35 protein-coding genes, 1 tRNA gene and 2 pseudogenes are annotated in these 42,734 nt (G+C 70.5%); 22 read left to right on the top strand and 16 right to left on the bottom strand.

Annotation, left to right across the window (positions count from 1 at the left end; genetic code table 11):
- The 3 genes and pseudogenes from AN233_RS18370 to AN233_RS05900 form a co-directional block, all read left to right on the top strand.
- Window positions 1-96: pseudogene (locus AN233_RS18370) on the top strand (RNA-guided endonuclease InsQ/TnpB family protein); the annotation flags it as partial.
- Window positions 97-138: 42 nt separating this feature from the next.
- Complete coding sequence (locus tag AN233_RS05905; RefSeq protein WP_058365900.1) at window positions 139-1,113, top strand: calcium/sodium antiporter; 975 nt, start codon at window positions 139-141, stop codon at window positions 1,111-1,113.
- Window positions 1,114-1,199: 86 nt separating this feature from the next.
- A complete protein-coding gene (locus tag AN233_RS05900; protein ID WP_058365899.1) occupies window positions 1,200-2,348 on the top strand; it encodes an acyl-CoA dehydrogenase family protein in 1,149 nt (382 codons plus the stop codon).
- A gap of 29 nt (window positions 2,349-2,377) precedes the next feature.
- Here the strand turns inward: AN233_RS05900 and AN233_RS16770 are convergent, their stop codons facing one another.
- Both AN233_RS16770 and AN233_RS05895 read right to left on the bottom strand, forming a co-directional pair.
- A complete protein-coding gene (locus AN233_RS16770; RefSeq protein ID WP_125919985.1) occupies window positions 2,378-2,851 on the bottom strand; it encodes a DUF5518 domain-containing protein in 474 nt (157 codons plus the stop codon).
- A gap of 190 nt (window positions 2,852-3,041) precedes the next feature.
- Window positions 3,042-3,992 carry a transcriptional regulator TbsP domain-containing protein gene (locus AN233_RS05895; RefSeq protein ID WP_058365898.1) on the bottom strand — a complete coding sequence of 317 codons (951 nt, stop codon included), beginning with the start codon at window positions 3,990-3,992 and terminating at the stop codon, window positions 3,042-3,044.
- Between the two features lie 81 nt (window positions 3,993-4,073).
- On the opposite strand from AN233_RS05895, the gene AN233_RS05890 reads away from it, so the two are divergent.
- Entirely contained in the window at window positions 4,074-5,057 is a 984-nt protein-coding gene (locus tag AN233_RS05890; RefSeq protein ID WP_058365897.1) for a carbohydrate kinase family protein, read from the top strand.
- Window positions 5,058-5,121: 64 nt separating this feature from the next.
- Here AN233_RS05890 and AN233_RS05885 read toward each other — a convergent pair whose 3' ends face one another.
- On the bottom strand, window positions 5,122-6,501 hold the full coding sequence (locus AN233_RS05885) for an MFS transporter (protein WP_245626022.1): 1,380 nt from the start codon (window positions 6,499-6,501) through the stop codon (window positions 5,122-5,124).
- Between the two features lie 163 nt (window positions 6,502-6,664).
- On the opposite strand from AN233_RS05885, the gene AN233_RS05880 reads away from it, so the two are divergent.
- Complete coding sequence (locus AN233_RS05880; protein WP_058365895.1) at window positions 6,665-7,486, top strand: aldo/keto reductase; 822 nt, start codon at window positions 6,665-6,667, stop codon at window positions 7,484-7,486.
- 61 nt (window positions 7,487-7,547) lie between these two features.
- Here the strand turns inward: AN233_RS05880 and gltB are convergent, their stop codons facing one another.
- From gltB to btuC, 7 genes are all read right to left on the bottom strand, one after another.
- Window positions 7,548-12,209 carry a glutamate synthase large subunit gene (gene gltB / locus AN233_RS05875; protein ID WP_058365894.1) on the bottom strand — a complete coding sequence of 1,554 codons (4,662 nt, stop codon included), beginning with the start codon at window positions 12,207-12,209 and terminating at the stop codon, window positions 7,548-7,550.
- A 306-nt stretch (window positions 12,210-12,515) separates the two neighbouring features.
- The gene (gene proS / locus AN233_RS05870) at window positions 12,516-13,991 is read right to left on the bottom strand and encodes a proline--tRNA ligase (RefSeq protein ID WP_058365893.1); all 1,476 of its coding nucleotides are present in this window, start codon (window positions 13,989-13,991) and stop codon (window positions 12,516-12,518) included.
- A 72-nt stretch (window positions 13,992-14,063) separates the two neighbouring features.
- Complete coding sequence (gene gfo6, locus AN233_RS05865) at window positions 14,064-15,137, bottom strand: D-xylose 1-dehydrogenase Gfo6 (protein WP_058365892.1); 1,074 nt, start codon at window positions 15,135-15,137, stop codon at window positions 14,064-14,066.
- Between the two features lie 111 nt (window positions 15,138-15,248).
- Window positions 15,249-15,321, bottom strand: a tRNA-Thr gene (locus AN233_RS05860).
- Window positions 15,322-15,853: 532 nt separating this feature from the next.
- Window positions 15,854-16,849, bottom strand: coding sequence for a class I SAM-dependent methyltransferase (locus AN233_RS05855; RefSeq protein WP_058365891.1), 996 nt, complete (start codon window positions 16,847-16,849; stop codon window positions 15,854-15,856).
- A gap of 100 nt (window positions 16,850-16,949) precedes the next feature.
- Entirely contained in the window at window positions 16,950-18,224 is a 1,275-nt protein-coding gene (locus AN233_RS05850; protein WP_058365890.1) for an ATP-binding cassette domain-containing protein, read from the bottom strand.
- A complete protein-coding gene (gene btuC, locus AN233_RS05845) occupies window positions 18,221-19,318 on the bottom strand; it encodes a vitamin B12 ABC transporter permease BtuC (protein ID WP_058365889.1) in 1,098 nt (365 codons plus the stop codon). Before btuC ends, AN233_RS05850 begins: the two co-directional genes overlap by 4 nt.
- A 62-nt stretch (window positions 19,319-19,380) precedes the next feature.
- On the opposite strand from btuC, the gene AN233_RS05840 reads away from it, so the two are divergent.
- On the top strand, window positions 19,381-20,514 hold the full coding sequence (locus tag AN233_RS05840; protein WP_058365888.1) for a PGF-CTERM-anchored ABC transporter substrate-binding protein: 1,134 nt from the start codon (window positions 19,381-19,383) through the stop codon (window positions 20,512-20,514).
- Between the two features lie 128 nt (window positions 20,515-20,642).
- Window positions 20,643-20,900: a hypothetical protein gene (locus AN233_RS05835; protein WP_058365887.1), complete on the top strand. Its 258-nt coding sequence runs from the start codon at window positions 20,643-20,645 to the stop codon at window positions 20,898-20,900.
- A 302-nt stretch (window positions 20,901-21,202) separates the two neighbouring features.
- Here the strand turns inward: AN233_RS05835 and AN233_RS05830 are convergent, their stop codons facing one another.
- The 3 genes from AN233_RS05830 to trkA all read right to left on the bottom strand — a co-directional run bounded on the left by AN233_RS05830 (window position 21,203) and on the right by trkA (window position 25,760).
- The gene (locus AN233_RS05830) at window positions 21,203-22,777 is read right to left on the bottom strand and encodes a TrkH family potassium uptake protein (RefSeq protein ID WP_058365886.1); all 1,575 of its coding nucleotides are present in this window, start codon (window positions 22,775-22,777) and stop codon (window positions 21,203-21,205) included.
- 106 nt (window positions 22,778-22,883) lie between these two features.
- On the bottom strand, window positions 22,884-24,416 hold the full coding sequence (locus AN233_RS05825) for a TrkH family potassium uptake protein (RefSeq protein ID WP_058365885.1): 1,533 nt from the start codon (window positions 24,414-24,416) through the stop codon (window positions 22,884-22,886).
- A gap of 3 nt (window positions 24,417-24,419) precedes the next feature.
- A complete protein-coding gene (trkA, locus tag AN233_RS05820) occupies window positions 24,420-25,760 on the bottom strand; it encodes a Trk system potassium transporter TrkA (protein ID WP_058365884.1) in 1,341 nt (446 codons plus the stop codon).
- Window positions 25,761-25,873: 113 nt separating this feature from the next.
- On the opposite strand from trkA, the gene folP reads away from it, so the two are divergent.
- The 9 genes from folP (at window position 25,874) to AN233_RS05780 (ending at window position 35,119) form a co-directional block, all read left to right on the top strand.
- A complete protein-coding gene (gene folP, locus AN233_RS05815; RefSeq protein WP_058365883.1) occupies window positions 25,874-28,432 on the top strand; it encodes a dihydropteroate synthase in 2,559 nt (852 codons plus the stop codon).
- A gap of 421 nt (window positions 28,433-28,853) precedes the next feature.
- Window positions 28,854-29,549 (top strand): RNase P subunit p30 family protein, encoded by a 696-nt coding sequence (locus tag AN233_RS05810; RefSeq protein ID WP_058365882.1) that lies wholly within the window; start codon window positions 28,854-28,856, stop codon window positions 29,547-29,549.
- Entirely contained in the window at window positions 29,533-30,171 is a 639-nt protein-coding gene (locus tag AN233_RS05805) for a class I SAM-dependent methyltransferase (RefSeq protein WP_058365881.1), read from the top strand. The genes AN233_RS05810 and AN233_RS05805 overlap by 17 nt, the downstream gene beginning before the upstream one ends.
- On the top strand, window positions 30,171-30,650 hold the full coding sequence (locus AN233_RS05800) for an Rpp14/Pop5 family protein (protein WP_058365880.1): 480 nt from the start codon (window positions 30,171-30,173) through the stop codon (window positions 30,648-30,650). The genes AN233_RS05805 and AN233_RS05800 overlap by 1 nt, the downstream gene beginning before the upstream one ends.
- A 3-nt stretch (window positions 30,651-30,653) precedes the next feature.
- Complete coding sequence (gene psmA / locus AN233_RS05795; RefSeq protein WP_058365879.1) at window positions 30,654-31,430, top strand: archaeal proteasome endopeptidase complex subunit alpha; 777 nt, start codon at window positions 30,654-30,656, stop codon at window positions 31,428-31,430.
- Between the two features lie 151 nt (window positions 31,431-31,581).
- A complete protein-coding gene (locus tag AN233_RS17930) occupies window positions 31,582-31,752 on the top strand; it encodes a hypothetical protein (RefSeq protein WP_245626023.1) in 171 nt (56 codons plus the stop codon).
- A complete protein-coding gene (locus AN233_RS17925) occupies window positions 31,752-31,904 on the top strand; it encodes a hypothetical protein (RefSeq protein WP_394326198.1) in 153 nt (50 codons plus the stop codon). Before AN233_RS17930 ends, AN233_RS17925 begins: the two co-directional genes overlap by 1 nt.
- Window positions 31,905-32,028: 124 nt before the next feature.
- Entirely contained in the window at window positions 32,029-32,502 is a 474-nt protein-coding gene (locus tag AN233_RS05785; RefSeq protein WP_058365878.1) for an NUDIX hydrolase, read from the top strand.
- Between the two features lie 133 nt (window positions 32,503-32,635).
- Window positions 32,636-35,119: a DUF7527 domain-containing protein gene (locus AN233_RS05780; protein WP_058365877.1), complete on the top strand. Its 2,484-nt coding sequence runs from the start codon at window positions 32,636-32,638 to the stop codon at window positions 35,117-35,119.
- A 94-nt stretch (window positions 35,120-35,213) separates the two neighbouring features.
- Here the strand turns inward: AN233_RS05780 and AN233_RS05775 are convergent, their stop codons facing one another.
- Window positions 35,214-35,519: a hypothetical protein gene (locus AN233_RS05775; protein ID WP_058365876.1), complete on the bottom strand. Its 306-nt coding sequence runs from the start codon at window positions 35,517-35,519 to the stop codon at window positions 35,214-35,216.
- Window positions 35,520-35,796: 277 nt separating this feature from the next.
- On the opposite strand from AN233_RS05775, the gene AN233_RS05770 reads away from it, so the two are divergent.
- The 3 genes from AN233_RS05770 to AN233_RS17195 all read left to right on the top strand — a co-directional run bounded on the left by AN233_RS05770 (window position 35,797) and on the right by AN233_RS17195 (window position 38,153).
- The gene (locus AN233_RS05770; protein ID WP_058365875.1) at window positions 35,797-37,155 is read left to right on the top strand and encodes an adenylosuccinate synthase; all 1,359 of its coding nucleotides are present in this window, start codon (window positions 35,797-35,799) and stop codon (window positions 37,153-37,155) included.
- A 77-nt stretch (window positions 37,156-37,232) separates the two neighbouring features.
- Complete coding sequence (locus AN233_RS05765; RefSeq protein WP_058365874.1) at window positions 37,233-37,433, top strand: methytransferase partner Trm112; 201 nt, start codon at window positions 37,233-37,235, stop codon at window positions 37,431-37,433.
- Window positions 37,434-37,574: 141 nt separating this feature from the next.
- On the top strand, window positions 37,575-38,153 hold the full coding sequence (locus AN233_RS17195) for a DUF7524 family protein (protein ID WP_058365873.1): 579 nt from the start codon (window positions 37,575-37,577) through the stop codon (window positions 38,151-38,153).
- Between the two features lie 31 nt (window positions 38,154-38,184).
- Here the strand turns inward: AN233_RS17195 and AN233_RS05755 are convergent, their stop codons facing one another.
- Together AN233_RS05755 and AN233_RS05750 are read right to left on the bottom strand one after the other, a co-directional pair.
- The gene (locus AN233_RS05755; RefSeq protein WP_058365872.1) at window positions 38,185-39,360 is read right to left on the bottom strand and encodes a DR2241 family protein; all 1,176 of its coding nucleotides are present in this window, start codon (window positions 39,358-39,360) and stop codon (window positions 38,185-38,187) included.
- Between the two features lie 2 nt (window positions 39,361-39,362).
- Entirely contained in the window at window positions 39,363-40,232 is an 870-nt protein-coding gene (locus AN233_RS05750) for a CbiX/SirB N-terminal domain-containing protein (protein ID WP_058365871.1), read from the bottom strand.
- Window positions 40,233-40,391: 159 nt separating this feature from the next.
- Here AN233_RS05750 and AN233_RS05745 point away from each other — a divergent pair, with 159 nt between their 5' ends.
- The 3 genes and pseudogenes from AN233_RS05745 to AN233_RS17665 all read left to right on the top strand — a co-directional run.
- A complete protein-coding gene (locus AN233_RS05745) occupies window positions 40,392-41,348 on the top strand; it encodes a TAXI family TRAP transporter solute-binding subunit (protein ID WP_058365870.1) in 957 nt (318 codons plus the stop codon).
- A 4-nt stretch (window positions 41,349-41,352) separates the two neighbouring features.
- A complete protein-coding gene (locus AN233_RS05740; RefSeq protein ID WP_058365869.1) occupies window positions 41,353-41,850 on the top strand; it encodes a DUF1850 domain-containing protein in 498 nt (165 codons plus the stop codon).
- Window positions 41,841-42,734 (top strand): annotated as a pseudogene (locus tag AN233_RS17665) (TRAP transporter permease); the annotation flags it as partial. The gene AN233_RS05740 and the pseudogene AN233_RS17665, both read left to right, overlap by 10 nt.

Below are 42,734 nucleotides of genomic sequence, written 5' to 3'. Positions count from 1 at the left end.
TGGCCCGAAGACACGCCTGTGGAGACTGCGCTCCCTACGGACACCACTACGGTGTCTGCAAAGCGCGTCGTTGAAACAGGAAGCCTCGGGGCTTGACCTCGAGGCGATTCACGTTCGGCGCGTGCGACCGCTCCCACGATGGTACAGGGAGGAACGGTCGTCCAACTCGCGGTGGTCGCGGCGACGATACTCGGGCTCTGGGTCGGCGCGCGGGCGCTCGTCGACGCCGTGGTCCGGCTGGCCCGGCGGTTCGGCGTGGCGGAGCTGACCATCGGGCTCACCGTCGTCGCGATGGGGACCTCGACGCCCGAGCTGGTCGTGACGACCGACGCCGCGCTCGCGGGGCTCGGCGACATCGCGGTCGGCAACGTCGTCGGCTCGAACGTCTACAACCTTGCCTTCATTCTCGGCGCGGTGTCGCTGCTCCGGGTGATCCCGGTCGAGCGCTCGCTGGTCCACCGGGACGGCGCGGCGCTGGTGGCCTCGACGCTGCTGGCCTTCGCGGTCCTGTTCGACCGGACGGTGACGCGCCCGGAGGGACTGCTCCTCGCCCTCGCGTTCCTCGCCTATACGGCGTACCTGCTCTACGACGAGCGATCGGGGACCTCGATCGAGACCGAATACCCGGCGTCGCACCGGTCGGATGCGGACCGGACGGCGTTCCGCGGTCGCGACGCCCTCCTTCTGGTCGGCGGGCTGGCGGTCGTCCTCGTCAGCGGACACTTCATGGTCGAGGCGGCGTCGGCGCTCGCCCGCTCGGCCGGCCTCTCCGACTGGGTCATCGGCGGGACCCTCGTCGCCGCCGGCACCTCCACCCCGGAGTTCGCCGTCTCGCTCGTCGCGATGCGACAGGGCCACGTCGGTATGTCCGTCGGCAACGTCGTCGGCTCGAACGTGTTCAACGCGCTCGGAATCCTCGGGCTGGCGGCCGCGCTTCGACCGCTCTCCGTCTCGGGGGCCGCCATCGAGACGACAGTCTGGCTGACCGCGGTGGCGGTGCTGATGGTCGCCGCGCTCTGGTCCGGGCGCCGGCTCTCCCGGGTCGAGGGCGCGCTGTTCGCCTGCTCGGAGGTCGCCCGCTGGGTCCTCGGGCTGTTCAGGATATTCGGCTGAGAGCGGAAGTCCGCCCGTTTCGACCGCGCCGCGAGTCCCTCACGGTCGTTCGCTTCATTTATACTCCGGGTGGACCCAGATGCGGTATGGACTTCGATCTGCCCGCGGAACACCGGATGATCCGGGACACCGTCCGGGAGTTCTGCGAGGAGGAGATCGCCCCGATCGCCCAGGAGGTGGAGGACGAGCACCGCTTCCCCGCGGAGGTGTTCGACGAGCTCGCCGCCCTCGACATGATGGGCGTCCCCGTCTCGGAGGAGTACGGCGGCCTCGGCGGCGACCAGCTGATGTACGCCTTAGTCACCGAGGAGCTCGGCCGCGTCTCCGGCGGCATCGGGCTCTCCTACGCCGCGCACGTCTCGCTCGGCTCGAAGCCGATCGAGCTGTTCGGCACCGACGAGCAGAAGGAGGAGTGGCTCCGACCGCTCGCGACCGGCGAGGGGATGGGGGCGTGGGCGCTCACGGAGCCCGGCAGCGGCTCGGACGCCTCCGATATGGACACGACCGCGGAGTACGACGCCGACGCCGGCGAGTACGTCCTGAACGGCACGAAACAGTTCATCACCAACGCGACCGTCGCGAACTCGGTGCTGGTGAAGGCGGTCACCGAGCCCGACGCGGGCTACGACGGCATCTCCACGTTCATCGTCGACCCCGAGAACGACGACGGCTTCGAGGTCACCACCGTCTGGGACAAGATGGGCCTCAACTGCTCGCCGACCTGCGAGATCCAGCTGGACGACGTGCGGATCCCGGAGGACCGCCTGCTCGGCGAGGAGGGCGAGGGGTGGACACAGACGATGAAGACGCTCGACGGCGGCCGGATCTCCATCGCGGCGCTGTCGACCGGGCTCGCGCAGGGCGCCTACGAGGCCGCCAAGGAGTACGCCGGCGAGCGCGAGCAGTTCGGCCAGCCCATCTCCAAGTTCGACGCCATCCGCGACAAGATCGTCGACATGCACCGCAAGACGGAGCGCTCCCGGCTGCTCACCCACAAGGCGGCCGTCAAGTACGACGAGGGGAACCGCGTGACCGAGGAGTCCGCGCTGGCGAAGCTCGACGCCTCCGAGTCCGCCCGCGAGGTGGCCGAGGACGCCGTGCAGGTGCTCGGCGGCTACGGCTACACCGAGGACTTCTCGCCGCAGCGCTTCTACCGCGGCGCGAAGCTGATGGAGATCGGCGAGGGGACGAGCGAGATCCAACACGTCGTGCTCGGGCGCCAGCTCGGGCTATAAAACGTAGAAATTCGCGTCTTGGTGACTGCTCATAGCTGAGGTTCCTTTCGGTTTGAGAGTTCTGCGCCGACCCAGCCTCCGAATGCACCAAGCCCATAAAAGTATGCAATTGCAAAAACGCAAATAATAACCCATACAACAAAGGTATCCACCGTTCCTTCAACCACCTGAGCGAAGGTGCCAAATGCTGCGAATAGAACGAATGGTATAGACGCGATCACATTTGCGAGTATACCGACGAGTGCGCTTTCTCTGTTGTTTGGACCTCTCAGATAGCCACCGATCATCCCGCCAATCATTGGCCCTAAAAATGGAACCCAGCCGAGAAAGAAGGAACCTACAGAGCCGATGATCGCGGCGGTATACCGTTCTGAAGGGTCTCTCACATTCGACCGAGCGGAATCTTGAGAGACGCCACATTCCGGACAAATAACGGCATTTCTGTCTATTTTTTCTTCACAGTTCCCACAGATTTTTTCTCCGCTCGTACCGTCAGATTCCATATGGTTTAGATAGAACCATTAATGATAATTCTATTGGCTGTGAATTATTCACCCCCTGTTTCGCTTTCACGCATTCCCAACGTTTCTTGAGATCGGTCGGGTGTGTGGACCCATTATGAAATCTCATCAACAAAAGTCGCACCAGCGGTCGGATTGCGTCTCTAGTCGCCGATCGTGCCGGCGTGGGTAGTCATTCCGCGCCGTCCGTGTTCTCGGCGGAGTCCATCCCGGCCGTTGCCGCCGCGACGACGGCGGGGACCTCCTCTGTCGCCGCAGAGGTGAGCCTGTCGTCAGCCGGGACGACCCGCTGCCGGGGACGACCGACGCGCCGCGGGACCGGCTCCGTGTCGATCAGGCCGGCGTCCTCGAACTCGGCTTTCACCGACGAGAGCGTCGCGGGGCTGGCCAGCCCGCAGTCCTCGGCGGCGCGGCGGAGGCCGTAGTTGACCGCGCCGTGACGCGCGCCCGCGGCGTACACGCAGTCGAGGTGGTCGCAGGGGTCCCCGCGGTCGACCTCGGGAAGCGCGTCGAGCAGTCGGAGCAGCTCCGCGGCCACGTTCGCGTCGCACCGCCCGGCGAACGCGCCGAAGAGCACGCGACGGGAGGGCGTCCGCGGGGCGTACGACTCGGCGCCGGTCAGCCGGGTTTCCCACCGGCCCCGGACCTCGTCGACCCGCTCCGGGTCCGTCTCGCGGACGGCCGCGTAACCCGCCGCGTCCGCGGCCGGGAGCGGCACCGCGACCGCGCCGTCGGCGATCAGGAGCGTGCTCGGCTCGTGCTCTTCGACGCTCGTGAGGGAGAGCGCGTCCGCCTCGAGGAACGCCGCGACGCGGCTCGCCGCGTGGAAGCCGTCGAAGACCGCGTCGAGCACGGGCTCGCGCGCCGCGACGCGCAGGTGGGGGAACGACTCCGGAACCGGATGCGGGAGGTCGAGCGACCCGGTAGAGGGGTCCTCGCGCGCGGCGGCCTCGCTCCGGAGCGTCCCGACCGTCGGCGCCGCGACCGCGGGCGCCGCGTCGACCAGCGCGTCGAGGACGCCTCGGAGGAGCCGCTCGGCGGGGTCCACGAGCAGGACCGGCCGGGCCCCGGACAGCTCCAGCGCTCCACCCGCGAGCGGGAGCGTCGGCGTCGTGTCCGCCATTCGTCGGTGACTCGCCGGGTGCGGTGATAAATGTTCGCGCGAAGCCGAAGACTAAGGCCGGCGAGGGGCGCAGGGTCGTGCATGCAGCAAATCCTCGTCGCCGGTGAGACGCTCGTCGACTTCATCCCCGAGGAGCCGGGGCCGCTCGACGAGGTGGAGACCTTCCACCGGCGGGCGGGCGGGGCGCCGGCCAACGTCGCGGTCGGACTCGCGCGGCTCGGCCGACCCCCGGCATTCTGGACACGCGTGGGCACCGACCCCTTCGGCGACTTCCTCGCCGACGCGCTCGCGGACGCCGGCGTTCCGACCGAGCACGTCGAGCGGGACCCGGACGCAAAGACCGGACTCGCGTTCGTCAGCCTCGACCCCGACGCGGACCGCGCGTTCTCCTTCCACCGGGACGGCAGCGCGGACACCCGGATGGAGCCGGGCGGGGTGGACGGGGCGGCGCTCGCGGATACCGACTGGGTCCACGCTGGCGGCGTGACGCTGGCCGACGAGCCGGCCCGGACCGCGACGCTGGACCTGCTCGCGCGGGCCCGAGAGGCCGACGCGACCGTCTCCTTCGACCCCAACGCGCGCCCCGAACTGTGGACCGACTTCGACTTCCCGGGCTCCTGCCGCGAGGCGTTCGCGCTCGCGGACGTGGTGAAGGTCTCACCCGAGGACCTCGACGCCGCGGGGTACGACGGCGCCGCCGTCGACGAGTCGGACCCGGCCTCCGCGACCGAGGTCGCGGCCGCGGTCGCCGCCGACGGCCCGCACACGGTGCTGGTGACGCTCGGCGGCGCCGGCGCGTTCGCGTACGCGACCCCCGACGCCCCGTGGAACGACGGTGACGAGCCGCTCGCGGTCGACCACGGGGGGTACGACGCGGAGCCGGTCGACACCACGGGCGCGGGCGACGCGTTCACCGCGGGCGCGGTCGCGGCGCTCTCGGCGGGCGAGTCGCTCGCGGAGGCGCTGGCGTTCGCCAACGCCGTCGCCGCGCGGACGACGACCGAGAAGGGGGCGATGACCGCGCTCCCGGACCGGGACGCGGTCGCAGCCCTCCGCGGGGAGTAGCCGGAGAACGGCGAGCGGTCCACCATGCGGAGGCGGACCGGCTCCGTTCGGAAATCGGGCGGGACTACGCCGTCGATACGTCTTCGGTCGTCGACCCCTCGGCTCGGAGGAGCACCGCCAGCGCGACGAGCACGACCGCGCCCGCCGCCCAGAACGCGACCGCGTAGCCCGCGACGCCCGCGAGCAGGCCCCCCAGCGCGCTTCCGACGCCGGTCCCGACGCCCGCGAGCGCGGAGTAAGCGCCGAGCGCGTCCCCTCTTATCGCCTCGTCCGCGAGCCGCGTCACGAGCCCGGTCGCGGTGACCGCGATCATCGCCCACGTCACGCCGATGGCCAGGAACAGCCCGCCGAGTGCGGCGGTCGCGGGGAGCGAGACCGCGGGCAGCACCGTTCCGAGCGCGGCGACCGCCGGGAACAGCGCCGCGCGCCCCGCGAGCGCCGCGTTCTGGACCACGGCGGGGCCACGCCGGGCCACGAGGCGCCCGACCGGCGTGTAACAGACCGCGGACCCGACGTTCGCGGCGAGGAACAGGCCGAAGACGACACCGGTGGCGTAACCGGCCTCCGCGAGGTACGCCGGCATCGGTCCCCAGAACACTGCGAAGCCGACCGAGAACAGCGTCGCCGCCGCGAGATAGGCGGTCAGGGGGCCGGAAAAGCGGTCTCGGGCGGACCGCTCGAGGTCATCCGCGGTCGCGTCCGCCGCTCCTCCTTCGTGGTCGGGACGCCGACGCGCTCGGCGGGCGCGGCCGAGATACCCCGTCAGCACCCAGTAGAGGCGCGTCGGCCCGTAGGGGACCGACCTGATGTACCGCCCGGCGCCCCAGCCGCTCCGGTCGAGGCGAGCGAAGACGCGTCGGAACCGCGCGGCGCTCGTGGTCGCGGGCTCGGGGTACCACCGTGCGGCCGCCGCCAGCGCGCCCGTCGAGACGACCGCGAGCAGGAAACACAGGAGCTCCTGTGCGGCCACCGCGCCGAGCGCGCGCGGGACCGTCGCGGTCCAGACGGTCCCGAGCACCAGCCCCGCGACCCAGCCGTAGCCCTGTACCGCGTTGAGGCGGGCGATCCGCGCGTCCCACTCGGCGGCCTGCCGGCCCTCCACGACGATCAGGTTCAGGACCGGCGCGGCCGCGGAGACGACGAACCACATCGCCGCGTTGCCGACGAGCAGGCCGAGCGGCGTGCTCGCGAACGGGACCAGCGCCAGCACGCCCGCGAGCGCCCCGAGCGCGACGAGAATGAAGGGGCGCCGCCGCCCGGTTCGGGCCGCGAGGCGTCCCCACAGCAGCGCGCCGGGCACGCCCGCGAAGGCGGCGGTGGCGGCCATCGCTCCCACCACCGCCGCGCCCGCGCCGAGCGAGACCGCGTACAGCGGGAGCAGCAGCGACGCGGCCCCGACCGCGGCGTAGCCCGTCCCCCACGCGTACAGCCACCGGTCGCTCACGTCGGTGTCACCACGTCGACCCCTCTCGCTCCGGGACAAAAGGCGTTCCGCGCGAGGTGCGGGGTCCTCTCGGAAACGTCGCGGCTCCGCGAGCGCGACGCGGGCGCCCGCCTCGCTTTCCGCAGCACCGCCGCTTATGCGCCCCCCGGCCGAACGGCTGGCCATGAGCGACACCGACCTCGACCTGACGCTCGGACTCGGCACCTCCGGCAACGACGACCCCGAGGAGTGCGCTGCGACCGTTCACCGCGCGCTCGAGCGCGGCTACAGACACGTCGACACCGCGCAGATGTACGACAACGAGGCGGCCGTCGGCGAGGGGCTGGCGCGCGCGTTCGACGATCCGGACGCCGACGTCTCGCGCGAGGACGTGGTCGTGGCGACGAAGGTCCACCCCGATAACCTCGCGCCCGCGGACGTCCGCGAGACCGCCCGTGAGAGCCTCGACCGACTCGGCCTCGACTACGTCGACCTGCTGTACGTCCACTGGCCGACGAGCGCGTACGACGCGGCGGCGACGCTGCCGGCGTTCGACGACCTCCGCGACGACGGGCTGATCCGCCACGTCGGCGTCTCCAACTTCACCCCCGACCTGCTGGAGGAGGCGGCGGGGATCCTCGATGCGCCCATCGCGGCCCATCAGGTTGAGTGTCACCCGCGGTTCCGACAGGACGAGCTGCGGCAGCTCGCACACGACGACGGCCACTACCTCGTCGGCTACTCGCCGCTCGGCCGCGGGGAGGTCCTCGACGACCCGACGCTGACCGCGGTCGCCGAGCGAAACGACTGCTCGCCCGCACAGGCGGCGCTCGCGTGGGAGCTGGCCCGCGGCGTCGTCCCGATCCCGAAGGGGACCGGCGACCACGTCGACGAGAACTACGCCGCGCTCGAGGTCGACCTCCCCGACGAGGACCTCGCAGCTATCGACGGGATCGACGCCGCGGAGCGCCTTATCGACCCGGACGAAGCGGCCTGGAACCGGTAAGCGGGACGCCCTTTTTCGCTGATGGGAACGAGCAAAAAGGCAGTCAGGTCCGAGCCGCCCCTCAGTCGTCGCCCGAGACCGCGCCGGCGTCGCCGTGGACGCTGGCGCCCGCCTCGGCCGCGTCCGGAAGCTCCTCGCGCACGTCGTCGCCGATTCCCTCCGCGATGACGTCCGCGTAGGCGTCCGGGAGGACGCGCGTGAACGCCTCGACCGCGTTCGCCCAGTCGTCGAGCAGTTCCCGCGCGCGTGCGCTGTCGGTGTAGGCGGCGTGGTTCTCCACCAGCCGCCGGAGCATCTCCTCGTCGCGCTCGGAGAGGTCCTCGGAGAGCGTCACCATCCCGGTGTTGGCCTTCTCGGCCAGCTCGCCGTCGGGGTCGTGGACGTACGCCACGCCGCCGGACATCCCGGCCGCGAAGTTGCGGCCGAACTCGCCCAGCACCGCGACGACGCCGCCGGTCATGTACTCGCAGCCGTGGTCGCCGACGCCCTCGACGACCGCCTTCACGCCGGAGTTGCGCACCGCGAAGCGCTCGCCCGCGACGCCGTTGACGTACGTCTCGCCCGCGGTCGCGCCGTACAGGCAGACGTTGCCCGCGACGACGTTGTCGGCGGGGTCGTAACCCGCGTCCGCGGGCGTCCGGAGGACGACTTTCCCGCCCGACAGGCCCTTGCCGACGTAGTCGTTGGCGGCGCCGGTCAGGTCCATCGTGACGCCGCGGGCGAGGAACGCGCCGAAGCTCTGGCCCGCGTAGCCGTCGAGGTCGCAGGTGATCGTGTCGTCCGGGAGACCCTCGCCGCCGTACTCGGAGGCGACGCGGTTCGAGAGCGTCGCGCCGACCGCGCGGTCGACGTTCGTCACGTCCTCGGAGACGGTCACCGGCTTGCCCTCCGCGAGGGCGGGTTCGGCGGCGTCGATGAGGTCCCAGTCGAGCGCGGTCGCGACCTCCTCGTGGCGCTGCTCGCGGATCTTCGTGCGCACGTCGCCCGCCGGGTCGGCGATGACCGCCGACAGGTCGAGGTGGCTCGCCTTCTCGTGGTCGGTCTCGCGCTGGGTCAGCAGGTCGGGCCGGCCGATGAACTCCTCGAGGTCGGTGTAGCCGAGCTCGGCCATGATCTCGCGCAGCTCCTGCGCGATGAACGTCATGTAGTTGATGACGTGCTCCGGCTCGCCGGGGAACCGCTTGCGCAGGTCCTCGCGCTGGGTGGCGACGCCGACCGGACAGGTGTTCTCGTGACACTGCCGGGCCATCACGCAGCCGGAGGTGACCAGCGAGGCGGTGCCGAAGACGTACTCCTCCGCGCCGAGGAGGGCGGCGACGGCCACGTCGCGGCCGGTCTTGAGCCCGCCGTCCGCGGTGACCCGGATGCGGTCGCGCAGGCCGGTCGCGCGGAGCATCTGGTTCGCCTCCGCGAGCCCGAGCTCCCACGGTAGGCCCGCGTTCTTGATCGAGGTCTTCGGCGACGCGCCGGTGCCGCCGGAGTGCCCGGAGACGTGGACCACGTCCGCGTTCGCCTTCGCGACGCCCGCGGCGATGGTGCCGATGCCGGCCTCCGAGACGAGCTTGACGTTCACGTCCGCCTCGGGGTTGGCCGCCTTCAGGTCGTAGATCAGCTGCTTGAGGTCCTCGATGGAGTAGATGTCGTGCTGGGGCGGCGGCGAGATGAGCCCCACGCCGGGCGTCGAACACCGGACGTGTGCGATCATCTCGTTGACCTTCTCGCCGGGGAGGTGCCCCCCCTCGCCGGGCTTGGAGCCCTGCGCCATCTTGATCTGCAGCTCGTCGGCGCTCGCGAGGTACTCCGCGGTGACGCCGAATCGGCCGGAGGCGACCTGCTTGACGTTGCACTCGCGCTCGGTGTCGAACCGCTCCGGCGGCTCGCCGCCCTCGCCCGTGTTGGACTTGGCGCCGAGGCGGTTCATCGCGATGGAGTTGTTCTCGTGGGCCTCCGGCGAGAGGCTCCCGAGGCTCATCGCGGCCGTCGAGAAGCGCTCGACGATCTCCTCGACCGGCTCCACCTCCTCGACCGGAACCGGGTCGCGGTCGGAGTCGAACTCGAGCAGGCCGCGCAGCGTCTGGAGGCTCTCGGACTGGTCGTTGACCAGGTCGGCGAACTCCTCGTACTGCTCGTAGTCGCCCGCGCGGACCGCCTGCTGGAGCGTGCCGACCGTCTGCGGGTTCCAGCCGTGTTTCACGCCCGAGGAGCGGTGCTCGTACTCGCCGGTGGTCTCCAGCTGAGGGTCAGCGCCGAACGCCATCGCGTGGCGGGCGCGGAGGTCGCCCTCGATCTCGTCGACGCCGATCCCCTCGGTCCTGATCTCCGTCCCCTCGAAGTACTCGCCGACGAAGTCGGAGTCGAGCCCGACCGCCTCGAAGATCTGGGCGACCTGGTACGACTCCACCGTGGAGATGCCCATCTTCGCCATCGTCTTCAGCAGGCCGTCCTCCAGCGCCTTTCTGTACGCCGCGAGGGCCTCGTCGGCGTCCGCGCCGTCCGGCCCCGCGACCGTGTCGCGGATGGAGTCGTACGCGAGGTACGGCGTCACCGCGCCGGCGCCGTAGCCGACCAGCGTGGCGAGGTGGTGGACCTCGTGGGGTTCGCCCGACTCGACGACGAGGCCGGCGTGGTTGCGGAGCCCGTTGCGAACGAGGTGGTGGTGGACCGCCCCGGTCGCCAGCAGGCTCGGGATGGCGAGCCGGTCCGGGCCGACCGCGCGGTCGGAGACGACGACCACGTCCGCGCCGGCCTCGATGGCCGCGGCCGCGTCGTCGCGCAGGCGGGCGACCGCGTCCGCGAGGTCGGTGTCCGGGTCGAACGTCGCGTCGACGACCGCGCTCTCGAAGGCGTCGTCCGGATCGTCGCCGAGCGCCTTCAGCGAGGCCGTCTCCGCCTCGGTGAGGACCGGGGAGTCGCAGACGATCTGGCGGGCGTGGTCGGCCGACTCGTCCAGCAGGTTGCGCTGGAAGCCGAGCCGCGACTCCAGCGAGGTGACGAGTTCCTCGCGGATGTAGTCGATGGGCGGGTTCGACACCTGCGCGAACAGCTGTTTGAAGTAGGTGAACAGCGGGCGGTCGACCTCCGTCAGCACCGAGAGGGGCGTGTCGTCGCCCATCGAGCCGACCGGGTCCTTCCCCTGTTCGGCCATCGGCTCGACGAGGTGGTTCAGCGAGTCGGTCGTGTAGCCGAACGCGGCCTGGTGGGCGCGCACCTCCTCGACGGTGGGCTCGGCCGGATCGGCGTCGTCCGCGTCCGCCGCGGCGTCGCCCGTCTCGGCCGCGACCTCCTCAAGGGCGGCCTGTTCCTCGTCGACCCACTCGCCGTACTTCTCGTCGGTGAGGTCGTCAAAGACCTCGTCGTCGGGGACGACCCGACCGCTTTCTAAGTCCGCGACGAAGATCTCGCCGGGCTGGAGGCGGCCGCGGGACTCGACCTCGCCGGGGTCGGTCGGGATCGCGCCCACCTCCGAGCCGACGATGAGGCGGTCGTCGCTCGTCACCTCGTAGCGACACGGGCGCAGCCCGTTCCGGTCGAGGACGCCCGCGACGCGGTCGCCGTCGAAGCCGATCACCAGCGCCGGGCCGTCCCACGGCTCGACCAGCGAGGCGTGGTAGTCGTACCAGTCGGCGCGCTCCTCGCTCATCAGGTCGTCGCCGCGGAACGCCTCCGGGATCAGCATCCGGAGCGCGTGCGGGAGGTCGCGACCGGTCTGGAGCAGGAGCTCGACGGCGTTGTCGACGCTGGCGGTGTCGGACTGGTTCGGGTCGTCGATGACCGGCTTGACCGTCTCCAGGTCCGCGCCGAAGCCGGGGTGGGAGACGTCCGTCTCCCGCGCGCGCATCCAGTTGATGTTGCCCTGGATCGTGTTGAACTCGCCGTTGTGGACGATGTTGCGGTACGGGTGCGCGAGGTGCCACGCGCCGAGCGTGTTCGTCGAGAAGCGGGCGTGGACCAGCGCGACCCGGCTCGCGAACCGCTCGTCGGAGAGGTCGGGGAAGTAGGTGGCCAGCTGGTCGCCCTTCAGCAGACCCTTGTAGACGACGCGGCGGCGGTCGAGCGAGCAGACGTAGAAGCGTTCGCCGCCCTCCACGTCCGCGGCGGCCGACTCGACGGCCTTCCGGGCGACGTAGAGCGCGCGGTCGAAGCCGAGGTGGGGATTCTCGTCCGTGTCGTCGGTCTCGTCGTCGGTGAAGCGCGAATCGAGGTCGGCGTCGGAGGCGGGAGCGACGAACACCTGTACGACGTTCGGTTCCGAGTCCAGCGCGGTCGCGCCCAGGTCGGCTTCGTCGGCGTCGGTGGGGACCTCGCGCCACGCGAGCACCTCGAGGCCGTACTCGGCGAACGTCTCCGCGACGACCTCGTGGAGCGCCGCCTCCGCGGCCGGATCCTCGGGCATGAACAGCGAGCCGACCGCGTACTCGTCGGGCAGGTCGGCGTCCACGACGGCCTCGAAGAAGCCGTCCGGGCGCTCGACCATGATCCCGGCGCCGTCGCCGGTGTTCGGCTCCGCGCCCGTCGTCCCGCGGTGCTGGAGGTTCTCCAGCAGTGAGACGGCGTCGGCGACGGTGTCGTGGCTCGGTTCTCCCGCGAGGTCGACGACTCCGCCGACGCCGCAGTTCGATCGGTCGTCGTCCGGCGACGCGAGCCCGTCTCCGCTCGCCTCCGCGTCGCGACCCGCCGACCCGGACGCGTCCGGGTCGAGGGTGTTACTGTGTGGCTTGGTCATACACCAAGCAAGCGAGTTTCGGCTTAAAGGACTAACCCTGATATGGGTAGGGTGCCTTACCCACCCATTAGGGAATATTAGGTCATTATTCTTCAGGGACTGGCATTGATGCACATGGGTAGACACTCGGACATCGATGGCATGTATTTTTGAATATCGAAGGCATTCAGGGGGAGAAGAACAGCTTCCTCTCCAGATATTTTGCTATTTAGGTTTATATTGTAAACCCGATCGGGAAGGAGATTGGGAGATCCGTGTGATCAACCGTTCGGTTTCGGTCGCAGCGTGGGGGACCAGTTCCGCGAGTCAGTAAGACTTCGCGAAGTAGGCCGTCCGCTCGGCCGCCTCGCCGCAGACGCCGCAGGTCTCCTCGTGGTCGGCGTCGACGAGGTCGTCCTCGTCCTCAAAGGGGACCATCACGATCTCGGCGGCGATCTGGTCTTTGATCTCCTCCTCGCAGTCCTCGTCGCCGCACCACGGCGTCTTCACGTAGCCGCCGTGCTGGCCGAGCGTGCCGAGGATGGAGGCGCGGTCGTCGGCCTCGCGCACCTCGCCGTCGAGGTTCTCCTCGGCGGCCGCGTACAGCTTCCCGTAGATCTCGTCGAAGTGGGACCGCACGGTGTCGGCCACGTCCTCGCGGTCCTCGACCGCGCTCTCGCCGTCGGGGCGGTGGACCAGCGTGAGCTCCCCGTCCTCGACCTCGTGGGGACCGATCTCGATCCGGAGGGGGACGCCGTTGAGCTCGTGCTCGTTGAACTTGAAGCCGGGGTTGCGCTCGTCGCGGTCGTCGAGCTCGACGCTGACGCCCGCGTCCGCGAGGTCGTCCGCGACGCCCTCGGCGTACTCGAGCACGTCCTCCTTCGTGTCGGCCTGCCAGATGGGGACGATCACGACCTGCGTGGGCGCGACGGTGGGCGGGAGCACCAGCCCCTGCTCGTCGGAGTGGGTCATGATCAGCGCGCCGAGACAGCGCCACGAGAGCCCCCACGAGGTGGTGTGCGCGACGCGTTCCTCCTCGTCCTCGTCGGCGTAGGTGATGTCGAACGCCTCCGCGAACGACTGGCCGAGGTGGTGGGAGGTGCCGCCCTGCACGGACTTCCCGTCGGGCATCAGCGCCTCGACCGTGGTCGTGGTGTGGGCGCCGGGGAACTTGTCGTGGTCGGGCTTTTGGCCGCGCAGGACGGGGATGGCGAGCAGGTCCTCGTAGACCGACTCGTACTGGTCGAGCCGCGTCATCGTCTCCTCCCACGCCTCCTCGTGGCTCTCGTGGGCGGTGTGGCCCTCCTGCCAGAGGAACTCCTTCGTGCGGAAGAACGGCTTCGTCTCCGTGGCCTCCCAGCGCACGACCGAGCACCACTGGTTCACGCGCAGGGGAAGGTCGCGGTGGCTCCGGATCCACTGGGCCATGTAGGGCGCGATGATGGACTCGGAGGTGGGCCGGACCGCGAGCCGCTCCTCAAGCTCCTCGTGGCCGCCCTGGGTCACCCACGCCACCTCGGGGTCGAACCCCTCGACGATGTCCTTCTCGCGCTCGAGGTAGGACTCGGGGATGAACATGGGGAAGTAGGCGTTCTGCACGTCGGTGTCCTTGAATTTCGCGTCGAGGAAGCCCTGGACCGCCTCCCACAGCGCGTAGCCGCGGGGGCGCGTGACGATGAACCCGCTCATCCCCTCGGGGCCGTAGTTCGCGAGGCCAGCCTTCTGGACGACCTCCGCGTACCACTCGCCGGTGTTGTGTGACTTCGACTCGGTGATCCCGAGTTCCTGGTCGTCGTCGGTCATACCCGAAAAATCCCTCGTGCGGGACGTAAACCCTCCGAAGGCGTGTGAGCCGTCCACGCCCGGCGTTCCTCCCTACAGCTCGACCGGCGCGTCGCGTTCCGACGCGTCGTAGACCGCCTCGATGGTGGCCACGTCGGCCGCGCCGAACGCGCCGTCGGCCTCGGGCTCGCGGCCGGTCAGCACGCGGTTGCCGAAGTAGTCGAACTCCGCGCGCATCTGGTCGACCGCGTCGAAGGCGAACTCCGCACTCGTCGACCCGCGCTGCAGCGCGAGGGTGCGCCGGGGGTTGCCGTAGAACGCGGGGTCGAACCGGATCTCCCCCTCGGTGCCGACGATCCGGAAGCTCCCGGACCGCTGGAGGTTCTGGCTGGCCGCGCAGTCCGCGAGGAGCCCGCCGGGGAACTCCAGCCGGAAGCTCGCGCGCTCGTCGGGCACGTCCGCGAACGCCGAGTGCTCGCTGGACATCGCCGCCGAGGCGCGGACGGGGTCGGCGTCGAGGACGAACCGGGCGGTGCTGAGAGGGTAGATGCCCAGGTCCGTGACCGAGGTGCCGCGGCCCGCGAGGTCGGGGTCGAGCCGCCACTGGTCGGCGTCGCCGTGGTCCAGCACCGGCTGCGTCATGTGGCCGCGGACGAGTCCCGGTTCGCCGACGTAGCCCTCGCAGACGAGCTCCCGCGCGAACCGGACCGCGGGGTCCGCCGTGAGCCGGTAGGCGGTCATCAGCGTCACGCCGGCCTCCTCGCAGGCGTCGACCAGCGCGCGGGCGCGCTCCGCGCTCGCCTCCAGGGGCTTCTCACAGAGGACGTGCTTGCCCAGGTCCGCGGCCGCGCGGACGTGCGGCAGGTGGAGCGCGTTCGGCGTCGCGACGTAGACCGCGTCGTACGCCTCGCTGGCGGCGCCCGCGTGGAACGCCTCGTAGTCCAGCGTCTCCGGCTCGCCCGGGAGCTCCGCGGCGACCGACTCCGCCTTGTCGGCGTGGCCCGAGACCAGCACCGTCGTCTCGCAGTAGTCGCCGGCCGCGACCGCCGGAATCGCGTGGTTCCGCGTCCAGCCGCCGAGACCGACCATGGCGACCCGGAGCGTCCCCTCGGCGGGGGTCTCCCAGTCGCGCTCGTCGAAGCGGTCGTACAGCGCGTCGAGGTCCATACGGAAACGGTGCGGGCCAGCGCAAAAGATGCTGGCGTTGCGGCGTTGGGGGGTGAGGAATCGAGAAGCGAGGTTCGGCGCCGTCGCTTCGGCTTCGAACGTCAGGTAGAAAGCCGGAGGAGGGATTTGAACCCTCGACCTATTCCTTACGAAGGAATCGCTCTGCCAGCTGAGCTACTCCGGCGCGACGTACCTCCACGTACCCCGATGAAGGAAATAAGGGTTCCGGAATCGGGCCACTGCGTCAGGGTGGCGCACGCCGATTCGTCCGAGCGATCCGGCGACAACGCACCGGCTGTCCCACGTCGGCGCGCGCCGCGGCGACGCGCTCCGCGGTCGCCGCGACCGCGCGAGGGAGGGTCTTCCGCGGCCGCGCTGCGGTGCTGTGCGGTTCCGCGGCCGCGGAAGACCCGAGGCTGGGGAGGCGTGAGGCGATGCTCGACTCGACAGCCGACGTACGACTCACCAACAACCGGCTGCGACGACACAAACAGAAGACCGCCGGCCTGGCGGACTGAAAGGGCGAGGCCGGTCGCGCCGGAGGGGAGTCGCTGCGTCGACCCCTATCCGCGCCGGGCGGTGTTGAGAGGCGCGGATATGTCGCGCAGCGACCGCGAGCGGTCGAGGGCTTTCTCGGTGTTAGCGATGGCAAAGCAGGGGGGCTTTGTGAAACAGAAAACGACTCAACTCACACGCCCACCAACCGCTACACCGTCCTACGTCTCCAGTCGCACGTCCAGACAGACGTTCAGCTCGTGTGGCGCGTACGACCGGACGACGTGCTCGGTCTCGACGGTCACCTCGTACTCGCCGCCCGCGTCCGCGACCGCCTCGCGGATGGCGCGCTCGCCCGGCCCAAAGGGGTCGTCCTCGTGCTGGATGTCGTAGTAGTGGAGCACGCACTCCTCGCCCGCGAGCGCGACCGCGGCGTCGAGGAACTCGTCCGCGGAGTGGGGGAGGTTCATCACCAGTCGGTCCGCCCACCCCGTCCAGTCCTCGGCGACCTCGCGCACGTCCCCCTGAATCGCGGTGATCCGGTCGGCGACGCCGTTGCGCTCGGCGTTCTCCCGCAGGTACGCGACCGCGCGCTCGTTGAGGTCGCAGGCGACCACCTCGGCGCCCTTCGCGGCCATCGGCACCGCGTAGGGGCCGACGCCAGCGAACATGTCGAACGCGTGCTCGCCGGCGTCGACCTGCTCGGTCACGCGGTGGCGCTCCGTGGCGAGCCGCGGCGAGAAGTACACCTCCGCGATGTCGAGCAGGAACTCGTGGCCGTACTCTCGGTGGACGGTCTCGGTGCCGTTCCCGGCCAGCACTTCCCACCGTCGGACGCGCAGCTCGCCCTCGATGGGCGACGCACGGTTCACGACAGTCTCGCAGGGGACGTGCGAGGCCAGCACCGCCTCCGCGATCTCCGCGGCGCGCTCGGGGTCGTCCTCGTCGAGGATCACCACGTCGCCGAGGCGCTCGATGGAGGGCTCGTAGCCGAGGATGTCCGCGGGCGACTCCGGGGACTCCCGGGCCGCCGGATCGCGCTCGACGACCTCTCCCTCCAGGTCTCCGGGCACCGCGGCCGGGTCCGTGACCGGGATGTAGATCGTGTCGCCCTCGACGGTGATCTCGTGATCGCCGTCGAGCGCGTCCGCCTCGGCGAGGCGGCTCCGGACGGTCTCGCCATGCTCGCGAGCGACGGCGAGGCAGGGAACGCTCATCGTCGGGCATCCGCGGCCGCGGGGATAAAGCGTGACGCTTCGCCGCCCGTCGGCGATCGACCTCGACGGGAGGGTAAACCCTGACGGACGGGAGTAACGATTAGCCGAACCGGAACCCGCCGACCCGGTTCTCGTCCGCGTCGGCGACGACCTCGCCGACCGTTTCCACCACGTCCTCATCGTCTACCATCGTACCGTCGAGAGAGCCGCAGTCGACCAGCACTCGACGGTCAGGGGGAACCGTCTCCGAGACCGCCCGGTTCCCGGCCGCCGGTTCACCGACGACGACGACCGCGTCCGCCCCCTCGGCCCGCTCCGCGGCCGCCTCGCGCGCGTCGTCGTTCACGCCCGCGAACGCCGGGACGAGGAACGTCTCCGCCCCGACCTCGCGTGCGGTCGCCGCGGCTGCGTCGCCGCTCGGTGCGACGCCGAGGCTCACGGCGTGACCAGCGGCGGCGAGGCGGCCCACCATCGAGGCGGCCCGCCCACCGGTTCCCACGACGTGGATCCGGCCCGTCGAGGCGTCCTCCGCGACGTCCGGGAGGGGCGTCACGCGCGGCGCGCCCGTGGCCGCGTCCTCGGTGATCGCCGCCCGCGCGTCGAACGCCTCGCGGATCGATCCTCGGGTCAACACCCCCTCGGGAGGCCCGGCCGCGAGCACCGCCCCGTCGGACAACACGACGATCCGGTCGCAGTAGCGCGCCGCCAGGTCGAGGTCGTGGATCGCCGCCAGCGCCGCCTTCCCCTCCGCGACCAGTTCCGAGACGAGTTCGAGCGTGCGAACCGCGTGGTTCACGTCGAGGCCCGCGGTCGGCTCGTCCAGCAGGAGCGCGGGGGTCGACTGCGCGAGCGCTCGCGCGAGGAGGACGCGCTGGCGCTCGCCCCCTGACACCGCGGTCACCGGGCGGTCAGCGAACTGCGCGACTGCGGTGCGATCCAGCGCCTCCTCGACGGCCGCGGCGTCGGCCGCGTCCGGGCCCGAGAACCGGGAGCGGTGCGGGGTCCGCCCCATCTCGACCACCTGCTCGACGGTGAACTCGAAGGAGGGCGTCGCGTCCTGCGGCACCGAGGCGACCCGCCGCGCGACCTCCTTCGCGGGCAGGTCCGCGACCGGATCGCCGCCCACGCGGGCCGTTCCCGCATCGAGGTCGAGCGAGCCCCGGAGCGCGCGCAGCAGCGTCGTCTTGCCGGCGCCGTTCGGTCCGACGAGGCCGACGAGCTCGCCCGGCTCGACCGCGAGGTCCACGCCCGACAGCACCTCGACGCCGCCGAGCGAGACGGTCAGGTTCTCGGCACCGAGTGCGGGTGACTCGACCGAGCGCTCGGCGCCGGATTCACTGGGACCGGCGTCCGTTTCCGAGTCCGTCCGGCTCACAGCTCGTGCACCTCCCGGCGACGCAGCAGGAACAGGAAGAAGGGCGCGCCGACTGCGGCAGTGACGACGCCGACGGGGAGCTCCGCGGCGCCGAGCCTCGCGACCGTGTCCGCCGCGACGAGGAACGACGAGCCCGCGAGCGCGGCCGTGGGGAGCAGGATCCGGTGGTCCGGACCCACCACGAGCCGGAGCATGTGCGGGATGATCAGGCCCACGAAGCCGATGACGCCGGTCACGGCCACGCCCGCGGCGGTGATCAGCGCCGAGACCGACAGCAGGACGAACTTGGTGCGCTCGACCGCGATGCCGAGCCCGCGCGCCTCCTCCTCGCCGAGCAGCAGGACGTTCAGGTCGCGGGCGTACGCCAACAGGACCAGAAACAGCAGGGGGACGGCGACGACCGTCACCCGGACCTCGTCCCACGACGCGTTGCCGAGGTGACCCATCAGCCACGCGACGACCTCGCGGAGGTTATTCTCCGCCTGCAACTGGAGGTAGGAGATGACCGCGCCGAGGAACGTCTGGACCGCGACGCCGGCCAGGAGCAGCGTGGCGACGGGCGTGTGGCCGTTCCGCGTGGCGATGGCGTAGACGCCGAAGGCGGCCAGCAGGGCGCCACAGAAGGCCGCCCCCTGCAGGCCGAAGCCGAAGGGGATCGTCGCCGGGAACACGAGGAACGCGACCGCGCCCGTCGCGGCGCCCGAGGAGACGCCGATGATCGACGGGTCCGCCATCGGGTTCCGAAAGAACCCTTGCATCACGGTGCCGGCGGCCGCGAGCCCGAAGCCGACGACGGCGCCGAGCAGGATCCGCGGTAGCCGGATGTTCACCACGATCTGCCGGTGGAGGTCCTCGACCGAGTAGGCGAACACGGGCGCGAACCCCACGTCGACGCTCGGAACCAGTAGGGGCCCGACCGTGTCGCGAACGCCGAACTCGACGCTCGCGGGCACCGCCAGCCCGTTCAACAGCACCTTCGCCACCTCGACCGGCGGCACGCGAACGGGCCCGAGCGCGGCGCTGGCGGTGACGACGACCGCCAGCAGACAGCAGAGCGCGGCCGACCAGCCCGCGGTCCGCGTCAGGGTGCGCATCTCGTTCACAACCCGGCTTGCGTTAGATAAATACTTATTGGACTATCCGCGTGTGATAGACGATGCGAGACAGACTGGTGCTGGTGACGGCGCTGCTCGTCGCGACCGCCGCACTCGGCGGCTTCGCGGCGCCCGCGGCGGCCCAGCCCGACGCGACCTACGAGACGTGCGAGTTCCCGGTCACGATGACGGACGCGACCGGCGAGGAGATAACCCTGGAGGAACCGCCGGAACGCGTGACGACGACGAACCCCTCGGCGGCTCAGACGATGTGGGAGATCGGCGGCGAGTCGCAGGTCGTCGGCGTGACCCAGTACGCGATGTACCTCGACGGCGCCGACGAGAAGACCGACGTCTCCGCCGAGCGCGGCGTCGACGTCGAGAAGGTGGCCGGCACGGAGCCGGACCTGGTGCTGGCGCCGAACGCCTCCGCCGGACAGGTCCAGGCGCTGCGCGACGCCGGCCTGACCGTCTACCACTTCCCGGAGGCGAAGACCACCGACGACATCGCGCAGAAGACGACGACCATCGGCAAGCTGACCGGCAACTGCGAGGGCGCCGCCGAGACGAACGCGTGGATGAACGCGAACGTCGACGCGGTCTCGAACGTCACCGCCGACGCCGACCGGCCGCGCGTGCTCTACCCGCTCGGCAGCGGCTTCGTTGCCGGCGGCGACACGTTCATCAACGCGACGTTCACGCTCGCGGGGACGAACAACACCGCCGCGACGGTCGCTGACGGCTACCCGCAGATCTCCGACGAGGTCGTCCTCGAACTCGACCCCGAGTGGATCGTCGTCAACAGCCGCGGCGACTCCGCGCTCGACGAGGAGCCGTACGCGAGCACGACCGCGGGCGAGGAGGGCAACGCCGTCTATCTGGAGGTCCACTGGCTCAACCAGCCCGCGCCCGCCAGCGTGGTGAACACGATCCACGACATGACCCGACAGGTCCACGGCGACGTCTACGACAACTCGACGTACGTGGAGCGCTCCGAGATCTCGGTGGAGGCGGAGGACGAAGCTGACTCCGACACCGAGGAGCCGACGGAGACAACGGAGGTGCCCGCGACGACGGAGGCGCCCGAAACCACCGGTGACGGCACGTCCGGCGACTCCGCGCCCGGATTCGGCGCGGTCGTCACGCTCGTCGCCGTCCTCGGGAGCGCGCTCGCGGCGGCTCGCGTCCGGCAGTAGCGGCTCGGACGCGGTGCCTCGATCGCTCTCGCGGCGGGATCGCCGTCGCGGCGGCGACCATCTCGCCGCCGACCGCGAAACCTGTCGTCCGAATAAAGATTTTTGCCGCCCCCGCGCAGGTACTACGTATGCCGACGCAGACTGGCCTCTCGCACGCGATGGCGGCGGTCGTCGTGCTGCTGGTCGGGCCCGTGCTCTCCCGACTCATCGAAACGCTCGTAACGACCAGAGACGTGGAAGCGATGATCGAGTCGGCCGCGACCGTCGTGAGCGCCCATCCGATCGTGACGCTCGACGCCGGACTGACCGCGACGGCCCTGTACGTCGCGGCCATCGCGGTGCTGGCGTTCGTGTGGGGCTACGCGTACCACATCAAGCGCCACTGACGGGCCGCGAGCGAGGGCGGTGGCTGGAGCGTTTCCGTCCCGCGAACGCCGAGCGTTTTTCTGTCCCGCGACCGTCGAGCGTTTTTTTGTCCCGTGGACGCCGAGCGTTTTTCTGTCCCGTGGACGCCGAGCGTTTTTCTGTCCCGTGGACGCCGAGCGTTTTTCTGTCCCGTGGACGCCGAGCGTTTTTCTGTCCCGCGACCGTCGAGCGTTTTTCTGTCCCGCGAGCGCCGGGTGTTCTCTCCCTCTTCGGTAGTGATCGTCCCGCTGTCCGAGAGGCGGGAAGTCGCCGCGTCGGCCGGCTACCGCCGCCAGAAGGCGCCGGTGAAAAGCGCCAAGACCGGGAGGATCTCGAGCCGCCCGACCCACATCAGGAAGATCATGAACAGCTTGGTCGTGTCGGGGAGCATCAGGTACGATCCGAAGGGGCCGAGCCGGCCGAACGCCGGGCCGATGTTGCCGACGGTCGCGAGGCTTCCGCCGACCGCCTCCAGTGCGGTCAACTCGATGCCCACCCGCGCCGCGTCGAGCGCGATGACCACCGAGCCGAGCCCGAACAGCAGGAGGTAGAGCATGGAGAACGCGACGATGCCGCGGAGCGCCTCTTCGTCGACCACCGCGCCGCCGAGCCGGATCGGCTGGACCGCGTCGGGATGGCTCGTGTGAAGCAGCTCCCGTTTGAGCACCTTCAAGACGATCAGCCAGCGGATCACCTTGATCCCGCCACCGGTCGAGCCGGCGGAGCCGCCCACGAACATCACCGCCAGCAGGAACACCTGCCCGTGCTGGTCCCACTGCGCGAAGTCGCTCGTCGCGAAGCCCGTGGAGTTCATCAGCGACCCGATCTGGAACGCCGCCTGTCGGAGGCTGTTCTCGGCGACCCCCTCGGTCAATCCCCCGATCGCGAGCCGCGGCGCGACGCCCGTGAACAGCAGCACCGACAGGACCCCCGTCAGGGCCGCGACGAGCCCGGCGTACGTCCGGAACTCGGTGTCCTCGAGGAACTCGCGCGTCTCCCCCTCGAGGAGGTGCCAGAACAGCCCGAAGTTGACGCCGGCGACGACCATGAACGGGATGATCGCCCACTGGACGACCGCGGAGAAGGCGGCGATGCTCTCGGACTGCGGGGAGAACCCGCCCGTCGGCATCGTGGAGAAGGCGTGCGCGACCGCGTTGAACAGGTCCATGTTCGGCGCCAGCCCGGACGCGCCCAACAGGGCCAGAAGGACCGCGAGCGCCACGGTGAACGCGAAGTACACCTTCCAGAGCACGCGAGCGGTCTCCTGGATGTGGGGCGTCAGCTTCTGGAGCTGCGGACCGGGCGCCTCCGCGCTCACGAGTTGGGCGCCGTTGACCGCCAGTTCCGGGAGGATCGCGACCATCAGCACGATGATCCCCATCCCGCCGAGCCACTGCGTGAGCTGTCGCCACATCAGCAGCGCGTGCGAGTGGCGGTCCGTCGAGATCTCGCCGAGCACCGTCGCGCCGGTGGTCGTGAACCCGGAGGTGGACTCGAACAGCGCGTTGACGATCCCCCCGACGAACGCACCCAGTGAGGAGAAGTCGAGCCCGACCGTCGACTCAGTGCCGTAGCCGGCCAACAGATAGGGGATCGTCCCGACGACCGCGACGACGATCCAGACGACCGCGACGAGGAGCAGCGCCTCTCGGGGGCCCAGATCCGGGTCCGGGTCGAACCGCTCAAGCGCCGACCCGAGCGCGAGCGTGATGAGGATCGACGCGCCGAACACCAGCAGGTCGTCGCCGTAGACGAGCGCGACCACTAGCGGGACGGCCATTGCGGCCGCGATGAGCTTCAGCACCGTGCCGGTGACCGCGACGCTGGTCCGCCAGTCGACCTTCAGCGCCGACGGCATCGGCACCCCTTGCGCGTTTCCATACCGGTTCACTCAGACACCGGAATCAAGAAAGCTCCGGGTCGGAGCGGGCGCTCCGTGCGTGGGCTTCCGCACCCACCCACGCTCACGACCGCCAGTACGCGGGCGTCGCGACCACGAGCACGGGGATTATCTCGATCCGACCCACCCACATCAGGAGGATCATGGCCGACTTGGTGGCGTTCGAGAAGGGGCCGTAGCTCCCGTAGGGACCGGCGAAGCCGAAGGCGGGGCCGATGTTGAGGAACGTCGATGCGGCCGCGGCCATCGCTTCGAACTCCGAGACGGTCACGCCGGACCGAGTCCCGTCCACGACGATGAACACCGTGAGCGCAAAGAAGATGAGCAGCGACAGCAGCGTGTACGCGTACACGTCCCGGATCGTCTCCTCGTCGACGACGCGATCCCCGAGCCGCACCGGCCGAATCGCCTCCGGGTGGACGGCGGTAAACAGGTCACGCCGCAGCGACTTCGCGACGATGACCCAGCGCAGTAGCTTGATCGAGCAGGTCGTCGACCCCGCCATGCCGCCGAGGAACATCAGCGCGAACAGCAGGTGGCGCGCGGCCGGCGACCACGTGTTGAAGTCGACGGTCGCGAAGCCCGTCGTCGTCAGGATGGAGACGACCTGAAAGACGGCGTGGCGAACAGTCGCCTCGGCCGGGAACGTGACGCCGGGGTCCGTGACCAGAAGCAGCGTCATCAGCACCGTCGTTCCGGCGACGATACCGACGTAGTATCGGAACTCCTCGTTTCGGAGCGGGCGCCCCCAGTCACCCCGGACGAAGTAGTAGATCAGGACGAAGTTGGTCGCGCCGACGAACATGAAGGGGACCACCAGCCACTGCGCGACCGGCGCGAACGCCCCGACGCTGTCCGGACTCGGCGAGAAGCCCGCGGTCGCGACCGCGGTCATGGCGTGGGCGATCGCGTTGTACGCGTCCATGTTCGGCGCGACGCCGACCACCGAAAGCGCGTACAGCGAGACCGCACACAGCGCCGTGATCCCGCCGTAGAGCCCCCACATCATCCGCGCGGTCTCGGTGATCCGCGGGGAGAGCTTCGTCACGTCCTGGGTCTGCGTCTCGGTTTCCATCAGCTGGGCCCCCCCGACGGAGAGCTGCGAGAGCACCGAGATGGCGAGCACGAGGATCCCGAGCCCCCCGAGCCACTGGAGCACCTGTCGCCACATCAGGATCGCGCGTCCGTGGACGCTGAAGTCGTCGAGGACGGTCGCGCCCGTCGTCGTCACGCCCGACATCGACTCGAACAGCGCGTCGACCGGCTGCGCGAGCACGCCGTTTCCGGCCAGCAGAAACGGGATGGCCCCGATCACCGCGACCGCGAGCCACGCGAGCGCGACCAGCAGGTACGCCTCTCGCCCCCTGATCTCCTCGTCTTCGGGCAGTCGCTCGAGCCCCTCGCCCAGCGCGAGCGTGATCGCCATCGTGACGGCGAACGGGAGGACCGGCTCCTGGTAGAGAACGGCCAGCAGCAGGGGGAACGCCAGCGGCACCGCGAGCCACTTCAGGATGCTGCCGAGGAGCCCGAGACTCGCCCGCCAGCGCACCCGAATCCGGGAGCGTCCCTTTGACGAGCGATCGGGCCAGCGACCCATCGGCTACAGTGTCTCCATCGCCTCGTCGAGCACCGCGGCGTCCACGAAGACGACGACGTGGTCACCCGGGTGGAGTTCCGTGTCGCCCCGAGGGACGATGAACTCCTTGTTCCGAGTGATCGCGCCGATGACGACTCCCTCGGGGAGGTCGCCGACCGCGTCCCTGATCGTCCGCCCCACGAGCGGGCTGGAGTCGTCGAGCTCGATCTCCAGGACCTCCGCCTTGTCGGTCTCGATGAACGCGATGTTCTCGGCGGACCCGGACTGCGTGAACCGCGTTATCTCCTCGGCGACGACCTCCCGCGGGGAGAGCCCCACGTCCACGCCGACCGTCTCGAAGAGGTCCACGTATGAGGTGCGGTCGATCACCGCAACCGTGCGTTCCACGCCCAGCCGCTCCGCGAGCAGACACTCGAGCAGGTTCTTCTCGTCGGAGTCGAGCGTCGAGACGAGGATGTCGGCGTCGCCGATGTGCTCGCGCTCGAGGAAGCCCATGTCGGTCGCGTCGGACTCCATCACGAGCGTCTCGGGGAGGTCCTCGGCGAGTTTGCGGGCGCGATCGGGGTCCTGTTCGACGAGCCGCGGCGAGAGGCCGCGCTCCTCCAGCAGCCGGCAGACGTGGTAGCCGATCTCGGAGCCGCCGATCACGACGACCTCCGCGGACTTCTCGGGGGAGACTTCCGGTGCGAGCGTCCGGGCGAACTGTTGGACGCTGCGCGGTGAGCCGATGACGACCACGCGGTCGCCCGTCTTGATGCAGGTGTCGCCGCTCGGGATCTCCACGTCGCCGTTCCGCAGGATCGCCGCGAACGTCAGCGAGTCGAAACGGTCCGCCTCCTGGACGGTCTGGTCCGCGATGGGCGACCCCTCGCTCACTTCGAACTCGGCCATCTGGACGCGGCCGTTGGCGAACACGTCCGCGTCGCGGGCGGCCGGGAGCCCGACGACGCGGACGATGGACTCCGCGGTGAGGAGGTTCGTACACACCATGAAGTCGATGCCGAACGCGCCCTCGTCGCGCTCCCACGTCCGCAGGTACTTCGTGTTCTTGATCCGCGCGATGGTGAACGCCGACCCGGAGAGCGCCTTCGCGGTCGAGCAGGCGACGATGTTCGTCTCGTCGTCGTCGGTGGTCGCGAGCACCATGTCGGCGTCCGCGGCCCCGGCGTCTTCCAGCGTGGAGAGCTCCGTCCCGTCGCCCGACACGGTCAGCACGTCGAGCGCGTAGGTGAGTTCGTCGGCGCGTTCGTCGCGGTTCTCGACGACGACCACGTCGTGGTCGTGCTGGAGGTCGGCCGCGATGCTCTCGCCGACCTGCCCGGCCCCGATGATGACGACACGCACGCTACGGGCCCTCCTCGATGGTCATAACCCGGCGTTTACGCGGAGCGACTAAATGGGTTCGCTTCGGCCACCCGGTCCGTTACGCTAAAGCGACGCCCCGACCACCTCCGCGTATGCGCTACCACGAGGCGGCGAGCTTCCTGTTCGACCTCCGCCGCTTCTCCGTCAGCCCGGGCACAGCGTCCGTCGCGTCCCTCCTCGACCACCTCGGTAACCCGGAGGACGACGTGGCGTTCGTACAGGTCGCCGGATCGAACGGCAAGGGGAGCACCGCGCGGATGACGGAGTCCGTTCTCCGAGAGGCCGGCCTCTCCGTGGGCCTCTACACTTCCCCACACCTGGAGGACCTCTCCGAGCGCGTCCGGGTCGACGGACGCCCGATGAGCGACGACGCCATCGCCGCGTTCGTCGCCGAGACGAAGCCGTGGCTGGTCGAGCGGGCCGCCGCGGGCGAACCGCTCACGTTTTTCGAGGTCGTCACGGCCATGGGGATCTGGCAGTTCGCACGACGTGACGTCGACGTGGCCGTCCTCGAGGTCGGGATGGGCGGCGAGTACGACGCGACGAGCGCGGTCGACCCCCTCGCCGCCGCGGTGACGAACGTCTCGCTCGAACACACCGCGGTGCTTGGCGACACCGTCGCGGAGATCGCCCGGACGAAGGCGAAGATCGCGCCCGCGGACGCGCCGCTCGTCACCGCCTGCGGCGGGGAAGCGCTCGACGTGGTCCGCGAGGTGGCGGGCGAAGCGGGAAGCCGGGTCGTGACCGTCGACGGTCCGGGCGTCGAGGCGCCCGCGACGGACCCGAACGTGACTGCCGCCTACGAGGGGCGAGTCGGTCCCTGCGACGCAGCGGTCGCGGTCGACGGAGACGGCTGGGCGTACGACGCCCGGATCCCCCTTGTCGGCGAGCATCAGGCGACGAACGCCGGCGTCGCGACCGCGCTCGCGCGGGCGACGGCCGCGGCGCTGGATGTCGACCTCGCGGACGCCGCGGTCCTCGACGGGCTCGCTCGCGCGACGTGGCCCGGCCGGTTCGAGGTGCTGGAGACGGCGCCGCTGGTGGTCCTCGACGGCGCGCACAACCCCGCGGCCTGCGAGACGCTGGCGGAGACGCTCGCGGACTACGACTACGACGACCTCCATCTGGCGTTCGCCGCGATGCACGACAAGGACCACGCCGGAACCGTCGAGAACCTGCCGACGCCCGACAGCGTGACCACCTGCCGGCCGGACCTGGACCGCGCGGAGGACCCAGAAGTCCTCGCCGCCGCATTCCGGAACGGTGGCGTGGGGACGGTCGAGTCGGTCGACGCGGTCGCGGACGCGCTCAGGACCGCCCGCGAGCGCGCCGACGCGGACGACTGCGTGCTCGTGACCGGGTCGCTGTTCGCGGTCGCCGAGGCGCGGTCGACGTACACGCACGCGCCGCGCCCGGTCCGCGTCGACGACGCCGGCGAGGCGGCCGCGTTGCTGGAGGACGCCGACGCCGCCCCCGCGACGGTCGGCGAGACGGCGCCGTCACTGGACCACCGCGTCGTGGAGACCCGACTCCAGTCGGCGAGAGCGGAGCGTCTGACGACGGCGATCCGGGCGGCCGACGGCGAGTGCGTCGTCTCCAACGCGGCGGACGGCGGCGAGCTGGTCGCGGTCGTCTGCGCGGGGACGGCCGAGGCGTACGACGAGGCGACGATCCGGCTCGCGGCGGCGGGCACCGGGATGGCGGACGTGGCGAGCGACCTCCGCGCGGCGGTCGAGTTACCGCCGCTCGATGCGACCGCGGTGAGCGGCCGGGGCGGTGGGTCCGGGCCGGGAGCGGGGTCGCGGGCCGGGGACGACGCGGCGTACCCGTGGGCCGAGGGCACCGCGGTGATGGGCATCCTCAACGTGACGCCGGACTCGTTCCACGACGGCGGGAGACACGCGGCGCTGGGCGACGCCGTCGACGGCGCGAAGCGCATGGTTGCGGCGGGCGCCGACATCCTCGACGTGGGCGGCGAGTCCACGCGCCCGGGCGCGGAACCCGTCCCCGTCGAAAAGGAGATCGACCGCGTGGTGCCCGTGGTCGAGGCGGTCAACGAGGTGCCCGAGGTCGCGGCCGGCGACGTGTGGGTCTCCGTCGACACGCGAAAGCCCGCGGTGGCGGAGGCCGCGCTGGAAGCCGGTGCCGACGTGATCAACGACGTGACCGGCCTCGCTGACCCGCGGATGCGCGAGGTGGTGGCCGAGGCGGGCTGTCCGGTCGTGGTGATGCACAGCGTCGAGGCGCCGGTCGACCCCGCGACCGACGTGGAGTACGAGGACGTCGTCGCCGACGTGATCGGCGACCTGCAGGAGCGCCTGCTGCTCGCCGAGCGTGCGGGGATCGACCGCGAGCGCGTGATCGTCGATCCGGGGCTCGGCTTCGGGAAGTCGCCCGCGGAGGACTTCGAGCTGCTCGGCCGGGTCGACGAGTTTGCGGCGCTCGGCTGTCCGGTGCTGGTCGGACACTCCCACAAGTCGCTGTTCGGCGCCATCGGGCGGGGGCCGGACGAGCGCGAGGCGGCGACCGTCGCGGGCACCGCGATCGCGACCGAGCGCGGCGCGGACGTCGTGCGCGTCCACGACGTGGCCGCGAACCGCGCCGCGGTCGACGCGGTGGAAGCGGCCGCGGATCCCGCCGAGTTGGAGTAGTCGTCGGGTCGGACTGCGGCTCTCGGTGTACAGGCCGCGCCGCACCTGTGGCTGGTCGTCGAGGGCTCGACCGGTCCTCTTCTCGCGATCCCCGGTGCGTCGCGCGTCGATGGTCGCCGCGAGCGGCGGACCGGCCTATTCGGACTACGGGTGTCCCGGGTGAGACACCGCGGACGCCCGGGGCGTCTTCGTTCCGTTTTTTCTCATAAACCCTCGCGAAAGCGGAGTGTGCGGGCACGGACCAGACGGTCCAGTTCTCTCACGGCAGGTTCAGAAACCCCACGACAACAGCCGGTTCAGAAAAGCCTTCGGCGACGAGCGGTTCAGGACTGGCGGCGCCACCGCCGTCGCAGAAATGTCTCGCTCGCGGCGGTCTCGGAGAAGCGCAACCGCCAAAGCACCGGGGGCCGAACGCGGAGCCATGTACGAGGCGGTCCACGCACACCCCGAAGGGGAGGCGACGGTCGCGCGGTTCGCCCGCACCGCGGCCGAGCAGGGGTACGACGGGATCGTGGTCCGCACGCGCGAGGCCGAGTTCGACGCGGACGCGATCCGCGAGGAGTACGGCGTCGACGTGGCCGCCGGCGTCGAAATTCGGGCGGACGGCCCCGGCAGCGCCGGCGGCGCGGTCGGGAACTTCCGGCCCGACTTCACCGTGGTGACGCTGCGGGGCGGCGACGATGCGCTCAACCGGTTCGCGGTCGAGTCCGACCGCGTTGACGTGCTCTCGCGGCCGATGTCGGGGCGGGGGGAGTTCAACCACGTCCTCGCGAAGGCGGCGGCCGAGCACGGAACGCGCGTGGAGTTCGACTTCGGGCCGGTGCTGCGCTCGACCGGCGGCGACCGCGTGCGCGCGCTCTCGGACCTCCGGAAGCTCCGCGAGATCGTCGACCACTACGACGCCCCGTTCGTGGTGAGCGCGAACGCCCGGAGCCACCTCCAACTCAGGGCGCCGCGGGAGCTTCGGGCCGTCGGCGAGGCTATCGGCTTCTCGTCCGAGGCGGTCGCGGCGGGGCTGGCCGAGTGGGACGCGATCGTCGGGACGAACCGGCGGCGGCTCTCCGAGGAGTTCATTGGCCCGGGGGTCAAACGAGGCCGATATGAAGAAGAGCGTTGAGGAGCACGCCGCCCGCTTCACCGAGAAGGCGGCCGACTACGACGAGTCCAAGAGCGAGGAGTACCACGCCTGCGCGTCGCTGGTGATCGAACACGCCGCGCCCGAACCCGACGACGTGGTGCTGGACATGGGGACCGGAACCGGGGCTATCGCGTTCGGGGTCGCCAACCGAGCGGCGCGCGTGATCGGTCGCGACGTGAGCGAGGGGATGCTCGATCAGGCGCGCGCGAAGGCAGAAGAGCAGGGCGTCGAGAACGTCGAGTTCGGTCACGGCGAGTTCCGCGACCCGAACCTCGACCCGGGGACGAGCGTGGACGTGGTCACCTCGAACTTCGCGCTGCACCACCTCGACGACGCGGGCAAGCGCGAGGCCCTCGCGGCGTGGGCGGCGACCGGCGCAGACCGGATCGTGCTCGGCGACCTGATGTTCTTCGAGGGAACCGAGGGGCACGAGGAGTTCTACGGGCCGGAGGTCGACGACCCCGCGACCGTCGGGACGCTCGTGGAGGCGTTCACGGAGCTGGGCTTCGCCGTGACCGCGGTCGAGCGCGTCCACGACATGATCGGCGTGATCGTCGCGCAGCGCATCGGCGAGGGCGACGAGGTGCCCGGGGCGGAGTAGTGAAACACCTCCCCAAGCACCTCCGCCCGCGGTGGCGCTACCTCGCGGTCGGCCTGGAGGCGTGGCCGGACGCCGACCTCTCGCGTCGGACGTTCCAGCGCGCGCTCTGGTACAGCGCCGGCAACCTGCTCGGCGACCCCGGCAGCGCGGACGCCGACCTCTCGCTATTCGACTTCTCCTTCTCGGAGGGCGAGGGCGAGGCGCTGGTCCGAGCCAGACACGGCCACGTCGAGGCGGCGCGGGCGGCGATCGCCTGCATCAGCGACGTCGACGGAGCGCCCGTTCGCGTGACTGTACGCGGGATCTCGGGCACGGTACGTGCCTGTGAGGAAAGATATATGGGTCGGGGCAGCGGAAATTCGGTACGGAGAGACATCGCGTTCGCGGGGTCCGATCGGCCGGCCGTCGTCCGCGGTGACGCGGCCGACGTCGAGACGGACGCGGGCCGCGTGGGCGCGACGCCGCTCGATTTCGAGTAAACCATGCAAGGACAACAACAGCAGGCGTACGACCGCGGGATCACCATCTTCTCGCCCGACGGTCGCCTCTACCAGGTCGAGTACGCGCGCGAGGCCGTCAAGCGCGGGACCGCGAGCATCGGCGTCCGCGCCGAGGACGGCGTCGTCCTCGCGGCGGACAAGCGCGCCCGCTCCCCGCTGATGGAGCCGGCGAGCGTCGAGAAGATCCACAAGGCGGACGACCACGTCGGCGTCGCCTCCGCGGGCCACGTCGCGGACGCACGCCAGCTGATCGACTTCGCCCGCCGGCAGGCGCAGGTGAACCAGCTCCGCTACGGCGAGGCCATCGGCATCGAGACGCTGACGAAGAACATCACCGACCACATTCAGCAGTACACGCAGGTCGGCGGCGCGCGGCCGTTCGGCGTCGCGCTCGTGGTCGGCGGCATCGAGAACGGCGAGCCGCGCCTGTTCGAAACGGACCCGTCGGGGACCCCCTACGAGTGGAAGGCGCTCTCCATCGGCGCGAACCGCTCCGACGTGCGCGACTACCTCGAGGAGCACTACGAGGAGGGCCTCTCGACGGAGGAGGCGGTCGGCCTCGCGCTTGAGGCGCTTGACCAGGTGAACGACGACGGGCTCACGCCCGAGGGCGTCGGCGTCGCCACCGTCGAGGTCGACGACGAGCAGTTCCACGAGCGCAGCCCCGAGGAGCTGGAGGCGGTCCTCGAGGAACACGGTCTGCTGGCCGACGACGATGACGAGACTGACGACGCGGCCGACGACGGCGACGGCGAATAACCGGCTCGCCGACGGCATTTCTGTCCCCGAACGCGCCGTTTTCTGTCCCCGAACGCGCCGTTTTCTGTCCCCGAACGTGGCCACATTTCTCTGATTATGCGGTCCGGAGCGTTCCGAAATCGCAAAGCCGCGCCGCCACCCGACGCGGCGTATGAGCGACGACGACTGCGCGCGGCGCGAGGTCGATCCCACGCCCCCGGCCGGCTACGCGCTCCGCGAGACGACCCCTTCGGTCGAGGCGTTTCTGTCCCTTCGGGCGGCCGCGGACATGGCCCCGCGGTCGCGGAGGCGCATCAGGGACGGGGCATCGGGACGGCCATGATGGACGCGCTCGTCGCGTGGCTTCGCGCCGAGGCGCCCGCGGGCGCGTACGTCAACCTGATGGCGGACGTGGACGGCTTCTACGAGCGCTGGGGGTTCCGAGAGAGCGCCCCCGCCTCCAAGGGGATGTGGATCCGGACGGAGGAGCTGTAGGCCGGGGCCCGGTTCCGATACGGACGGCCGACCGCGAACCGCATCGACCGCGAATCGCATCGACCGCGAACCGCATCGACCGCGAACCGAACCGGCCATATCCCGTCCTCTCCAGAGACGGCCCATGGAGACGACGCGCCACTTCACGGCGACGACGTACATCGTCAACGACGGGGCGACCGCGCTACACGCCCACGAGCGCCTGGGGATTCGGCTGCCACCGGGTGGGCACGTCGACCGCGACGAACTCCCGCACGAGGCGGCGTTGCGGGAGGTCCGCGAGGAGACGGGACTGGACGCGGAGCTGGTTGCCGAGGATCCCGGCATCGAGGGACCCCAGGGCCACAGCCTCCCGCAGCCGGCACACCTGATGCTGCACGACATCAACGTCCACGAGGACGGGAGCGTCGGCCACCAGCACATCGACCACTGCTACTTCGCGCGGGTCGACGGCCGCGAGATCGACCCCGACGGGCACGACGAGCGGGGCGCGGACGCGTGGGACTGGTACGCGCCCGCGGATCTCCGCGCCGCGGACCTCGACGCGGACGTGGTCGAGTTGGGCATCGAGGCCATCGAGGCGGTCGGCGAGGCGTAGGGGGCGTCCGTTTCCCCGCCCGCTTGCTGCACCTATTCTGTCACGAGAAAAACACGCAGCGCACGCGAGACGCGTCAGACGCCCGTCCCACGCTCCGGAAAGTATTTGCGTCGCCTCCGGCGAGATAGCCCAAATGGACGCCGAGCGTATCGACAACGTGACCGGCTGGGACGAGGCGTCGTACGCGGACGGCTACGCCGGGCTCCGCCGGCTGGCGGACCGGGACTTCTCCGGGGCCGTCACCGACGGCGCCGCGTGGCTGTTCATGCTGAACGGCCGCGTCGTCGGAGTGATCGACGGCGATCTCGACGGCTTTGCGGACGCGTCGGGCACCGCCTACGAGGCCCCGCACGACGCCCTCCCGCTTCTGTACGCCATGCAGGAGCTGGGCGGCGAGACGCGGGCGCAGTACTACACGAACGACACCCCGCTCTCGGAGGCGGACACGACCCTGTCGGCCGGCAACTTCACCGGCTACGTCGAGCTCACCGAGAACGTGCTGTCGGGCGACTACTACGTCGCTTACTACGGCGGCGAGTCGCTGGCGTGCGCGTTCGTCGGTAACTCCCGCACCCTCAAGACGGGCAAGGAGGCGTTCGACCTGGCCGACGACGAGGTGGGCATCTACCGCGTGGTCGAGGTGGACCTCGACGTGCGCGAGGTCCCCGACGCCGAGCCGAGCGCAGCCAACGCAGCCGAGGCGACCGACGCAGCCGAGGCGACCGACGCAGCCGACGCGACCGACGCGACCGACGAGGACGAACGGACCGCCACCGAGACGGCCGAGTCCGACCGAGCAGCCTCGGACAACGACGACGACCGTGACCACACGGCCGTCGGGCCGATCGATCCCGACCCCTCGGCGGCCACGGGGTCGTCCACCGCGGCCAGCGAGCCGACGGATGCCGGAGCGGGGGACCCCGACCCCGCACAGTCCGCTGCCGAGCCCGACTCGGAGACGGTCGAGGCCGGGAGGCGGGCCTCCGAGGCCGACGCGGACGCTCGGACGGACGACGGGCCGACCGACGAGGCGTCCGGCGAGACGACCGGCGGGAGGGCGGACGAGACGGTCGACGACGCGACCCACGAGACGGCCGACGATGTCGACGCGGACGCCGGCGTGAGCCGGACCGCCGCGCCGTCGAACCGCCGGCCCGAACCGTCTCGGGAGTCGGACGACGAGACCGCCGCCGACGAGTCCGCTTCGGGGGCACGACCTCCGGAGGGGCGGGGGGACGCTCCGGCCGAGACGCGCGAGGCCGGTCACGTCGCCGCCCAGCAGTCGGAGGCGGCGGGCGAGTCGACCCCGGCCGACCCGGACGACGACGTCTTTTCCGAGGAGGAGGAGTGGCGGGAGGCGCGGTCGATCCCGGCGCTCGATCCGACGGAGGCGGGGCCGGGCCGGACGCGGCCACAGCAGTCGAGCGAGGGGTCGGACGGTCGAGCGGAGCGGTCGAGCGGTCGAGCGGAGCGCGGAGGCCAGTCGGCCCGGAGCGGGCGCGGCGGGTCGAGCGAGGCAGCGAGCGGCAACCGGTCGAGCGACGGCGACGGCCGGGACCGCGGCGATCGAACGGAGCCCCGGCCGACGGGAACCGGGGCGGAGTCGGACGCCGAGACGGCCGCCGACAGGAAGCAGGCCGTGAGCGAGCGACCGTCGGTCCAGCGGAGCCAGCTCCAGCGACAGGTCAACCGGCTCGAACAGGAGCTCGATCGCGCGGAGACCGAGCGCGAGCAGGCGGCGGAGGAGCGTGACGCGGTCGCCGCCGAGCGCGACGAGTACCGCGAGGAGGCCGAGCGGTTGGAGTCGCGGGTCGCCGAACTGGAGTCGGAACTGGAGTCCGTCCGCGGCGAGCTCCGTGAGGCGCGCGCACAGCTTCCCGACGGCGACCGGACGATGTCGCCCGCGGACGCGCTCGCGGGGACGAACCTGTTCGTGCGCTACGAGTCGCAGGGGGGCGCCACGCTCGAGAAGGCCCACGACGGCGAGGTGAGCCGCGAGGAGCTCGCCGGGAACCTCCGGCTTGAGTACCACACCAGCTTCGAGGACGAGGGCGTCGTCGTCGACGGCGAGCCCTACGAGGAGTTCCTCCGCGGCACGATGGAGTACGGCTTCACCCGATGGGTCGCCGAGGAGCTACCGTTCGAGGTGCGCGAGACGGGCAACGTCGGCGCGCTCGCCGACCTGTACGACGCGATCCCGGAGATCGACCGCGCGGAGATCGGCGGATCGGTGTCCATCCGGCGCACCGAGAACGGCGAGGAGACGCGCGAGCAGCGCACCTTCGACCTGGTGTTGCGCGACCGGATGGGGACGCCGCTCTTCGTCGCGGACCTCAACGACAGCCGCGAGCCGACGCCGGAGCGGACGCTGGAGGACCTGGTCGAGCACGGCAGCCACCTCGCGGAGTCCGACGACGCGTTCGCGGCCGCGTTCGCGGTCACGTCGAGCTTCTTCGAGCCGGGGGCGCTGGAGACGGCGGACGATGCCACCGGCGGCGGCATTCTGAGCCGCTCGAAACGCAAGAGCTACGTGAAGATCGCCAGAAAGCGCGGCTATCACCTGTGTCTCGCGGAGTCGCGAGACGGCGGGTTCCACCTCACGGTGCCCGAACTGTAGCGGGAGGAGTCGCTCCGAGACCGTTCCTGCGATCGGCGGAGGGACGAAATCGAAACCGGCGCAGCGATCCGTGACCGACGTTCGAACCGACGGCTCAGTTCTCGACTTCCGCGCCCGAGTCGATCCGCATCTCGCCGAGCTTGTCGACGATCTCGTCGAGCTTGTCGTCGAGGTCGTCGACGAATTCGTGGGTTCGCTCGGTGGTGATCGCGCCCTGGCTCGAGGGCTCGATCAGGTTCTCCTCCTCCAGCACGCGGAGCGAGTAGCGCACCTTGTGGTGGGGGTAGCCCGTCTCGTTGGACATCTTCACGATCCCGATGGGCTCGTTCTCGATGACCATCTTCAGGACCTGCAGGTGCCGTTCCAACATATCGACTTCCTTCTCAAGTCGGTCTATCATGCCACATGTTAACTTGTCTTTCGGGGGTTTAAAAGTTGCTGTCCGCGGTGCGACCCGAGAAATTCGACATCCGCCTCTTCATCGTGGGAGTAGTTAACGGTTCGGTTCGCGGGTGCGGCCGGCCGCGAGACGTCGGATCTCGGCTTCCCCCCGAAGGGCTACCCATGCACGGACAAGGGTAGAAAAACAGAAACGACGCGACGAGAAGGCACGTTCTTGGATCATCTGTCGCCGAGGACCGTAATCGGTTTCACACCCCCTGCCGATGAACGAACGTATGACTGTCACCATCGTCGGCTCCCAGCTGGGAGACGAGGGCAAGGGCGCCCTCGTCGACCGGTGGGGAGGGGACGCGGACGTCGTGGTCCGTTATCAGGGCGGCGACAACGCCGGCCACACCGTCGTCGAGGACGGCACCGAGTACAAGCTCTCGCTGGTCCCCTCGGGGGCCGTCCGCGACAAGATCGGGGTGCTGGGCAACGGCTGCGTCGTCAACCCGCGCACGCTGTTCGACGAGCTCGACGACCTCCGCGAGCAGGGGCTCGACCCGGACGTGCGCGTCGCCCGACGCGCGCACGTCATCATGCCGTATCACCGCGTACTGGACGGTATCGAGGAGGAGACGAAGGCGGACGACGAGTCGGGCCAGGAGGTCGGCACGACCGGCCGCGGCATCGGCCCCACCTACGAGGACAAGGCCGGTCGCCGCGGGGTCCGGGTCGCGGACCTGCTCGACCCCGACACGCTGCGCGAGCGGCTCGCGTACGTCGTCCCGCAGAAGCGCGCGCTCGCGGAGGAGGTGTACGGGCTCGACGTCTCGACCGGCGATCACGCCTCGGCGTTCGACGTCGACCACCTCGTCGCCGAGTACGGGCAACACGGCGCTCGAATGGCCGAGGAGGACATGACCGTCAACTGCTCGGACTTCCTCCACGAGCGCCGGCAGGCGGGAGACGACCTGCTGTACGAGGGTGCCCAGGGGACGATGATCGACGTCGACCACGGGAACTTCCCGTTCGTCACCTCCTCGAACCCGACCGCGGGCGGCGCCGCGGTCGGCTCCGGCGTCGGTCCGACCGTCGTCGGGCAGGGCGAGGTCGTCGGCATCGTGAAGGCGTACCTCTCGCGGGTCGGCAGCGGGCCGCTCCCGACGGAGCTTGACGGCACCGACCGCGAGGAGGAACTGGCCGACTACATCCGCGAGAAGGGCGGCGAGTTCGGCACCGTCACGGGCCGCCCGCGCCGCATCGGTTGGCTCGACGTGCCGATGCTCCGCCACGCCGCGCGCGTCTCCGGGTTCACCGGCATCGCGGTCAACCACGTCGACGTGCTGGCCGGTCTCGACGAGCTGAAGGTCTGTCACGCCTACGAGCTCGACGGCGAGCGCATCGAGACGGTCCCCGCGACGACCGAGGAATGGGCGCGCTGTGAGCCCGTCTTCCGCGAGTTCGATCCGTGGAGCGAGGACGCCGACTGGGACGCCGCCGTCGAGACGGGCGGCGACGCGCTCCCCGACGAGACGCAGGCGTACCTCGCGTACCTCGCGGAGGAACTCGACACCGAGGTGTACGCGGTCGGCGTCGGTCCGGACCGCTCCGAGACGGTCGAGCTGGTCAACCCCTTCGACCGGCAGTAGCGCGGTCGGCGCCTCGCGCCTCCGCCCGACGACCACCAACCCGTAGGCTTTTGCCGAATCCCCGTCAACCGGGAGCCATGAAGGAGTCGCTGCTGGACATCGTCTGCTGCCCGCTGGACAAGGAGGACCTCGAACTCGACGCCACGGAGCGCGAGGACGGCGAGGTCATCGCCGGGACGCTGACCTGCACGGAGTGCGGCGAGGTCTACCCCATCGAGGACGGCATCCCGAACCTCCTCCCGCCGGACATGCGCGAGGAAGAGGAAGCGGCTGCGTAGGGAGTTCCGACCCTCGGACGGCGAACCCGACTCGGTCGTGCTCTGCGTCAGCGCCGCGACGCCACACCGGAGTGGCGACGCCGCGTCGGGGACCGAACCGCCGTACTGAACCTTTTTGATGCGTCGGCGCGACGACGGGATGTGTCGACGCTGCAGGTCGAGTTGAACGGGGACGGCGTCCACTCCATCGCGGCGCCCGCCCGCTTCGCCGCCCAGGGGTCGTTCAGCGTCGCGCTCGTCAACCGCGGACAGGCGAGTCACGTCCACCTCAACCTCGACGACACGCTCGCCGAGGTGGCGACGCTGACCGCCACGAACCACTACGTCGAGAGCGAGGGTGTCACCCGCGTCCAGGTGACGACCACCGACCCCGACGACACCGTGCGGGGCAAGCTCAAGGTCGTCGTCGGTCACGGCGCGGCCACGGAGTACGTCACGCTCGCGGTCAAGCCGCGCCCGCGGAACGAACAGCCGGTGATCGTCGACGAGTCGCTCTCCTCGCCGCCGGAGCGGGAGCCGGAGCCGACGCCGGCGGAGGCGCTCGCGGCGGCGGTCGACGAGCACCTGACCGGCGAGCGCGTCACCGCGGTCGCGGTGGTGGCGGTTGCGATCGTCGTGGCGGTCGCCGTCGCGCTCGCCGTCGACAGCCCGCTGGTTCAGGCGGGCGCCGCGGTCGTCGTCCTCGCGGCCGCGGCGGCGAGCTACCTCGCGGTCCGGTGACCGGACCCATTCCTCGTGCGGGACCGGATCGCTACTCCTCGTCCGGCTCCGTGGGGACGCCGCAGAGGTTCCCCGCCTCGTCGAACCGCTTCGCCCGCAGGAACCGCGTCCGGTAGCGGTTCGCCCCCTCGTAGACGTCAGCCTCGCGGATCTCGTCCGTGCGGTCGTCCGCCACCGCGTCGATGATCGTCTCGACCTGCTCCTTCTCGCTCGGCGTCAGCTCGAACTCGTAGGTGCGCTCGGTCTCGCCCTCCAGTTTCGTCCACTTGCGCGCGGCGGAGACCACGAGCGAGCAGGGCTCCCGGCAGGGGAAGACGCCGTCGCCGCCGTCCACGTCGAGGTCGGTCTCCTCGTCGTACTCCCACTCGCGGCGCTTCAGACACTGCGAGTCGTCGCAGGTCGCCTCCGCGACCCAGTTCACGTGCTCGTGGCCCTCGCCGCGATCCCACGTTTGGATCACGCCGTAGATGCCCGACTGCCGCCCCATCGTCTCGCGCCAATGGTTCACGTCGAGTTCCCCCTCTCGTTCGCGGTGCCAGTTGGCGACCGTTGCGGGGTAGACCGTCTCGACCGTCTCGTAGACGCCCCGGTGATCGAGGTCCGCGAAGACCCAGCCGGTGGGGAGCGTCGGCGCGGTCTTGAGCGGTCGGTATCGGTCGTCGTCGTCGAACTTCACCAGTCGGCGCGCCTCCAGCGGGTCGTCGTGCCCGTCGAGGTCCGCGGCGTCCGCACCCGCCTCGTCGGCGTGTCTGACTTCGTAGACGCGGTCGCCTCGGTCGCCGAGCCGGACCGAGACGAGCAGCTGGCCCCACTCCCGAGCGGCGCCGTCGGCCAGCGCGGCGTACCGGGCGATCACGCCCTCTGCGTCGACCCCGTGTACGTCGACGCCCTCCAGCCACCGAACGAAGTCCGCGCGCGGGCCGCCCTCGCCGACCCGCTCGGTCAGGAAGTGCCAGTCGGTGACTGCGGCCGCGTGTTCGCTCGCCAGTTCGTGAAGTCCGCTCTCGGAGAGCCCCTCTCGGCGCTCGCCGGCGGCCGTCTCGACGACGTAGCCGTCGCCGTCAGCGTCGGCCGGCCGTGCGGTGAAGCCGCCGTGGTCGACCGACTCGCCGGCGTCGAGCGCGCGGACGAGCGCGTCGAAGGCGGCGCCGCCGAGGGTCACGTCCGGTGGGTCGGCGGGGGCGGCCGCCGGGGCGCGGTCCGCCATCGTCAGTCCCCCGTGGCGACGCGGGTCGTCTCGCGCACCGACTCCAGCGCGTTCTCGACGTCCGCGCCCGCGTCCGCGGCGCGTTCGAGCACCACGTCGGCCAGCAGCGGTTCGGTGCCGACCGCGCCGGCGTACCAGACCCGGACGCCGTCGACGGTGGCGGGCACGTCGTAGCCCTCGCGGTAGTCGTCGGTGAGGCCGACGTCCTCGGGGATGTCCTCCTGCGTGTGGAAGCCGTCCGCGATGAACAGCGGGACGAGCACCACGTCGTCGCTCTCGAAGAACTCCGGGAGGTCGTCGACCTCGGGGTCCTCGTCCATGTAGAGCGCGCGGACCTCGTCGAAGCGGTCCAGCTCGCGGATGCGGTCGGCGTGGTACTCGATCGCCTTCGCGGAGTTCTCGTTGCGCTCGGTACCGTGGCCCACGACCGCGAAGCCGAACCCCTCACCCACGTCGGGGTCGCCGGTCACCGTCTCCGCGCGCCGGACCAGCACGTCCGTCATCGCCTCGTGGGTCCCCACCGGGCCGCAGTAGTGGACCGTCTGGCCGGTGTCCGCGGCCGTCAGCGTGGCCTGGTCCGCGGAGAGTCCGTCCGACCCCCACTGCTCGACGTCCCACCCGGAGAGGCGGAGTTCGCGGGGGATCACCTGCTCGGTGAAGTACCCCTCCGAGACGAACAGCGGGACGACGTACACCTCGTCGGCCTCGGTCGTTCTGAGCACCTCCCTGAGGTGCGGCTCCTCCTTCCAGAAGCCGGTGCGCACCTCGTCGAACGCGCCGGTCGCGCGGATCGTGTCCGCGTGCCGGTAGGTGGGCGTGCTCGAATCCGGATTGAGATGAGACCCGTGAGCCACGATGACGAGCGCCTGCATGCCCGAGAGAAGGGTCGCGCTCTCCTTAGGGACTTCGGAGCCGGCGGCCGGCTCGGCTTCGCGAGACAGTTATGTGTTAACTATCCTCATTCATTTCGAAGCGATCGGTCCGAATCATGCGATATCCATTTATCATATCGAGACATATTCCTCGTTTGCATGACGAACACGAACTTCGGCGCGAACCGCCGAGACGTACTCAAGGGAATCGGCGGGGCCGGCCTCGTCGGTCTCGCGGGCTGTACCGGCGGCAGCGAGGGCGAGCAGATCTCCTGGCACGCGGGCGGCCAGTCGGGGACCTACTACCCCCTCTCGAACGAGTTCAAGACGATCGTCGACGCGGAGACGCCCCACTCGCTGACGGTCCAGTCGACGGGCGCGTCCGTCGAGAACGCCGGCAGCCTCGGCTCCGGCGACGCCGACTTCGCGCTGCTGCAGAACGACATCGCGTACTTCGCCGCGAACGGGACCGGAATCGACGCCTTCGAGGGGAACGCCATCGAGAACCTCCGCGGTGTCGCGACGCTGTACCCCGAGACGATCCACATCGTCGTCCGCTCGGACGCGGGCATCGAGTCGCTGACGGACCTCGAGGGCGCTTCAGTCAACACCGGCGACCTCGGCTCGGGGACGCAGGTGAACGCGCTTCAGATCCTCGAAACCGTCGGGATCACGGAGGACGACTTCGACGAGCAGAACGCCGGCTTCGGCACCGCCGCGGACCAGCTCCGCGACGGCGACGTGGAGGCGGCCTTCGTCGTCGGCGGCTGGCCGGTCGGCGCCGTCGAGGACCTCGCACAGACCGCGGACGTGGAGATCCTCAGCCTCGACCAGTCCACGCGCGACGAGATCAAGGACGCTGCCTCGTGGTTCGCGGACGACACCATCCCCGGCGGCACCTACGAGGGGCTCGAGTCGGACATCGACACCGTCTCCGTGCAGGCGATGATCGCCACGCGCGAGGAGTACTCCGCCGACGTGGTGGAGGCGGTCACCGCGGCCATCTTCGACAACCTCGACCAGCTAACGATCAAGACGGACTTCATCAGCGTCGACTCCGCGCAGGACGGCATGTCCATCGACCTGCACGAGGGCGCGGCCCGCTACTTCGAGTAACGCCGTGAACGCGCGCACGGTCGCCGTCGTGGCCTTCCTCGCGGCGGTGCTCGCAGGCGGGACCGCGGCGGCCGTCGCGCACCCGGACTCTCCGCTCACCGAGCGGGTGATCGTCGTCGAGTCGAGCGACGGCGAGACGCTGATCGAGAGCGACGCGGAGGGGTTCGTGCTGTCGTACACCCACAGCGTCGAGAAGACGCCGGTCATCGAGACCTACGAACGCCGGGACGGTCGGCTCGTGATGACGCGGATGGAGTTCTCCTCGTACGGCGCCGGCCTCCCCGCACAGGCGGACGTCGAGCGAACGGACAACGGCTCGTTCGTCTTCGCGCCGAACGACTCGACCGAGGACCTGTACGTGAAGCCGGGCCGGATCGCCGGCCACGAGATCCGGATCGACGGGGAGACCCACGACCTCGTGGTGCTCTCGAACGCCGAAACCGTACGCATTTACGTCGGGACGCGAACCACCTTCCGTCCAGAGATTTTCCAATGGGATTGAGCGACGACACCGGCGCCGAGACGGACAGTACCGACCGACGCGACGGCGGCTGTCGCGACGAGAACGGCGGGGCGACCGGGCGCCCGCGGACGGACGGCGGGGCGCCCCCCGGCGACGGGTCGGGCGGGTCAAACGAGGCGGACGGACCGGGAGGGAAGGACCCCGAAAACCCCGGGACACCCGACGTCGATCCCGACGAGGCCGCGCTTTCCTCGGAGGAGACCGACGAGCTGCTGGAGGAGATCGAGCGCAAGCGGTCGCTGTCGACGGTCGCGACCCTCGTCGTGGCGGTGCTCGGAATCGCCTTCTCGGCGTTTCAGGTGCTGATCGCCGCGTTCAGCTTCACCGCTCGAGTCACGCTGCCCGTGGTCGGCGAGGTGGAGCTGTTCGCGCTCCAGTCGCTACAGGCGAACACGGTCCATGTCGCCTTCGCGCTCGTCCTCGCGTTCCTGCTGTTCCCGACCAGCCGGGGTGACGGCTCGCTCGCTCGTCGGCTCGGCTCGCTCGCGGACACGGTCGCGGATCGAACCGGCGAGCCGGGGGCGGGTGCCGTCGAGCGCCTGCGGGGCGCGGCGCGCTGGTTCGCGGTCGACGCCGAGGGGGACAGGGTTACGCCCGCCGACGTCACGATGATCGGGCTGGTGCTTCTGACGCCGCTGTACGTCCTCGGCGAGTTCCAGGAGATCTCCGACGTGATCCGGCGCTTCGGGCTCCGCCGGGCGCGCCCGGTCCAGGAGGTGTATCCGTTTCTGGAGGTCCCCGTCTCGCTCCTGAGCGCGGTCGGCGTGCCGCTCGGGGAGGTCCCCTACGCGATGCTGGTCGCGGCGATCGGCGTCCTGCTCGTGCTGGAGGCGACGCGGCGCGCGCTCGGGACGTTCCTCGCG

This window comes from Haloparvum sedimenti, from assembly GCF_001462205.1.
GTDB classification, from domain to species: domain Archaea; phylum Halobacteriota; class Halobacteria; order Halobacteriales; family Haloferacaceae; genus Haloparvum; species Haloparvum sedimenti.
The sequence above is the reverse complement of the archived record's forward strand: the minus strand, read 5'-3'. Positions and strand labels throughout refer to the sequence as shown.

Coding starts and splice junctions, on each gene's coding strand:
- AN233_RS05905 (WP_058365900.1), top strand. CDS start 139: ATGGTACAGGGAGGAACGGTCGTCCAACTCGCGGTGGTCGCGGCGACG.
- AN233_RS05900 (WP_058365899.1), top strand. CDS start 1,200: ATGGACTTCGATCTGCCCGCGGAACACCGGATGATCCGGGACACCGTC.
- AN233_RS16770 (WP_125919985.1), bottom strand. CDS start 2,851: ATGGAATCTGACGGTACGAGCGGAGAAAAAATCTGTGGGAACTGTGAA.
- AN233_RS05895 (WP_058365898.1), bottom strand. CDS start 3,992: ATGGCGGACACGACGCCGACGCTCCCGCTCGCGGGTGGAGCGCTGGAG.
- AN233_RS05890 (WP_058365897.1), top strand. CDS start 4,074: ATGCAGCAAATCCTCGTCGCCGGTGAGACGCTCGTCGACTTCATCCCC.
- AN233_RS05880 (WP_058365895.1), top strand. CDS start 6,665: ATGAGCGACACCGACCTCGACCTGACGCTCGGACTCGGCACCTCCGGC.
- gltB (WP_058365894.1), bottom strand. CDS start 12,209: ATGACCAAGCCACACAGTAACACCCTCGACCCGGACGCGTCCGGGTCG.
- proS (WP_058365893.1), bottom strand. CDS start 13,991: ATGACCGACGACGACCAGGAACTCGGGATCACCGAGTCGAAGTCACAC.
- gfo6 (WP_058365892.1), bottom strand. CDS start 15,137: ATGGACCTCGACGCGCTGTACGACCGCTTCGACGAGCGCGACTGGGAG.
- AN233_RS05855 (WP_058365891.1), bottom strand. CDS start 16,849: ATGAGCGTTCCCTGCCTCGCCGTCGCTCGCGAGCATGGCGAGACCGTC.
- btuC (WP_058365889.1), bottom strand. CDS start 19,318: ATGCGCACCCTGACGCGGACCGCGGGCTGGTCGGCCGCGCTCTGCTGT.
- AN233_RS05840 (WP_058365888.1), top strand. CDS start 19,381: ATGCGAGACAGACTGGTGCTGGTGACGGCGCTGCTCGTCGCGACCGCC.
- AN233_RS05835 (WP_058365887.1), top strand. CDS start 20,643: ATGCCGACGCAGACTGGCCTCTCGCACGCGATGGCGGCGGTCGTCGTG.
- AN233_RS05830 (WP_058365886.1), bottom strand. CDS start 22,777: ATGCCGTCGGCGCTGAAGGTCGACTGGCGGACCAGCGTCGCGGTCACC.
- AN233_RS05825 (WP_058365885.1), bottom strand. CDS start 24,416: ATGGGTCGCTGGCCCGATCGCTCGTCAAAGGGACGCTCCCGGATTCGG.
- folP (WP_058365883.1), top strand. CDS start 25,874: ATGCGCTACCACGAGGCGGCGAGCTTCCTGTTCGACCTCCGCCGCTTC.
- AN233_RS05810 (WP_058365882.1), top strand. CDS start 28,854: ATGTACGAGGCGGTCCACGCACACCCCGAAGGGGAGGCGACGGTCGCG.
- AN233_RS05805 (WP_058365881.1), top strand. CDS start 29,533: ATGAAGAAGAGCGTTGAGGAGCACGCCGCCCGCTTCACCGAGAAGGCG.
- psmA (WP_058365879.1), top strand. CDS start 30,654: ATGCAAGGACAACAACAGCAGGCGTACGACCGCGGGATCACCATCTTC.
- AN233_RS17930 (WP_245626023.1), top strand. CDS start 31,582: ATGAGCGACGACGACTGCGCGCGGCGCGAGGTCGATCCCACGCCCCCG.
- AN233_RS17925 (WP_394326198.1), top strand. CDS start 31,752: ATGGACGCGCTCGTCGCGTGGCTTCGCGCCGAGGCGCCCGCGGGCGCG.
- AN233_RS05785 (WP_058365878.1), top strand. CDS start 32,029: ATGGAGACGACGCGCCACTTCACGGCGACGACGTACATCGTCAACGAC.
- AN233_RS05780 (WP_058365877.1), top strand. CDS start 32,636: ATGGACGCCGAGCGTATCGACAACGTGACCGGCTGGGACGAGGCGTCG.
- AN233_RS05775 (WP_058365876.1), bottom strand. CDS start 35,519: ATGATAGACCGACTTGAGAAGGAAGTCGATATGTTGGAACGGCACCTG.
- AN233_RS05770 (WP_058365875.1), top strand. CDS start 35,797: ATGACTGTCACCATCGTCGGCTCCCAGCTGGGAGACGAGGGCAAGGGC.
- AN233_RS05765 (WP_058365874.1), top strand. CDS start 37,233: ATGAAGGAGTCGCTGCTGGACATCGTCTGCTGCCCGCTGGACAAGGAG.
- AN233_RS05755 (WP_058365872.1), bottom strand. CDS start 39,360: ATGGCGGACCGCGCCCCGGCGGCCGCCCCCGCCGACCCACCGGACGTG.
- AN233_RS05750 (WP_058365871.1), bottom strand. CDS start 40,232: ATGCAGGCGCTCGTCATCGTGGCTCACGGGTCTCATCTCAATCCGGAT.
- AN233_RS05745 (WP_058365870.1), top strand. CDS start 40,392: ATGACGAACACGAACTTCGGCGCGAACCGCCGAGACGTACTCAAGGGA.